The sequence below is a fragment of the Salipiger sp. H15 genome, assembly GCF_040409955.1.
In the GTDB taxonomy this organism is placed as follows: Bacteria; Pseudomonadota; Alphaproteobacteria; order Rhodobacterales; family Rhodobacteraceae; genus Salipiger.
Map to the genome: position 1 here is coordinate 281774 of NZ_CP123386.1, position 56523 is coordinate 338296.

The following is a 56523-nucleotide window of genomic DNA, read 5'->3' on the forward strand; positions in this document are numbered from 1 at the left end:
GTGATCCCGCCGGACGAGCAGCCCGACGCCGAGTACCCGATGATCCTGACCACCGGGCGGCAACTCGAGCACTGGCACACCGGCTCGATGACCCGCCGCTCGAAGGTGCTGGACGCGGTGGAGCCCGGGGCCAACTGCTCGCTGCACCCCTCGACCCTGCGCAAGCTCGGCGTCGCGCCGGGCGGCATGGTGAAGCTGCAGACAAGGCGCGGCGAGATCGAGGTGATGGCCCGCGAGGACCGCGCCGTGGCGCCAGACATGGTCTTCCTGCCCTTCGCCTATGTCGAGGCGGCGGCCAACATCCTGACCAACCCGGCGATCGACCCCTACGGCAAGATCCCCGAGTTCAAGTTCTCGGCGGTGCGGGTGACCGCCGCGTAATGGATGACGGGGGGCTGAGGACCGCCCTCCTCACGCCGCCGCGGGCAGCCAGACGGTGAAGACCGCGCCACCGCCCTCGGCATTGGCGGCGGTGATCAGCCCCCCGGCGCGCTGCACGATGCTCTGCGAGATCGACAGGCCGAGCCCCGTGCCCTCGCCGAGGCGGGTGGTGAAGAAGGGATCGAAGAGCGCCGGCAGGTTCTCGGGCGCGATCCCCGGCCCGCTGTCGGTCACCGTGAGCGCGACGCCCGCCCGGCCGTCCCGCTCCTCGCGGCCGAGGGCCAGCGACAGGCGCCCCGTCTCGCCCATGGCCTGCGCGGCGTTGAGGATGAGGTTGATCACCACCTGCTGCATCTCGCCCGCGTCGATGGCGACCTGCGGCTGCGCGGGCAGCGCGGTCTCGACCTCGATGGCGCCCTTGCCGAGGGCGTGCTCGACCAGCAGCAGCGAATCCTCGACCACCGGCGCAAGATCGACCGTCTCGGCGCAGTCCGAGAACTCCGAGGGTCGGGCGAATTTCAGCAGCTTGCCGACGATCGCCTCCATCCGCGTGATCTGCCGGTCGATGAGCCCGAGCTCGGTCTCGACCCGCGCCGCCTCCTCGCCCAGCTCCATGCGGATCACCTCGACATTGCCCTGGATCACCGCCATCGGGTTGTTGATCTCGTGCGCGACGCCGGCGGTGATCTCGCCGATCGAGGCGAGCTTCTCGCTCATCACCAGCTGGCGGTAGGTCTCCTCGAGCTTGGCATTGGCCTCGCGCAGCTCGGCGGTGCGCTGGTCCACCCGGTCCTCCAGTTCCTCGGCCCACGCGCGCAGCTTCAGGTCGCGGTCCTGCACCTGGTCGAGCAGCCCGTCGAGATGCGCCGCCACCTGGCCGATCTCGTCGCGGGTGCCGACCGGGCCGATCCGCGCCGCGAGGTTGCCCCGCCCGACCCGACGCATGGTCTGGGTCATCCGCTCGAGCGGCGCGAAGATGCCCTTGGCCATCCACAGGAACACCGGCACCGAGAGCAGCAGCACCGCGGCGAAGGCGGCCATCATCCACAGGTAGGCGGCGCGCTTGGCCTCGGCAAAGGGGGCCTCGAGGAACCCCACGTAGAGCATCCCCACGCGCCTGCCGAAACTGTCGCTGAGCGGCAGGTAGCCCGAGATGTACCAGTCGTTGACCACGAAGGCGCGGTCGAGCCATGTCCGCCCCTCGTCGAGCACAGCGTGGCGGACCGAGGCCGAGACGCGGGTGCCGAGCGCCCGCACGTCCTCGAAGAGCCGCACGTTGGTCGAGATCCGCACGTCGTCGAGGAACAGCGTCGCCGTGCCCTGCCGCTCGCCGCCGGTGACCGGGTTGAGGTAGACCAGCGTGTTGATCGCGTCGATGAAGCCGAGGTTGCTGTTGAGCAGGATGCCCCCGACCAGCACGCCCTCGTGGCCGGGCAGGCGCACCGGGCTCGCGGCATGCACCACCATGCCGCGGTCCTCGACCCGGCGGTCGGTCGGGACGGCGGCATGGGTCTTGATGAGGTCGATCCGCGCCCGGGCGGCAAGGTTGCGCGGCAGCGCCGCCAGCGCCTCGGGCGGGAAGATGTCGATCGCCGTCTCGGCGCGCCCCTGCCCCGCGGCGGCGATCACCGGCCAGTCGGCGGCAGCGGGCGGCACCTCGGCGGCCGGCAGGTAGTAGAGGAAGTCGAGCCGCAGCTCGGACCGCTTCCTGAGCAGGAACTGCCGGTCGGGCTCGCCATCGGCGAAGGATCCGGCAAAGTCCACCGAGCCCGCCACGCCGGACAGCTCCTCGCCGGTGCGGGCCATGAGCTGCGACAGGTATTGCTCGGCGATGCGCAGGTCGCTCTGCACGTTGGCTGCCAGCACCTTGTCGTAATCCCCGGTCCAGCGGGTCATGCCGAGCAGCAGCAGCAGCGGCATCAGCACGACAAGCGGCGCAAGCGCAAGGATCAGCAGGCGCAGGCGGACGGTGGTCATCGGGCGGGTCTTGGCTTTCATGTCGGGGGCGAGCCTAGCACGGCCCCGCCCCCCGGTCAGCTTGGGTCAGTGGCCGTGGTGATCGTGCGGATCGTCGAGCGAGCCGTGGATGGCGAACTGCTCGAGCCCGGCGTCGCTGGCCTCGATCACCCGGTAGCTCTCGCGCACGCCGGCCTCGGTCAACTCGCGCGCGACGGTGAGCAGCGTGTTGGGCGCGTGGTCCTCGCAGAGCTCGACCATCTGCGCCAGTTCCTCCGCCGCGACCGGCCGCGCCGCCTCGACCGAGGGCGCGCCGTAGTAGGTGACGAAATGCTCGGCCAGCAGGTCGGTCAGCGCCTGCAGCTCGGCGGGTTCGGCATTGGTCACCGCGACGAAGGTCACCCGGCCGAAGGTCTCGAGCCCCAGCCAGCCGTTGGCGAAGGCCTGACGCGCCTTGCCGGTCAGGTCGCCCTCGGTCCAGTTGGAGAACTCGAACCCGCCCGAGATGCACCATTCGCCGGTGCGCGCGGGCGAGGCGAAGACGCGGGTGTCGCTCTCGTCGAAATGGATGGCGCGGGCGAGCTTCATGGTGCGGGCTCCAGCAGCGTGGTGAGCGGTATGAGGTGGGTGGTCTCGCCGTGGCGGAGCAGCATGCCGAAGTCCTCGTCGACGCCGAGGAAGGTGCCCGACAGGCCGCCCTGCGTGACCTCCTCGCCGATGTCCTGCGCCAGCGCGCGCCACTCGGCGTGCAGCGAGCGGCCGCCCTCGTCCTCCCAGCGGTTGACCCAGCTCAGCGTGTGCCGGGCCCAGGCCTCGAGCAGCGCAGGCGGCGAGACCTCGGCGCAGCCCTCGGCAAAGAGCGAGGTCTGGTCGGGCGTGTCGCCGGGGCGGTCGCTGGCGGGGATGAGCGGCAGGGTGAAGCCGATGACCAGCCAGTCCGGCACCTCGGCCGGATCGTCGGAGGCGGCCATGCAGCGGAAGCGCCCGCAGGCGGCGCCGTTCACCCGGATGCCGCCGTCCCAGCCAAGGTGCACCGCGACCTCGGGCGGGGCCATGACGCCAAGCGCGTTCTGGAAGCCGACGCCGCAGAGCGGCAGCATCGCCATGGCTTGCCCGAGCGGCACCTCGGGGGCGAAGACCAGCGCCCCCTCGAGCACGCCCGCGCTGATGCGGTAGGCCACGAGCCCGGCATCGCAGCCCAGAAGGGCGCGCTGGCAGGCATGGTCGAAGGCATCGGTCGTCACCTCCTCGCCCCAGAGCAGGGGCGGGAAGGCAAGCTGCTCGGCGGCGCTCATGCCACCCCCTGCGCCACCAGCGCCGAGGCGATGTCGTGGAACGCCTTGGCCTGCGCGCTGTCGGGCTGGCTGACCACGATCGGCGCGCCGCCGTCCGAGGCGAGGCGGATCTGCAGGTCGAGCGGCACCTCGGCGAGCAGCGGAACACCGAGCTTCGCCGCCTCGGCAGCGACGCCGCCATGGCCGAAGACATGCTCTTCATGGCCGCAGTTCGAGCAGATGTGGGTGCTCATGTTCTCGATCATGCCGAGGATCGGCACGTGCAGCTGCTTGAACATGTCGATGCCCTTGCGCGCGTCGAGCAGCGCCACGTCCTGCGGGGTCGAGACCACGATGGCCCCGTCCACATGCGCCTTCTGGCTCAGTGTCATCTGCACGTCGCCGGTGCCCGGCGGCAGGTCGACGATCAGCACGTCGAGCGCGCCCCACTGCACCTGCATCATCATCTGCTGCAGCGCGCCCATCAGCATCGGCCCGCGCCAGACCACCGCCTGATCCTCGTTGGTCATCAGGCCAATCGACATCATGGTCACGCCGTGGTTGCGCAGCGGCAGGATGGTCTTGCCGTCGGGCGAGGCCGGACGACCCGAGACGCCCAGCATCCGCGGCTGGCTCGGCCCGTAGACGTCGGCATCGAGCAGACCCACGCGCCGCCCCTGCTGCGCCAGCGCGCAGGCGATGTTGGACGAGACGGTGGACTTGCCGACGCCGCCCTTGCCGGAGGCGACCGCGATGATGTGGTTCACCCCGGGGATGCGCTGCGGGCCCTGCGGCTCGGCCTTGCGCATCTTCAGTTCCGGCGGCGCCTTGTCGGTGTGGCCGGTCATCACGATGGAAACCGCCGAAACGCCCTCGGTGGCCTTCAGCGCGCTTTCCGCCTGTTCCTTGATCTTGGTGTAGGCGGCGCTCTGGCTGGGCGGGATTTCCATGACGAAACGCACCGCGCCCGCCTCGTCCACGTTCAGCGCGCGCACGACGCCGCTCGACATGATGTCGCCGCCCGCAACCGGATCGGCGACGCTCTTCAGGACGGCCTGGACCGCCTCTCTGCTCGCTGGCAAGGTTTACTCCTGTCCCTTGATCTCGCCCGTGACCTCGTGGGTCAGGCCGAGTTCCTCGATGGTGATCACGGCCTTCACCGCGAAAGTCTTCCCGGCGGTTTCATTGCCGCGCATGGCCTCCTCGATGGCCTGCTGCGAGGTTACCCCCACCTGCTTGAGGAACTTGCGCATGGACATGTTGAAATCGTCGCTCATTCGGGCCTCCCTGTGGCTCTGGCTCAGTGATCGCGCCGCTTGCTGAGGTAGTCGTCCGTGGTCCGGGGACGCGGACGCTCGCCTGCGGCAAACGGGTTGTCCTGCGCATGGTACTGCGCATTCACCCGGCAGTCGTCACACATCTGGATCATCCGCAGCTTGTCGCCACTGAACATGGCGTGCGACTGGAGCTTTTCGGTGATGCGGTCAATGGTCGACTTCACCCCGAAGAGCGTGCCGCACTCGATGCAGGCAAAGGGCTCTTCCTCGTTGAGCACGCGCTGGCCAAGCGCCTCCTCGGTCAGCAGCAGGCGCGGCTCGTAGCTGATCGCGTCCTCGGGGCAGACGTTGGCGCAGAGCCCGCATTGCAGGCAGGCATCCTCCTGGAAGCGCAGCTGCGGCAGGTCCGGGTTGTCGCCAAGCGCGCCCGAGGGGCAGAGCGACACGCAGGAGAGGCAGAGCGTGCAGGCGTCGGTGTTCACCAGCACGGCGCCATAGGGCGCGCCCTCGGGCAGCGGCAGCGTCTCGGCACCGGGATGCAGCGCGCGGGCGGCCTGACGGGTGATCTGGCGGCGGGTGCCCATCGGGCGCACCGGGGTGGCGACCGGCGCGGGCGCCTCCTCGGCATAGAGCGCGGCGGACATGGCGTCGGGGTCGGAGGTCCGCAGCAGGGTGACCCGGCCGCCACCGGCGATCGCGTCCGACAGCGCCACCTGCGCCTCGAGCGCGGGCAGATCGGCGCCCGGCCCCGGCAGCACGGTCACCGAGGCGAACCCGGCGGCGAGGGCCGCCACGGTCTCGGCATGGCCGAAGGCGCCGATGGCGCGGATCTCCAGCGGAACCACGTCGGCGGGCAGCCCGTCGCCGTGGCGGGCAGAGAGCCGGATCATCTCGGCCCCATGCGCGTCGTGGACCATGAGGCGCGGCGCGTGTCCACCGGCGTCGAGGAAGGCCTTCGCGAGGGTCTGCACCCGGCGCATGGTCAGATCGACCGGCGGCGCGTCGTAGCTGATCGCCCCCGAGGGGCAGGCCGAGGAGCAGGCGCCGCAACCGGCGCAGATCATCGGGTCCACGGTCACGTGCTCGCCATCGGGCGAGATCGCGCCCGTGGGGCAGAGGTCGAGGCAGTTGGTGCAGCCGGTCTTGCCCGCCCGCGAATGCGCGCAGAGCAGCGCGTCGAGCCGCACGTAGAGCGGTTTCTCGAAGGTGCCCACAAGGTGCGAGGCGGCCATGATCGCGGCGGCGACGGCCTGCGGGCGGCCGGGATCGGCGCGCAGGTAGCCCTCGCGCTTCTCATGCGCCGGGAAGAGCGGCGGCTCGCGGCGCAGGTCGAGGATCACGTCGCACTGCGACACGCCGCCGTCGCGCGGCTCGGTCAGGGTGAAGGCGCCGCGCCCGCCCGGCTCGACCTGCCGCAGCGCGTCGATCGTCACCTTGAACTGGCCAAGCGCACCCTGCGCCTTGCGCAGGCGGCCGGCGATCATATCGAAGGCGCGGGTGTCGGGCATCTCGTCGGCGCTGTCGAGCAGCACCGTCACGCCGAGATGCGGGGCCAGCTGCTGCGCGGCCTCCAGCGCGACATCGGGCGCGCCAAGGACCAGGCACAGCCCCTCGGAGACCACGTCGAGTGTCTTTTCCGGCGCGGCGGGCAGCATGGCCTCGGCGGCGAGGGCGGACATTTTGGGTAGTTTGGACGCGCGGTCGGCGCTCCATCCGGCGCGGTCGCGCAGGTCGAGCAGCGGCGCGGGCTCCACCCCGAGCTCCTCGGCGAGGGCCTCGAAAGTGCGGCTCTCCTGGGTGCAGCAAAGGACGACATTCCCCTGCGTCAATCCCTTGGCAGCGCGCTCGATCTGGGCTGTGCAGAGCGCCTTGCAGGGCGGCGTGACCTCGAATCCCGTGGCTTTGGCAAGCGCCTCGGCTTCGATGGACTGCGTGCCCATACAATCACATGTTATCAAGGTCTTGGTCATGATTTCCTTCCTGGCGAACGGCGCCGGTCCGGGCCATTTTTCGCTCGGTTAGGGGTCTAGCTAGCCCCGATTCGTACCCTCCGACAACTCAATTCCTCGGGCGGAAAGCCGCCGACGGGGGCCGGGACGAAGCGTCGCGGTGCGGGGTGATTCGCATGCCGCGCCGCGGCACGGTTCCAGAGCAAAAAAGTCAGATTGGACAGATTGTCCCTGCCGCATTTTGCCCCCCTGCATGGCTACCCAAAATGTCCATCATCGGCCCCAGAATACCGCCGTGCACAGATTGGCCCTTCCCCGATGCGTCCTACCTGTTTCAATCACGGTGGGAGGAAGGATACATCACTGTGACAGGTCATCCGAGCACCGATCAATTCATGCCCGTGGGCGTGGTCCTGCGCCGTACTCCCGGTGTCACCCGTTGGGCCAAGTGGGCCTGGCGGGCCGTTGCCGTGCTGCCCGGTGCCGGCCCGGCCGACTGGCGCGAGCTGCGCCGCGAGGGCGAGGCCGTCGAGTATCACGCCGCCACCCTCTCGCTCGAGCTCTACCGCGCCGAGACCGAGGCTTACCTGCACGGAATCACCGCCCGCGAGCCCTCGGTCTACGTCGTCATGCGCAAGACCCTCGGCGAGCGCCCCTTCGAGATCGTGCTGATCACCGCCTCGCCCTACGAGGCGCAGGACTACTGCGACAGCGGCGAGGACGTCGTCGAGAAGGTGCCGATGCCCGCCGGCTTGCTGGCCTGGGTCGGCGATTTCGTCGAGCGCTACCACGAGGACGAAGAATTCGTGAAACGCCGCCGGGATCGTGCCAAGGTGGACGGCAAGCAGGACGGCATCGGCGATCCGCGCATCTCCAAGCCCGCGGACATCTACGCCTCGCCCGCCCTGAAGAGAGGGAGGCTGCAGTGAAGGATTTCTGGTCCCGCAGGAAGGCCGCCGTCGAGGCCGAGACCCGCGCCGAGGAAGAGGCGCAGGAGACCGCGCGCCGCGCCGAGACCGAGGCCCAGCTTGCCGAGCGCAGCGACGAGGAGCTGCTGGCCGAGGCCGGGCTGCCCGTCCCCGAAGAGATCACCGACGGCGAGATGGTGCGCAAGTTCCTGCAGTCGCAGCTGCCCAAGCGGCTGAAGAACCGCGCCCTGCGCGCGCTCTGGCGCTCGAACCCGGTGCTGGCCTGCCTTGACGGCCTGAACGACTACGACACCGATTTCACCGGCGTGACGCCCGCCTCCGAGTTCCGCACCACCTACCAGGTCGGCAAGGGGCTGCTGGCGCATCTCGAGCACATCGCAGCGCCGAAGCCCGAGACCTTGAGCGTCGCCGAGGAGGAGCCCGCCGAGGAGCCGCATGGGATCGCCGACGCCGGCACCGCCTCGATCCGCGTGCCCGAGACGCTTGGCCCGACCATCGAGGCGCAGCCGGTGATCCCGCCGCTGCAGCCCGCCGAGCCGCAGGCGGCAGAGACCGCCCAACTTGACCCCGAGCCCGAGGAAAGCGCGCTGCCCGCCAGTTCGCGCCGCATGCGCTTTTCCTTCGACGCCAGCTGATGACGGACGAGACCCACATGACCGCAGCCGCCCAGACCGCAGCCCAGACCGCCCCGAAGATCGCCGAGGAGGATCGCCTGCGGGCCGATCTCTACAACTTCCTCGGCCTGATCCTCGCCCGGCCCGCCGACCAGGGGCTGATCGACCTGACCGCCGGGCTGACCGGCGACGCCACCCCGATCGGCGAGGCGGTGACCACGCTGGCCAAGGTGGCGAAGATCTCGAAGCCGAAGGCGGTGGAAAGCGAGTACAACCGGCTGTTCATCGGCCTCGGCCGCGGCGAGCTGCTGCCCTATGCCTCCTACTACCTGACGGGATTCCTCAACGAGAAGCCGCTGGCGCAGCTGCGCCAGGACATGACCGCGCGCGGCCTTGCCCGCGCCGAGAACGTCTTCGAGCCCGAGGACAACATTGCGAGCCTCATGGAGATGATGGGCGCGATGATCACCGGCCGCTTCGGCACGCCGGCCTCGGTCGGCCAGCAGAAGAGCTTCTTCAACAAGCACATCGCCCCCTGGGCGAGCCATTTCTATTCGGATCTCGAAGGCGCCAAGAACTCGGTCTTCTACGCCCCGGTCGGCCGTCTTGGCCGGGCCTTCATGGAGATCGAGACCGAAGCCTTCCGGATGAGCGCGGAGTGATCCGCAGAAGGGCGGGCAACCGCCATAACTGAGAGAGGAGGTCTCTCGATGACGAGGAAAGACGAGGAGGCGACCAGCCGCCGCGACTTCCTGAAACTGGCCTCGACGGCAGCGCCGCTCGCGGCGGTCGCCGTGGCGACCAGCACCGGGACCGAGGCGGAAGCCGCCGAGCCCGACCTGACGTCGAACAAGATGCAGGACACCGCGCACACCCGCGCCTACTACGCCGCCGCCCGGTTCTGACCGGACGAGGCACTTCCCGCCGAGGACGACTGGTTGCGTGACGCCCGACTGTCCAAGGCACCCGATCAACACCAAGCAAGCCAGGCACCATGCGGGGGCCTAGCGCGCAATGGGAGAGAGAAACATGTTGAGGAAAAAGACCAACGGGGTTGCGCGACGCCCCCAGCGGGCAAGTATCCTTTCCGAGGTGGCCAACACCTCGGTTGACCGTCGCGCCTTCCTGCGCGGGTCCGGTCTGGCGATCGGCGGCCTCGCGGCCGTGGCCGCCACCGGCGGTACGATCACCCAGGCCACCGCGGCCACCGCCACCGGCGGCGAGATCAAGACGGTCAAGTCCGTCTGCACCCACTGCTCGGTCGGCTGTACCGTGATGGCAGAGGTGCAGGGCGGCGTCTGGATCGGGCAGGAGCCCGGCTGGGACAGCCCGTTCAACCTTGGCTCGCACTGCGCCAAGGGCGCCTCGGTGCGCGAGCACGCGCATGGCGAGCGCCGCCTGAAGTATCCCATGAAGAAGGTGGGCGGCGAATGGCAGCGCATCTCCTGGGAGCAGGCGATCAACGAGATCGGCGACCAGATGCTGTCGATCCGCGACAGCTCCGGCCCTGACTCGGTCTACTGGCTCGGCTCGGCCAAGCACAGCAACGAGCAGGCCTACCTGTTCCGCAAGTTCGCCGCCTACTGGGGCACGAACAACGTGGATCACCAGGCTCGGATCTGCCACTCGACCACCGTTGCGGGTGTTGCGAACACATGGGGCTACGGCGCCATGACCAACTCCTACAACGACATCCACAATTCCAAGGCGATCTTCATCATCGGCGGCAACCCGGCCGAGGCGCACCCCGTCTCGCTGCAGCACGTGCTGAAGGCCAAGGAACAGAACAACGCACCGCTGATCGTCTGCGACCCGCGCTTCACCCGCACCGCCGCCCACGCGGACGAATACGTGCGGTTCCGTCCGGGGTCGGACGTGGCGCTGGTCTGGGGCCTGCTGTGGCACATCTTCGAGAACGGCTGGGAGGACAAGGACTTCATCCGCAGCCGCGTCTGGGGGATGGACCAGATCCGTCCCGAGGTCGCCAAGTGGACCCCCGACGAGGTCGAGCGGGTGACCGGCGTTCCGGGCAGCCAGCTCGAGCGCGTCGCGCGGACGCTGGTCAACAACCGTCCGGGCACCGTGATCTGGTGCATGGGCGGCACCCAGCACACCAACGGCAACAACAACACCCGCGCCTACTGCATCCTGCAGCTCGCGCTGGGGAACATGGGCGTCTCCGGCGGCGGCACCAACATCTTCCGCGGCCATGACAACGTGCAGGGCGCGACCGACCTCGGCGTTCTCGCCGACACGCTGCCGGGCTACTACGGCCTGACCGCGGGGGCCTGGGCCCACTGGGCCCGCGTCTGGGAGGAAGACCTCGACTGGCTCAAGTCCCGCTTTGCCACGCTGAAAGGCAAGGACGGCAAGGACAAGGCGATGATCGAGCTCACCGGCATCCCGGTGTCGCGCTGGATCGACGGCGTGCTCGAGGCCAAGGAGAACCTCGAACAGCCCGACAACACCCGCGCGATGGTGTTCTGGGGCCACGCCCCGAACTCGCAGACCCGCCTCAAGGAAATGAAGACGGCGATGGAGAAGCTCGACCTCCTGGTCGTGGTGGACCCCTATCCGACCGTCTCGGCCGTCCTGCACGACCGGACCGACAACACCTACCTGCTGCCGGCCTCGACCCAGTTCGAGACCTCCGGCTCGGTGACCGCGTCGAACCGTTCGCTGCAATGGCGTGACAAGGTGGTGGAGCCGCTCTTCGAGTCGCTGCCCGACCACATCATCATGCACAAGTTCGCCACCAAGTTCGGCTTTGCGGATCGCATGTTCCGCAACATCGAGGTGAATGGCGAGGAGCCGCTGATCGAGGACCTGACCCGCGAGTTCAACAAGGGCATGTGGACCGTGGGCTACACCGGCCAGTCGCCGGAACGGCTCAAGATGCACATGGCCAACCAGCACACCTTCGACCGCACAACGCTGCGCGCCGTCGGTGGCCCGGCGGATGGCGACTTCTACGGCATGCCGTGGCCCTGCTGGGGCACGCCCGAGATGAACCACCCGGGCTCGGCCAACCTCTACGACCTGTCGCTGCACGTGAAGGACGGCGGCCTGCCGTTCCGCGCCCGCTACGGCGTGGAATACGAGGGGCAGAACCTGCTGGCCGAGGGCTCGTACACCGTCGGCTCCGAGATCGAGGACGGCTATCCCGAGTTCACCATGCAGATGCTGATCGACATGGGCTGGGACAAGGATCTGACGGCCTACGAGCGGGGCATGATCGAATGGGTGGCCGGCTACATCAAGGAGCGGCCGAGCACCGACACCGAGGTCGGCGAGCAGTCGCAGACCGGGCCCTACCCTTCGGACTTCGCCGAACAGATCGGCGGCGTGAACTGGAAGACCGACCTTTCGGGCGGCATCCAGCGCGTGGCGATCCTGCATGGCTGCGCCCCCTACGGCAACGCCAAGGCCCGCTGCGTGGTCTGGACCTTCCCGGATCCGATCCCGCTGCACCGCGAGCCGCTCTACACCAGCCGGCGCGACCTGGTGGCCGACTACCCGACCTACGAGGACAAGTCCTTCTGGCGGGTGCCGACCCTCTACGCGTCGATCCAGAAGAACGACTTCTCGAAGGACTACCCGATCATCCTCACCTCCGGCCGACTGGTCGAATACGAGGGTGGCGGCGACGAGACGCGGTCCAACCCGTGGCTCGCCGAGCTTCAGCAGAACATGTTCATCGAGATCAACCCGCGCGACGCCAACAACCTCGGCGTGCGTGACGGGGCGGATGTCTGGGTCGAGGGCCCCGAGGGCGGCAGGATCAAGGTCATGGCCATGGTCACGCCGCGGGTGGGCGAGGGCGTCGCCTTCATGCCCTTCCACTTCGGCGGCTATTTCGAGGGGCAGGACCTGCGCTCGAAATATCCCGACGGGGCGGACCCGATCGTGCTCGGCGAATCCACCAACACCGCGCAGACCTATGGCTACGACTCCGTCACGCAGATGCAGGAGACCAAGGCCACACTCTGCAAGATCATGCCGGCGTAAGGAGAGCGAGACATGGCACGAGCTAAATTCCTCTGCGATGCCGAGCGCTGCATCGAGTGCAACGCCTGCGTCACCGCGTGCAAGAACGAGCACGAGGTGCCGTGGGGCATCAACCGCAGGCGGGTGGTGACCATCCAGGACGGCCAGCCGGGCGAACGCTCGATCTCGGTCGCCTGCATGCACTGCTCGGACGCGCCCTGCATGGCCGTGTGCCCGGTGGACTGCTTCTACCAGACCGAAGAAGGTGTGGTGCTGCACTCCAAGGACCTGTGCATCGGCTGCGGCTACTGCTTCTACGCGTGCCCCTTCGGCGCGCCGCAGTACCCGCAGGCGGGCAACTTCGGCAGCCGCGGCAAGATGGACAAGTGCACCTTCTGCAACGGCGGCCCGGAAGAGAACAACTCCGCGGCCGAGTTCCAGAAATACGGGCGCAACCGGATCGCCGAGGGCAAGCTGCCCATCTGCGCCGAGATGTGCTCGACCAAGGCCCTGCTGGCAGGTGACGGCGACCAGGTGTCGGCGATCTACCGCGAGCGCGTGGTGGCCCGCGGCTTCGGCTCGGGCGCCTGGGGCTGGGGCACCGCCTACGACGAAAAGGCCAACTGAGCCGCACGCACACCCAAGGACGGCGGGCCCGCAGGCCCGCCCGCCACGCAACAAAGTCCCGCGCGGGGCGGCAAAGTCCGCCGTTCCGCGCGGTTCTCGCGTGACCCTACTTCATGGAGACGACCATGCTGCGCCACCTGCTGGCACTATTCGCACTGGTCCTGATGACCGCCGCCCCTCTGGGCGTCGCGGCACAGGGCACCCTTCTTCCACCCGAGCCCGACCGCTCCGCCACCGGCGGTGCGCAGACGCTCGAGGACATCATGCGCAGGCAGGCAGGCATCAAGGTCGATGACAGCTTCCGGCGCGAGAACATCGGCGGCGCGGCCCCGGAGGCGCCCGAACTGGGCACCCGCGGCGGCGCCTCGGATCCCGACCTGTGGCGCGCCCTGCGCTACAACGAGGCCGACGTGCGCGCCTCGACCATCAACCCCAACGGCAAGGTGCTGATCCAGGACGGCGGCATGTGGTGGCTGGGCTTCCGCCGCGGCCCGCTCGCCACCTACGGCGGCTGGCTGCTGCTCGGCACGATCGCCGTGCTGGCCGTGTTCTTCCTGCTGCGCGGCCGGATCAAGATCGACGGCGGCCGGACCGGCCACACCGTGCAGCGCTTCCAGTGGATCGAGCGTTTCGCGCACTGGACCCTCGCCGGCTCGTTCCTGCTGCTCGGCTTCACCGGGCTCTTCACCCTCTTCGGGCGCAAGTACCTGATCCCGCTGCTGGGGCATGACGTCAACTCGACGCTGCTGCACTACTCGAAGTTCATCCACAACAACGTCAGCTGGGCCTTCATGCTCGCGCTGGTCATGGTCTTCGTGATGTGGGTCTGGCACAACATCCCCGACCGCACCGACATCACCTGGTTCGCCCAGGCCGGCGGCATCATCGGCAACAAGCACCCGCCCGCCAAGAAGTTCAACGCGGGCCAGAAGATCATCTTCTGGTCGGTGATCCTGCTCGGAGGCTCGATCTCGGTCTCGGGCCTGTCGCTGCTCTTCCCGTTCGACATGCCGCTCTTCTCGCACACCTTCTCGGTGCTCAACGGCTGGGGCGTGCCGGGCTGGTTCGGCATGGACGCCTTCCCGGTGCAGCTGGCCCCGCAGGAAGAGATGCAGTTCGCGCAGCTCTGGCACGCCATCGTCGCCTTCCTGCTGATGGCGATCATCATCGGCCACATCTACATCGGCTCGCTCGGCATGGAAGGCGCCTATGACGCCATGGGCACCGGCCAGGTCGACGAGAACTGGGCGCACCAGCACCACTCGATCTGGTACGAGAAGGTGAAGGCGCAGGAAGCCGAGGAGGCCAGGAAGTCGGCCACCCCGGCGGAGTGACGGGGGTGGGCCGCCTGGCCTTCATGCTGAGCCTGATGCTCTGCGCCGCCCCGCTGGCGGCGCAGGATTTCGCCACGCTGAAGGGGCACGGCGGCCCGATCATGGGCATCGCCGTCTCGCCCTCGGGGCAGGTGGCGACCGGCAGCTTCGACAATTCGGTCGGCCTCTGGGAGAACGGCATGCCGCGCTGGCTGGAAGGCCACGCGGCGGCGGTGACCGCCCTCACCTGGGGCCCGGACGGCACGCTGGTCTCGGGCGGCGACGATTTCGCCGTGCGGGTCTGGGGCGCGGCGCCGCGCGTTCTCGGCAAGCACCAGGGCAAGGTCGCGGCACTGGCGGTCTCGCCTGACGGCAGGACGGTGGCCAGCGGCAGCTGGGACGGCTCGATCATGATCTGGCCGCTGGAGGGCGGCGAAGGCACCGCGCTTCCCGCCCCCGGCTCGGGGGTCAACGCCGTGGCCTTCGACGGGCCGGGCAGGCTCTACGCCGCGACCATGGCCGGGGCGCTGCTGCGCTACGAGCTCGGCAGCGGCGAGGCCCCCATGGCCATCGTGCAGCACGGGTTCGGCATCAACCGGCTGGCCATCGGCCCGGGCTGGATCGCCTATGGCGCGGTGGACGGCGGCACGCGGGTTCTCGACCTGAAGACCGGCGCCCAGATCGCCGACCTGACGCTCGACCGGCGGCCGATCCTCGCGCTGGCCTTCAACGCCCCCTCGCACCAGCTCGCCGTGGGCGACGGCGAGGGCTACATCATGATCGTCGACACCCAAGACTGGCAGATCACCCGCGACTTCCGCGCCACCCGGCAGGGGCCGGTCTGGGCACTGGCCTTCTCGCCCGACGGCACGGTCATCCACGCGGGCGGGCTCGACGACGTCGCCTATTCCTGGCCGGTGGAGCTGCTCGACGTGTTCGAGCCGGGCATCACCGGCGCGCGCAGCTTCCTGCGCGCCGCCGCCACCATGCCCAACGGCGAGCGGCAGTTCATGCGCAAGTGCTCGATCTGCCACGCGCTCGACCCCGGCCCCTCGCGCAAGGCGGGACCGACGCTGCACGGCGTCTTCGGCCGCCGCGCCGGCACGGTGCCGGGCTACAGCTACTCCGACACGCTGGACGGGTCGGACATCACCTGGGACGAAACCACGATCGACGCGCTTTTCGATCAGGGACCGGACCACTACATTCCCGGCTCGAAGATGCCCATGCAGGTGATCGCGGGCGTCAGCGACCGGGCCGATCTGATAGACTACCTCAAACAGGCCACCAAAGGAGAGTGACCGCAAATGAAAGCCATGTTCACCGGCTTCCTCGCCATCATCGTCATCGGCACCGCCGCCTATTTCGGGCTGCACGAGATCGGCATGTCCTCGGCCGAGGTCTATTCCAGCCCGAACGTGCGTCACGACTGAGCGCGCGCGGATGACGCCCCGGGACGATTACGGGCCCACGCTGGCCGGAGCCTCGATCCTCGTGGTCGATGACGAGCCGGGCATGCGCAACTTCCTCGTCAAGATGCTGGGCCCGCAGGTGCAGCGGGTCGAGGAGGCGGGCTCGGCGCTCGAGGCGACGCAGAAGCTCGACGCGGCGCATTTCGACCTGGTCATCCTCGACAACGTGATGCCGAAGATGACCGGGCTCGACTGGCTGAGCGAACAGCAGCGCAAGGGCTTCTTCGGCGACACCATCCTGATCACCGCCTACGCGGATCTGGAGACCGCGATCACCGCGCTGCGCGCCGGGGTCAGCGACTTCGTGCTGAAGCCGTTCCGCGCCAACCAGATCCTCGGCGCGGTGGCGCGCACGCTCGACCGCAAGTACCTGCGCCGCGACAACACGCTGCTACGGCGCGAGCTGCGCACCGGCCAGTTCCAGGGCAAGCTCCTCGGCAAGTCCGAGGTGATGGTGGCGGTGCGCGCGCTCTTGGCCAAGCTGGCGCCGCTGCCCACGCCGGTGCTCTTCACCGGCGCCAGCGGCACCGGCAAGGAGATGGCCGCGCGCCACCTGCACCAGCTTTCGGACCGGGCGGACAAGCCCTTCGTGCCGGTGAACTGCGCCGCCATCGCCCCCGATCGCATGGTGCAGGAGCTGTTCGGCAGCCTCGAGGGCGGCGACAGGCTGAAGCCGGGCCTGCTGCTGCTCGCCGACGGCGGCACGGTCTTCCTCGACGAGGTGGCGCAGATGCCCGAACCGCTGCAGGCGGCGCTGCTGCGCGTGCTCGAGGACCAGCGCATCCGCCCGACCGGCGCCGAGCGGGAGATCCCGCTCAACCTGCGCTTCCTCTTTGCCACCAATGCCGACCTCGAGGCGCAGGTCGCGCAGGGCAGGTTCCGCGCCGACCTCTACCACCGGATCAACGTGATGAAGGTCGAGATGCCGCCGCTTTCGGACCGCTCGGACGACATCCTCGAGCTGGCGGCGCTCTTCACCAAGCAGTTCAGCCAGGCGCTCGGCATGCCGGGGCTCGAGCTCGACGAGCAGACGCTGCTGAAGCTGCGCCGCTACGCCTGGCCCGGAAACGTGCGCGAGCTGCGCAACCTCATCGAGCGCTCGGTGATCCTTGGCGGTTTTCCCGGCGAGTTCGCCGGCTCGGGCGGGGTCACCGGGGCGCGGGCGATCGAGGATCTCGACCTCGTGGTGCAGCGCCACATCCTGCACATGCTCGACCTCTGCGACGGCAACCGGGCCGAGGCGGCGCGGCGGCTTGGCGTGTCGCGCAAGACCATCGACCGCAAGATCGCCCAATGGGGCGAAGAGAGCGTGACCCCGCCGCAGGGGCTGCGCTAGTCTGGGGCAAAACCCGAGCGGAGCAGGACATGACCAGACATCGCGAATCCAAGGGATGGCGCCGCGCCGTGGCAGCCGCGCTGCTGGCGCTCGCCGCCCTCGCCTCGCCCGCCGCCGCGCTCGACCGCGGCGCGGTGGAGCGGCAGTTCCGCGGCTGGCTCGAACAGACCGTCTGGCCGCGCGCCGCCTCGAAGGGCGTCTCGCGCGGGACGTTTGACGCGGCCTTCGCAGGCGTGCACCTCAACTGGGATCTGCCCGACCTCGTGCCGCCCGGCACGAAGCCCGAAACCCCGAAGGAGCAGCGGCAGGCCGAGTTCGGCCAGCCCGCCAAGTATTTCAACCGCGGCTCCATCGACAGCGCGACCGCGACCGGGCGGCAGATGGCGCGCCAGCACGCGCAGGCGCTCGCCGCGACCGAGAAGGCGACCGGCGTGCCAGGCCGGATCATCCTCGGCATCTGGGGGCGCGAGAGCGGTTACGGCCGCGTGGCGATCCCGCACAGCGCCTTCGAGGTGCTGGGAACCAAGGGATTCATGTCCACTCGCGCCGGCTATTTCACCGACGAGCTGATTGCGGCGCTGCAGATCGCCGAGGCCGGGCACGCGCCCGCCGGGGTGATGAAAAGCTCCTGGGCCGGGGCGCTGGGGCAGCCGCAGTTCATGCCGTCGAACTTCCTCAAGTACGCCGCCGACGGCACCGGCGACGGCCATGCCGACATCTGGCGCTCGGAGGCGGACACCATCGCCTCGATCGGCACCTACCTCGCGAAACACGGCTGGCAGACGGGCCGCGACTGGGGGTTCGAGGTGACGGTGCCCGCCGCGATCTCCTGCACGCTCGAAGGCCCCGACCAGGGCAAACGCATCGCCGACTGGGAGAAGCTGGGCATCACCCGCGTCTCGGGCCGCCCCTTCCCCGAGGCCGAGCGCAGGGGCGAAGGCTTCCTGCTGATGCCCGCCGGGCGGCACGGGCCCGCCTTCATCGTCACGCCGAACTTCTACGTGCTGAAGGACTACAACATGAGCGATCTCTACGCGCTCTTCGTCGGGCACGTGGGCGACCGCATCCAGTACGGCGCGGGCGATTTCAGCGCGTCCTGGGGTACGGTCGGCGGGCTCTACCGTTCGGATGTCGCGGCGATGCAGCGCGCGCTCGAGCGCATGGGCCATGACGTCGGCGGCGCCGACGGGCTGCCGGGGTTCAAGACCCGCCGCTCGATCGGCCGCTGGCAGGAGGCGCAGGGCCGTCCCGCCACCTGCTTCCCCGAGGCCGCGATGAAATCGGCGCTGCGCTAGGCGTTCCAGACCACCTCGCCGAGCCCCGACAGGTCATAGCCTCCGAGGCTTTCGGCACGGCTGCGGAAGGTCTCGGAGCGGCAGAACTCCACGAGCGTCTGCAGCGGCGGATCGAACCAGGCCTTGCGGTCGACGAGCAGGTCGAAACGCTCGTCGATCACCGGCACGAAGGGCAGGCCGTAGCTGCGCGCGACGGATTCGAGCCCGAAGGTCACGTCCGCCTCGCCGCGGCGCACGCTCTGCACCGCCTCGTCCTCGGTCCGCTCGAGCGGGGTGAGGGTGACGGTGCCGAGGTCGAGCCCCGCCTCGGCGGCAAGATCGCGCAGCAGCGCGGCGGTGCCGGAGCTTTCCTGCCGCGGCGCGAGTCGCAGCCCGGCGAGATCCCCGAGCCCCTTCGGCCCGGGCCCGTCCGCGCGCAGCACCAGCCCGCGGCGGCGGATGGCAAACCCGACCAGCACGGCGTTCTGCCCCGAGGCAGCCTCGCGCGCGGCGCTGCGGTTCCAGCCGCCCTCGGCGTCGCGCAGGTGCAGACCGGAAGCCACGCCCTCACCCGCGGCAAAGCGCGAAAGCCCGTCGAGCGAGCCGTCGAAATAGGTCGCAAGCCCGCAGCGCGACTGGCGGATCGCCCAGTCAAGCAGCGGGTCATGACTGCCGAGAAACACGCCGGGCCGCGGCGCGGACACCGCCGCGAGACCGCCGCTCTGCGCGCCCTCGATCCAGGCGCGGATCTCGGCGGCGGGAAAGAGCAGCTTGCCGGTGGCGCGGGAGCAGGGCACCTCGCCCGAGGCGGCAAGATCGTAGATCTTGCGCTCCTTGAGACGCAGCAGATCGGCCAGTTCGCGGACCGTGAGGTATTCGTGGGGCGGGATCTGCGGGTCAGTCATCTGGTCCGGAAGAAGTTGGGGGCGGCACTGCGCCGCCCCCGGACCCTATCAGTTCTTCGGCGCGTTGGGGAAGAACAGCTGCTGGCCGTCGATCTTGTAGTCCGCGATGGTCTGCTGGCCCTCGTCCGAAAGCAGCCAGTCCGCGAAGCCCTGCGCCAGGTCGATCTTCACCGTCGGGCATTTCTCGGGGTTCACCGGGATCACGCCGTACTGGTTGAAGAGCTCCTCGTCGCCCTCGACCTCGATCGCGTAATCCTGCTTGTTCTCGAAGCTGATCCAGGTGGCGCGGTCGGTGAGCACGTAGGCGCCCATGCCGATGCCGGTGTTCAGCGTCGCGCCCATGCCCGAGCCGGTCTCGCGGTACCACTCGCCCGAGGCGGCCTTGGGGTCGATCCCGGCCGCCTTCCACAGCTCGATTTCCTTCTTGTAGGTGCCGCTGTCATCCCCGCGCGAGGCGAAGAGCGCGCCGGTTTCGGAGATCTTGGTCAACGCCGCCTCGACGTCGGTCATGCCCTTGACGCCCGCCGGATCGGCCTCGGGGCCGACGATGACGAAGTCGTTGTACATGAGATCCGTACGCTGGGTGCCGAAGCCGTCGGCGACGAATTTCTCTTCCGACGCCTTGGCGTGGACCAGCAGCAGGTCGCCGTCGCAGTTCTCGGCGTTCTTGATCGCCTGGCCGGTGCCCACGGCGACGACGTTGACGGTGACGCCGCTCTTGCCGGTGTAGATCGGCAGCAGGTAGTCGTAGAGGCCCGAGTTCGCGGTCGAGGTGGTCGACTGCACGATGATCGACTGGTCCTGCGCAAAGGCGGCACCGGCGAGGCCAAGGGTCAGCGCGGTCGAGGCGATCAGTCTTGCGATGGTCATGAGGAACGTCCTTCTGTCTTGGTAATCAATAACTTGGGCTGCACATCGGCGGGGCGGATCAGAGCACGATCCGGCCCGCGAGATAGTCCCGCGCCGCAGGGCTGCGCGGTTCGGGGAAGAAGACGTCGGCGCGGCTGTGCTCGGCCACGCGGCCGCGGTGCAGGAAGACCACCTCGTCCGCCATGCGCCGCGCCTGCCCGACGTCGTGGGTGACGAAGATGATCCGCGTGCCGCGGTCCCGCGCCGCCGCCACGATGCGCTCGATCACCAGCACCGAGGCGGGATCGAGGCTGGCGGTCGGCTCGTCGAGCAGCAGCACCTCGGGGTCGGTGGCGAGCGCCCGGGCCAGCGCCAGCCGCTGCGCCTCGCCGCCCGAGAGCAGCCGCGCGGGCTGGCGCGCCTTGTGCAGCAGGCCCACCTCGCGCAGCAGCGCGTCGCGGCGCGAGCGGTCGGCCCGGCGGGTCTTCAGCACGAAATCCACGTTGGCGGCGACCGAGCGGCGCAGCAGCACCGGCTTCTGGAACACCAGCGCCTGCCGCGCGGTGGCCTGCGCCGCCGGAAGCCCGTTCCAGCTGACCTCGCCGTCTCCCGGCACCAGCAGCCCGTGCAGCATCTTCAGGAGCAGGCTCTTGCCCGCGCCGTTGGGGCCCATGATCACCGTGCAGCCGCCGGGCGCGAGGCTCAGCTCGACCCCGTCGAGCAGCGCCGCCCCACCGGCAGAGAGCCGCAGACCGGAGACGCGCAGGGGCAGCAGCGGGCGGAGCATGGCGGCCTCGTCCTTCGGGCGCGCCATGGGCGGCACGGTGGTGATCGGCAGGTCAGACATGGGCCTGCCGTGCCGCGGTCATCCGCAGCCCCTGCACCCCGGCGTTCACCCCGAGCGCCAGCACCAGCAGGATGATCCCCAGCGCCAGCGCCAGCGGCAGGTCGCCCTTCGAGGTCTCGAGCGCGATGGCCGTGGTCATCACCCGCGTCAGGTGGTCGATGTTGCCGCCGACGATGATCACCGCGCCGACCTCGGCCACGGCGCGGCCGAAGCCCGCGAGCCCCACGGTCAGCAGCGCGTAGCGCCCGTCCCAGAGCAGCGTCGTGATGCTCTGCCAGCGCGTCAGGCACAGAGACCGGAACTGCTCGGCATATTCGGCATGCAGGTCTTCCAGCACCTGCCGCGACAGGGCGGCGACGATGGGCACGATGAGGATGGTCTGCGCGAAGATCATCGCGCCGGGCGTGTAGAGCAGGCCGAGGAACCCGAGCGGGCCGGAGCGCGAGAGGTAGAGATAGACCAGAAGCCCGACCACCACCGGCGGCAGCCCCATGAGCGCGTTCATCACGATGAGCACGAGGCCCCTGCCCCGGAACCGGCTGACCGCGACCAGCGCGCCGACCGGCAGCCCGATGGCGCAGGCGAGCAGGGTCGCGCTCAGGCTGACCTGCAGCGAGAGACCGACGATCTCATAGAGATCGGCCTCGCCGGACAGGACCAGCGACAGCGCCAGGCGGAAGGCCTCCCCTATCCCTTGCAAAATTTTATCCCCCTACGGAAATCTTGCATCAAACGACTATGCACCGTCTCGCCCACGACGCAAGCCCGGTCAATAGTCGTAATGAATTACGGCCCTCTCGGGTGAGAGGGCCGTGCCGGAATACGGACTGCAAAATTTCCCGAGCGGGCGGGAGAGACCCTAAAACGGCAGACCGACGTAGTTCTCGGCCAGGTCCTTGCGCGCGGTCTCGGATTCCGCGAGATGCGCGAGCGTCGCGCGCCGCATCTCTTCGGCAAAGCTGTCCTCGCCCTCGAAGCGGTGCAGCATGGTGGTCATCTGCCAGCTGAAGCGCATCGCCTTCCAGATCCGCGCCAGCGCGCGCTCGGAATAGCCCTCGACGCCCTCGGTCCGGCCTTGTTTCAGCGCCGCAATCAGCGCCTCGTGCAGGTAGTAGACGTCCGACACGGCAAGGTTCAGCCCCTTCGCCCCGGTCGGCGGCACGATATGCGCGGCGTCGCCGACGAGGAACAGGCGGCCCCAGCGCAGCGGCTCGGAAACGAAACTGCGCAGCGGCGCAATGGATTTCTCGATCGACGGGCCGGTGATCAGCCGGGACGCGGCCTCGGAGGGAAGGCGGCGCTTGAACTCGGTCCAGAAGCGCGCGTCCGACCAGTCCTCGACCTTGTCGGAAAGCGGCACCTGCACGTAGTAGCGCACGAGGTTCTCGTTGCGCATCGAGGCCAGCGCGAAACCGTGCGGCGAGTTGGCGTAGATCAGCTCGTCATGCACCGGCGGCGTGCGCGAGAGGATCCCGAGCCAGCCGAAGGGGTAGACCCGCTCGAACTCGCGGCGCTTCTCCTCGGGGATGGTCTTGCGGCTGACGCCGTGGAAGCCGTCGCAACCGGCTACGTAGGCGCAGGTGATGCGGTGGCGCTCGCCGTTCAGCGTGTATTCCACCGCCGCCTCGGAGGCGTCGAGATCGTGGATCGTCACGTCCTCGACCCCGTGGATCACCGTGGTGCCCATGGCGTCCTGCGCGTCGTAGAGGTCATGGGTCACCTCGGTCTGGCCGTAGACCATGACCTGCTTGCCGGTCAGCCCCTTGAAGTCGATGTGCACCATCAGCTCGGCGTCGGTGAGGTAGGTGCCGTCATGCGGATAGCCCTCGGCATCCATGCGCGCGCCGACGCCCGCCTCGCGCAAGAGCTCGACCGTGCCCCATTCGAGAATGCCGGCGCGGATGCGCGAGAGCACGTGCTCGCGGCTCGACCGCTCCAGCACCACGGTTGCGACCCCGGCCTTGTTCAGGAGCTGCGAGAGCAGCAGGCCCGAGGGGCCCCCGCCGATGATCACGACTTCGGTTTTCATGCTTGGTCCTCCCATCTTTGCGCGCACACTACGCCCCGCGCGGGCTCGGGCGAATAGACGCGCCCGGCAAAGACTGGTATCATTCATGCATGACCCTACGTCCCGGCATCCCCCTTTTCGACCTCTTCGGCGAGACCGGAGGCTTTCCCGACACGGTGCATTGCGAGCGCATCTGGGACCGGGCAAGGCTTCACGACTGGGTGATTTCTCCGCACAGGCACGCGGAAATCACGCAGGTCTTCTTCATGCGGCAGGGCCATGCCGAGGTGCGGATCGACGGTGTCAGCCGCACGCTCGACGATGGGCAGTTCCTGCTGATCCCGGTACAGATCGTGCATGGCTTCGAATTCCAGAAGCAGAGCGAGGGGCTGGTGCTGTCCTTCCCCGCGCCGGTGCTCGCCAGCATGCGCCCCGCCTCGGCGGCACTGGCGGCACGGCTTGCCCGGCCGGTGATCGGCGCGGCGTCGGAGGCGCTGGTGGCGCTGTCGGATGAGCTCGTCGCCGGTTTCGCCCGCCCCGGCCCCTACCGCGCCAACCTGCTGGTGGCGCTGGCCCAGGCGATCCTTGCCGAAATCTGCGCGCTGGCGCCCGAGGAGGAGGACGCGGCGCCAGGCGGGCCGAGGATGGTGGCGCTCGATGCGCTGATCGCGGCGCATCTCGCCGAGGGCTGGCGCGCCGGGGACTATGCCGCCGCGCTGGCGATCACGCCGGGCCATCTCACCCGGCTCTGTCACGCCGCGACCGGGCTCAGCGCCTCGCGCTACATCGAGGGCAAGGTGATGACCGAGGCGAGCCGCCTGCTCGCCTTCACCCAGATCCCCGTGGCCGAGGTGGGCTACCGGCTGGGCTTCTCGGACCCCGCCTATTTCTCGCGCCGGTTCCGCAGCCTGCGCGGCCAGAGCCCGAGCGACTACCGCGCCCGGTTCATGGGCTGACACCCCGCCACCTGCTTGACCCCGCGGCGCAGAGGCGTATCGCTTGCCCCGTCAGAGACCGCACGGAGGCGCCATGACCCGCATCATGATCAACGGCTTCGGCCGCATCGGCCGTACCCTGCTGCGCCAGCTGCTCACCGACCCGGCCCATGCCGATCTCGAGCTGGTGGCGATCAACGACATCGCCTCGCCCGAGATGTGCGCCTATCTCTTCCGCTATGACAGTGTCTTCGGCCCCTTCCCCGGCAGCGTGACCGAGGCGCCGGGCGCGCTGGTGGTCAATGGCCGCCGCATCCCCTTCCACACCACGCGCGACCTGCGCGAGCTTGACCTCGGCCATGTCGACGTGGTGCTCGAATGCACCGGGGCGGCCTCGAACCGGCCGCATGCCGAGGCCGGGCTGCTGGCGGGGGCGAAATCGGTGCTGCTGTCGGGCCCGTCCGAGGCCGCCGACGTCACCTGCGTGCTCGGCGCCAACGAGGGCGCCATGGGTGACGCGCGGATCGTCTCGAACGCCTCCTGCACCACCAATGCCATCGCGCCGATGCTGAAGGCGCTCGACGCGCGCTTCGGCATCGCCCGCGCCCACGTGACCACGATCCATTGCTACACCGGCAGCCAGCCCACCGTGGACGCGCCCGGCGCCAGCTACGAGCGCAGCCGCGCCGCCGCCGTGTCGATGGTGCCGACCAGCACCAGTGCCGCCAGGCAGGTGATCAAGGTGCTGCCCGCGCTCGACGACCGGCTCAGCGTGACGGCGGTGCGGGTGCCCTGCATCTCGGTCTCGGCGGTGGACGCGGTGCTGCAGCTGGAAGACACGCCCGCCGACGTGAACGCGGCGCTCGCGGACCTCTTCTCCGGCTCCGCGCTCGTCGGGCTGACCGAGGACCCCTGCGTCTCGACCGACCTGCGGGCGCGGCCCGAGTCGCTGGTGCTGTCTCTGCGCGAGACGCGGGTGGTCGAGGGCGGGCAGGTGCGGCTCTTCGGCTGGTACGACAACGAATGGGGCTTCTCGGCGCGGATGCTCGACATGACCCGGCTCATGGCGGCGCGCTGATCTTCAAACGCCGTTTGAAACTGCCTCGGACGCGCGGGGCTTTACCGCCCCCCGCGTTCTGCCACTATGTCCCGAGATCCCGAATGGAGACCCGACGATGACCGGATACCTGACGACCCACGTGCTCGACACCGCCCGCGGCTGCCCTGCCGAGGGGCTGAAGATCGAGCTCTTCCGGATCGACGGCGAGACTCGCAGCCTGCTGAAGACGCTGGTCACCAACGACGACGGTCGCACCAACGAGCAGATCCTGCCCGCCGCCGAGTTCGCGCCCGGCACCTATGAGCTGGTCTTCCACGCCGGGGCCTATCTCGACGCCTGCGGCACGCCGCCCGAGAGCCCGCGCTTCCTCGACGTGGTGCCGATCCGCTTCGGCATGTCCGAGCCCGCGCATTACCACGTGCCGCTGCTGCTCTCGCCCTTCGGCTACTCGACCTACCGCGGCAGTTGAACCGCTGACCCCGATCTGATCCGGACGGCGCCCCTGCGGGCGCCGTTTTCGTTTGCCGCCTCCGTTTCCGGGGCAGATTTCACCGATCTGTCATGGCCTTGTCGCCCGGATGTTGCACCCGGCCCGTAGAGATCGGCGCGACGCTGCACACGTGTGCAGCACGGCGACGGGGCAGACGATGAGCGACATCCGCATCTCGGGGATCGACAAGAGCTACGGCCAGACGCAGGTTCTGCGGCAGGTCTCGCTGAGCATCGAGGCGGGGGAATTCGTCGCCGTCCTTGGCCCCTCGGGCTGCGGCAAGACCACGCTGCTGCGCTGCCTCGCCGGGTTCGAGCGGGTGCAGTCGGGGTCGATCGCGATCGGCGGGGAAACCGTCTCCGCCCCCGGCCGCCACCTCGCGCCCGAGCATCGCGGCATCGGCGTGGTGTTCCAGAACTACGCGCTCTGGCCGCACATGACGGTGGCGCAGAACGTCGCCTATGGGCTGAAGATCGCGGGCATTCCCAGATCCGAGAGAAATTCCCGCGTCTCCCGCGTGCTCGATCTGGTCGAACTTGGCTCGCTCGCAGGCCGCCGCCCCGCCGAGCTTTCGGGCGGCCAGCGCCAGCGCGTCGCCCTTGCCCGCTGCCTTGCCATGGAAAGCCGCGTCGTGCTGCTGGACGAACCGCTGGCCAACCTCGACGTGCACCTGCGCGGCGCGCTCGAGGAGGAGTTCGCCGCCTTCCACGCCCGCTCGGGCGCGACGATGTTCTACATCACCCATGACCAGGCCGAGGCGCTGGCCCTCGCCGACCGCGTCGCCGTCATGGACCGCGGCCGCATCCTGCAGTTCGACCGCCCCGAGGCGCTGTTCAGCCAGCCGCAGAGCGAGACGGTCGCGGGCTTCATCGGCGAGGGCCGCGTGCTCGAGGCCGAGGACATCCGCCCGCTCGGCGATGGCCGCGCCGCCGCCTCGCTGCTTGGCCGGCGCATCGAGCTCCGCTGCGCGCCCGGGCAGGCCGCCCGGCGCCGCGCCAAGATCTCCTTCCACCCCGGCGACCTCGCGCTGACCGAGGCCGCCGACGGCATCCCCGGCAACGTCACCCGCGCCACCTACCGCGGCGCCTACCTGCGCGCCGAGGTGATGGCCGGTCCCGCCGGGGACGTGCCGCTCTGCGTCAACATCGCCGCGCCCGCCGCACTGAGCCGCGGCCAGCGGGTCTCGCTCGCCCTGCGCGACGGCTGGGTCATTCCCGAGCCCGCCGCCACCTCCCACCCAATCTGAACACGCAACCGCAAGGATACCGAACATGCGTCTTCTCTCCCTCAGCCTCGGAGCAATGCTGCTCTCCAGCGCCGCCTTCGCCGAAACCACGCTGACGCTCTACACCAGCCAGGCGCCCGAGCAGGCGCAGCAGACCGTCGACGCCTTCGAGGCCGCCCACCCGGACATCAAGGTCGAGTGGACCCGCAACGGCACCTCGGCGCTGATGAACGTGATCCGCGCCGAGATCGAGGCCGGGCAGGTGCAGCCCGACGTGCTGCTGGTCGCCGACGTGATCAACCTCGGCGAGCTGAAGGCCGGCGGGCACCTCATGGCCTATGCCGATGCCCCGGTCGCTGCCTATGACGCCGCCACCTACGACGCCGACATGACCTATTTCGGCACCAAGGCGCTGACCACCGGCATCGCCTACAACACCGAGATCGCCGAGCCGGTGACGCACTGGATGGACCTCATCAAGGAAGAGAACCGCGGCATGATCGGCGTGCCCTCGCCGCTCTACTCGGGCGCCGCGCTGAACCACCTGCACGCGCTGATCGGTGCCGAGGGCATCGGCTGGGAGTTCTACGAGGGGCTCAATGATCTCGACATCGTCCCCGAGGGCGGCAACGGCCCGGCGACCAAGGCCGTCGCCTCGGGCATGGCGAAATACGCGATCATCGTCGACAGCAACGCGCTGGCCGCCAAGGCCGACGGCTCGCCCGTCGACTTCATCGTCCCCGAGGACGGCGTCAGCTTCATCACCGAGCCCGCGGCGATCATGGCCACCACCGAGCACCCGGACGAGGCCAGGCTCTTCATCGACTTCCTGCTCAGCGAAGAGGGCCAGAAGCTCGCCGCCTCGCAGGGCTACCTGCCGATCCTCCCGGGCGTCGAGGGGCCCGCGGGCTTCCCGAAGATCGAGGAGATGAAGCTGCTCGGCTACAACGTCGATGCCGCGCTCGAGACCAACGAGGCCGTGTCGAAGCGCTTTGCCGAGATCTTCGGGCTCTGATCGCGTGACCCTCGTGCAAGACCAAGCGGCGCGCCCCTCGTGGGCGCGCCGGCTGCGGCGCAGCCTCGGCGGCGAAGGCGCGCTGATGCTGGCGCTGGTGCTCTTCGTCGGACTGCTGTCGGTCGCGCCGCTGGCCCGGCTATCTTATGCCGCGTTCTTCCCTCAGGGCGGTTTCGACGCCGCGCGCATCGCCGGGGTTCTGGGCGGCCGCAGGGTGCTCGAGGCGACGCTCAACACGCTTTGGATTGCGGGCGCCGCGACGCTGCTCGCCACCCTGATCGGCACGCTTGCCGCGCTGCTGAGCGCGCTGACCGACATGCGGCGGCGGACGCTCTGGGTCTTCGGCTTCGTGCTGCCGCTGATGATCCCGCCGCAGGTGACCGCGATAGCATGGGTGCAGGCCTTCTCTCCGGCAAGCCCGATCCTCGGCCCGCTCGGGCTTTCGCTGCCGCCCGGCACGCGCCACCCGCTCTATTCCATGTCGGGCATCATCCTGCTGCTGGGGCTCTACAACGCCCCGCTGGTCTTCCTGTCGGTGCGCGCCTCTCTGCAGTGCCTGCCCGCCTCTCTGGTCGAGGCGGCGCGGTCGAACGGCGCCGGTGCCCGCGAGGTCACCCGCGACATCATCCTGCCGCTGGTCCGCGGCGGCATCTTCGCCGGGGCGGCGCTGGCCTTCGTCTCGTCGATCGGCAATTTCGGCATCCAGGCGATGCTCGGCATTCCCGCGCGCGTGCCGACGCTGATCACGCTGATCTACCAGCGGCTCAACTCCTACGGCCCCTCTGCGCTGAACGACATGGCGCTGCTGGCGCTGCTGCTTGCCCTGCTGACGGTGTTCGGCATGGCGCTCACCGCCTGGCTCGGGCGGCGCGGAGACCAGCGCGTCGACGCGGCGCAGCGCCCGCCGCGCATGGCGCTCGGCGGCTGGCGGCTTCCCGTCACGGCGCTGGCCTGGCTCTACCTTGCCCTCTGCCCGGTGCTGCCGCTCTCGGCGCTGCTCGGCACGGCGCTGGTGCGCGGCTACGGCCTGCCGCTGAGCGCCGAGACCATCACCTTCGAGAATTTCGCCAACGCGCTCTTTCACCACGCGGGCATCCGCTCGGCCTTCCTGACCTCGCTCTGGCTCACCCTGCTGACCGTCGCGGTGCTGGTCCCGGTGGCGGTCGCGCTCGGCTACGTCCTCAGCTGGCGGCGCGGTTGGCTGGCGCGGCTGCTTCGGCTCGCCTCCGAGCTTGCCTACGCGCTGCCTGGCATCATCATCGGGGTCGCCATGATCCTCTTCTTCCTGCGCCCGCTGCCCTTTCTCGGCACCGGGCTCTACGGCACGGTCTGGGTGATCCTCGCGGCTTACCTCTCGAACTTCCTCGCCCTCGCGCTGCGCCCCGTGCTCGGAGGCTACGCGCAGATCGACCGGGCGCTCGACGAGGCGGCGCAATTGGCCGGGGCGGGCATCTTCGCCCGGCTGCGCGACATCGTGCTGCCGGCGCTCGCGCCCTCGACCATGGCCGCCGCGATCCTCGTCTTCATGACGGCGGTGAACGAGATCCAGGTCTCGGTGCTGCTGGTCAGTTCGCGCGCCACCACGATCGGGCCGATGATCATCTTCCTCGAGGAGGCGGGTTCGTCCACGCTTGCCGCCGCGGTGGGCTGCCTGATGGTGCTGCTGGTGCTGGCGCTGATGGGGCTCTCGCTGCTCTTCGGCCGCCGCCTGCCCGAGGGGGTGCTGCCATGGCGCGACTGACCGCCCTGAGCGGGCTCGGCCGCAAGAGCGCCGCCGTCTTCCTGCTCGAGACCGGGGGCCGCAGGCTGCTGCTCGACATGGGCGGCGGGCTCGAGGCGGGCGAGCGCCCCGACATCGGCCGCGCGGGCCGGATCGACGCGGTGCTGCTGAGCCATGCCCACGTCGATCACGTGGGCTCGCTGGGCCGGCTGGACGAGATCGGCCGTCCCCCGGTCTTCGCCACCCGCGAGACCCTGCGCCAGCTGCCCCCGGCGCTGCGCCCCGCGCGCAGCGTGGTGCTGCCCGAGCGCGGCAGGGCCGAGGTGCTTGGCGTCGCGCTCGAGACCGGGCGCTCGGGCCATGCACCCGGTGGCATCTGGATGCGCTTTGCCACGCTGCGGGGCGGGTTTCTCTACACCGGCGACTTCAGCACCGAGGCGCCGCTGCTGCCCTGCGATCCCTTTCCGCGCAGCGCGACGGTGCTCGCCGATGCCTCCTACGGCGACCGCGACGAGGCGCTCGCCGCCCAGATCGCGGCGTTGGCCGAAGCGGCGCGCGGCGGCGCGGTGCTGCCCTGCCCCGCCGACGGGCGGGGACCCGACATGGTGGCGGCACTGAGCGCGGCGGGGCTTGAGGTGCGCGCCTGCCCGCAGATCGCGGCAGAGACGCTGCGCCTGACCGGCACCGCCATTCCGCTCGCCTGCCCTGCAAGTGCCGAACCCCGGCAAGTCATCGTCGCCGACGGGCCGAACGCCGAGCATGGCCTGCCCGCCGCGCTGCGCGACCGCCCCGGCTTCCGCTTCGTCTTCTCCGGGCATGTCCCGCGCACCAGCCCCGCCCATGCGATGATCGCCGAGGGGCGGGCGCGCTGGATGGGCTGGAACGTCCACCCGCGGCGGTCCGACCTTCTCGCCCTTGCCGAGACGACCCGGGCCGAGCGCGTGCTGCCCGCCTTCGTCGATCTCTCCACCGCCCCCCTGCTCGCCGCCGCGCTCGGCCCGCGCCTGCGGCAGTGCTCCAGCCTCGAGGTCTGAGCCATGATCCGCCATCACCTTCCCTCCGCCGTGCCCGATACCGAGGCCCGCGAGGACGCCCGCCCGCTGCTCTGGCAGGCCGCCAGCGGACCCGGCCCGGGCCTCGACGCGCTCTGGCTCGGCAACCTGCCCGCCGCCGAGGACCCGCGCGCGCTGGCCGAGGCGGGGATCAGCGCAAGCCTCAACCTCGCGATGAACATCTTTCCCGGCCCTCTCACCCTGCCCGGCGGCAGCCATGTGCGGCGCTACCAGATCGGCCTTCTCGACGGGCCGGGCAATGCGCCCGAGACGCTGGCCGCCGCCGTGCTGCTGATCGACGGGCTCGCGGCCCGCTACACGCCGGGCAAGCCGCATTATCCCGCCCATGCGCGCGGCGGGCTGCTGGTGCATTGCCGCGGCGGGCGCTCACGGTCGGTGACCGTGCTGGCGCTCTGGCTGCACCTGCGCCGCGCCGAAGCCTTCCCCAGCCTCGACGATGCGCTGGCGCATCTGCGCGCGCTTCGCGGGCTGGAGGGCACCTACCCGCTTCCCCCGATGCTCGACCTCGCCCGCGAGGTTCTGGACCGCGGGCTCTGCGCGCGATGAGGCCGCCGCGCCCGCCGATCGGCCCGCCCCGGGGCCGCTTCGTCTCTGCCGCCGACGTGGCGCGGCTGGCCGGGGTGTCGCGCTCGGCGGTCTCGCGGGCCTTCACCCCCGGCGCGCAGGTCTCGGACCAGGCCCGCGCCCGCATCCTCGCGGCGGCCGAGGAGCTGGGCTACCGGGTGAACCGCCTTGCCCGCGCGCTGCACCAGGACAGGTCGGACATCGTGGGCGTGGTCGGCGGCAACTTCTCCAACCCCTATATCTCGGCGCAGCTCGATGCGCTGTCGAAGGCGCTGCATGCGCGCCGCCTGCAATGCCTGCTGATGAACAGCGCGGGCGGGGTCGAGGCGGATCTCGAGCGCCTGCTCGACTACCGGGTGCGGACCGTGGTGCTGCTCTCGGGCGCCGCGCCCGACGCGCTGATCCGGCTCTGCGCCCAGAATGGCGCGCGCATGGTGCTGATCAACCGCCCGCGCCCGCCCGAAGGCGCGCGGGCCGACCTGATCCTCGTCGACAGCGCCCGCGGCGGGCGGCTCGCGGCGGAGCGGCTGGCGCTTGCGGGCTGCCGGAGCGTCGCGGTGGTGATCTCGGGTTCGCGCACCTCGGCCAAGACCGAGCGGGCCGAGGCCTTCTGCAGCGAGATGGCGCTGCGCGGCATCCCCGTCACCCGCTGGGCGGACGGGCCGAACAGCTACGAGACGGGCGTGCAGGCGGCGCGGGCGCTGCTGCGCGGGCCGGGCATCGACGGCATCTTCGGGGTGACCGACGAGATCGCGCTCGGCGTGCTCAACACGGCGCGGTTCGAGCTGGGGCTGCGGGTGCCCGAGGATCTGTCGGTGATCGGCTTCGACGACGCGCCGATCTCGGCCTGGTCGTCGCATGGGTTGACCACGGTCAGCCAGTCGCTCGAGGATCTCACCCGCGCCACGATGGAGGCGATCGCCCTGCCCGCCTGGGCCGAGCCCCTGCTGCGCGAACTGCCGGTGCGGCTGGTCGAGCGCGGCAGCGTGTGCCCGGCTTCCGGCTAGGCGGCGAAGGGGTTGCGGATGCGCAGGCTGTCTTCGACCAGCAGCCCGTTGTGCATGTCCTCGGACCAGAGCGTGTCGCAGCCCGCGAGCAGCGCCGCGGCGACGATCATCGAGTCGTAGACCGAGAAGCCGTAGCGCTGGCCGAGCGCCCGGCCGATGTCATGGGTTTCCACCGTCAGCGGCACGGTCTCGCAGAGCGCCCTGATCCCGCCGAGGAAGTCTGCGGCCTCGTCAGCGCTCAACCGCGCCTTGCGCAGGCAGTTGACCAGCGCCTCGTTGAGAACCTGCACGCTGATCACCCCGCCCTGCCGCAGCAGCGCCTCGGCGCGGTCCGCCTTCGGCCCCTCGCCCAGCAGGTAGAGGATCACGTTGGTGTCGAAGAAATCGCCGCCCATGGATCAGCGCGCGTTGGCCTCGTCGCGCGACAGGGGCCCGCCTTCGGCCATGCGGCCGCGGAAGCGGCGCAGCCCGGCGAGGATGTCCTCGGGCCGCTCGGCCCGGCGCACGGCAAGGCCGCGCGTGTCGGGATGCAGGTCGATCCGGTCGCCCTCCTTGAGACCGAGTTCGCGCACGAGGTCGGCGGGCAGGCGCACCGCGAGGGAATTGCCCCATTTCGAGATTTGCATCGGACACCTCCGCATCAAGATATACACGCGACAAATGTATATCCTCGGCGCGGTCCGATCAAGCGCTGGCGCGGGCGGCGCCGGTCCGGGCCTCGCCGCGTCGAGAAACCGCCCGGCACAAAAATAGACACCCGAAGAATTTCTTCGGGTGTCGCTCATGGATAAACAAGCAAAAGGAAACTTCCGCCCAAAGGCACTCCCAGTCACCCGAACGAAACTCGCCGCCCAAAAAAGCGGGCGCGACGATACCACGAGAAGAAAAATGTCTCCCTTTTCACAGGCGTGGCAGCGCCTCCAGGCCCTTTCAGGATAGCGGGAATTCCCGCCTCGGAAGCGGAATTCTGCAGCGCCGGGGCAAGTTTTTCACAAGCCCCTGTTCTGCCATATTTTTTCCACAGACTGTGGATTTCCGCGATGCAACCAGCGCGAGAACGACTCAGAGAGCCCTAATTCGCACCCGCGAAAGCAAGACAGAATCACCTGTCCCGACACAGATTCAGTGTTCCTGAGCGATCCTTAAAATGCTGTTAATGCTGAGTAATTTTCTATTTTTCCACCCGACCACTACATGAAGTGGTTCGCCGCAGACCACCTACTTTCTGCGGTGGGTGACTGTGGAAAAATCACTGCCCGACGACCGTCCTGGGCGCGCCGCCACGGATCATGCCGCCAGATCGGGGCGCTTCACCCCATCCGGAACGAAAACGCCCCCGGCCGTGTCGGCCGGGGGCGCGTGTCACGTCGGCTGGACCGGGATCAGCCGAGGATGCCGTTCAGCGTCGCCGAGGGGCGCATCACGCCGGCGGTCTTGGCCTCGTCGGAGTGGTAGTAGCCGCCGAGGTCGGCCGGCTTGCCCTGCACCGCCGCCAGTTCGGCGACGATGGCTGCCTCGCCGTCGGCCAGCGCCTTGGCGATGGGCGCGAAATGCGCGGCGAGATCGGCGTCGGTCGACTGCGCGGCAAGGGCCTCTGCCCAGTAGCGGGCGAACCAGTAGTGGCTGTCGCGGTTGTCGGGCTCACCCACCTTGCGCGAGGGCGAACGGTCGTGGTCGAGGATGCCCTGCGTCGCGGCGTCCACCGCATCGCCCAGCACCCGCGCCTTCTCGTTGCCCTTCTGGTCGGCGAGGAACTTGAAGCTCTCGCCGAGGGCGCAGAACTCGCCGAGGCTGTCCCAGCGCAGGTGGTTCTCTTCCACCAGCTGCTGCACGTGCTTCGGAGCCGAGCCGCCGGCACCAGTCTCGAAGAGGCCGCCGCCGTTCATCAGCTTCACGATCGAGAGCATCTTGGCCGAGGTGGCCAGCTCGAGGATCGGGAAGAGGTCGGTCAGGTAGTCGCGCAGCACGTTGCCGGTGATCGCGATCGTGTCCTCACCCTTGGTGATGGTCTCGAGCGAGGCAATGGTGGCTTCGCGCGGGGCCATGATCTCGAACTTGTCCGCAACGCCCTTCGCCTCGAGGATCGGCTTCACGTAGGCGATCAGCTCGGCGTCATGGGCGCGGTTCGCGTCGAGCCAGAAGATCGCGCGGAAGCCGGTGGCCTTCTGACGGTCGATGGCGAGGTTCACCCAGTCCTCGATCGGCGCCTTGCGGGCCGAGGCCGAGCGCCAGATGTCGCCCGCCTCGACGGCGTGCGAGTGCAGCACGGTGCCGTCGTCGAGGATCATCTTGACCGTGCCGGCCTCGGCGATCTCGAAGGTGGTCGGGTGCGAGCCGTACTCTTCCGCCTTCTGCGCCATCAGGCCGATGTTCTGCACGGTGCCGGCAGTCGCCGGGTTCAGCTTGCCGTTCGCCTTGAAGAACTCGATCGTCGCGTCATAGACCGGGGCGTAGGAGTTGTCGGGGATCACGCAGTTGGTGTCCGCTTCCTTGCCGTCCGGGCCCCAGCCCTTGCCGCCGGCGCGGATCAGCGCGGGCATCGAGGCGTCGATGATGACGTCCGAGGGGACGTGCAGGTTGGTGATGCCCTTGTCCGAGTTCACCATGTACATCGGCGGGCGTGCGGCGGTCACTTCCTCGATCGCGGCCATGATCGCGGCATTGTCCTTCACGCGGGCCAGCAGGTCGCCGAGGCCCGAGTTCGGGTTGACGCCAAGCGCCTTCATCTCGTCGCCGAACTTCTCGAACACCGGCTTCAGCCAGGCCTTCACCGCGTGGCCGAAGATGATCGGGTCCGAGACCTTCATCATCGTCGCCTTCATGTGCAGCGAGAAGAGCGTGCCTTCTTCCTTGGTCCTGGCGATCTCGTTCTCGAGGAAGGCGCCCAGCTTGGCGGCGCTCATGAAGGTGGCGTCGACCACGGTGCCCGCGGGGTAGGAGACGCCCGACTTCAGCACGGTCTCGCCAGCCGCGGTCTCGAGCACGATCTTCGCGGTCGCTGCCTTGTCGAGCGTGGCCGAAACCTCGTTCGAGAAGAAGTCGCCGCCGTCCATCGCCGCGACGCGGGTCTTGCTGTCAGCGGTCCACTCGCCCATGCGGTGCGGGTTCGACTGCGCGAATTTCTTCACCGCGACGGCGGCGCGGCGGTCCGAGTTGCCCTCGCGCAGCACCGGGTTCACGGCCGAACCCTTGATCGCGTCGTACTTGGCCTGGATCGCCTTTTCCGCGTCACTCGAGGCGGCCTCGGGGTAGTCGGGCAGCGCGTAGCCCTGGCCCTGCAGTTCCTTGATCGCGGCCACCAGCTGCGGCACCGAGGCCGAGATGTTCGGCAGCTTGATGACGTTGGCTTCCGGGGTCTTCACCCACTCGCCGAGCCAGGCGAGGTCGTCCGACTGGCGCTGCGCCTCGGTCAGAGCCTCGGGGAAGGTCGCGAGGATGCGGCCCGCGAGCGAGATGTCCTTGGTGCCGACCGACACGCCGGCAGCGGCGGCAAAGCTGCGGATGATCGGAAGCAGCGAGGCCGAGGCAAGCTCGGGCGCTTCGTCGACCTTGGTGTAAACGATGTCAGGAGTGTTGTTCTCAGCCATGATGCGATGCCTTTCCCTGGGGGTCTGGCCCCCTTTAGCCGTTCTGCATACAAAGGTCTACAGTCGCGGTGCCGCAGTCCGGAGCCGCGGTGCGCGCCCCTGCCCTATCGCGGATTTCGCCTGATTTCCACGCCGCGCCGGGCCCGTGCGCGGCCCCGTGCCGGTGCCCCCGGGACCCCGCCTGCCGAAGCGGCGGATCAGTCCTCCTCGCGCAGGCTCGAGCCTTCGGGCAGCGGGCGCTTGATGTTGCGCTGCATGTCCATGACGTAGCCGATGATCGCGGCGACAGCCTCCCAGTGCTGCACCGGGATCTGCTTGTCGACCTCGGCCACGTCGTGCAGGGCGCGGGCCAGCGGCTTGTTCTCGATGATCGGCACCTCGGCCTCGCGCGCGAGCTCGCGGATCCGCGCGGCCAGCAGGTCGGCACCCTTGGCCACGCAGACCGGCGCGAGATCGACGCCGCTCTCGTATTTCAGCGCCACCGCGAAATGGGTCGGGTTGGTCAGCACCACGGTCGCGCGCGGCACGGCGGTGGCGATGCGTTGGCGCGCCCGTTCCCGGCGCAGCTGCATCCGGCGGACGCGAATCTGCGGATCGCCCTCGGTGTCCTTGTGCTCGTCCTTGACCTCCTGCAGCGACATGCGCTGGTTGCGCCGGTATTCGAAGCGCTTCCACAGCACGTCGGCCACCGCGACCGCCACCAGCAGCACCAGAACCACCAGCAGCATGCGCGAGGCGGTGCGCCGGGCGAACTCGGTCAGCATCTCGGGCAGCAGCCCCTGCACCTGCCAGATGTCGCGCACCCCGTGATAGGTGATCCAGATGCCGATCGTGCCAACCGTCAGCACCTTCAGCATGCTCTTCACGAATTCCACCAGGGCGGGCACGGAGAAGATCTTCTTGAAGCCCGCCAGAGGCGAGAGTTTTTCCGGTTTCGGCCGGATGCGTTCGATGGCCATGACGATGTCGCCCTGCAGCACCACCCCGGCCACCGCGCCGAGCAGCATCAGGATCAGCAGCGGCGCAAGCAGGATGCCGACGCCGCGCATCACGCCCCAGGTCACGCCGCCGATGTCGCGCATCCCCTGCACGTCCTCGCCGACGGTGAACTGTCCCGCGGTCTCGAAGACCCCGCGCAGCACGCCGGCAAGCGGCGCCGAGACGCCGGGCATCACGAAGGCGGCGATGGCGAAGAGCGAGAGCACGGCGGTGACGTTGCCGACCTCGCGCGAACTCGGGACCTCGCCCTTCTCGCGGGCCCTTCGGAGCTTTCGCTCTGTCGGCTCTTCGGTCTTGCTGTCCTTGTCCTGATCGTCGGCCATGATGCCCCGTCCTCAGAAGACCAGCAGGCCGAGCCACTCGGCGAACCGCTCGGCGAACTCGCGCAGCATCATCGGAACCGCCATCACGAGCACCAACAGCCCGGCGGCGATGAGCACCGAGCCCGCGACGAAGAAGACCGGCAGCGAGGGCATCATCCGCGCCGTCAGGCCCATGGCGAGGTTGAGCAGCAGCCCCATGACGAAGAAGGGCGCGGCGATCGACAGGCCCATGTAGAAGCTCGCGCTCACCGCCTTGACGATCTGCTGCGCAAGATCGCCGGTCAGGATGCGTCCCGGCGGGAAGACGTCGTAGCTCATCACCATCGCGCCGATGATCGCGTGGTGCAGGTCGGTGGCAAAGATCACCGCCACCGCCGCCATCATCAGCGCGGTCGAGACGAGGTTTGCGCCCTCGAACGAGCCGAGGCTGGGCGAGAAGGCGTTGGCGAGCCCGGCGATCGTGCCGATCTGGTAGCCGGCGAACTGCAGCCCGGTCATCAGGATCCGCGCGCTCACGCCGATCCAGACCCCCAGTGTCAGTTCGATGGCGAGGATCGCGATGAAGGCGGCGGTATCGTCGAAATCGACCGGCCCGAGCGGGGCCAGCGGGAAGAGCGCCAGCGACAGGACGAGGGCCATCGCCAGCCGGTAGCGCACCGGGAACAGCGTCTCGCCGAAGCCGGGCATGAACATGACGATGCCGCCGATCCGGGCAAAGACCAGCGCCACCCCGAGGAACTGGACGGTGATCAGCGCCGGGATGTTCATTTACTTGCCGATGGTCGCGACGGTGCGAAGCGCCGCCTTGCGGTGGATCTCGTTGTGCGACAGCACGGTGGTCATCGGGCTCACCCGTTCCAGCATCGAGCGCACGAAGCTGCGCACCTCGGGGCTGACCAGCAGCGCGGGCCATTCGTCGCGTTCTGCGAACTGCTGGATCTCGCGCCGGGCCTGCAGCACGAAGTCCTGCACCCGCTGCGGCGACATGACGAAGTTGCGCTCGTCGCCGCTGACCCGAAGCGACTCGAGGAACTCCTTCTCCCAGGCGCCGCCCATGGTGATCACCGAGATGAAGCCCGAGCCGTCGGCCAGCGACTTGCAGATCTGGTTGGCGAGGCGGCGGCGCACCTGCTCGGTGATCTGCGTGACGCTCGAGGTGCCGCGCTTGGCCTCGGCGATCGCCTCGATGATCAGCGGTAGGTTGCGCACCGAGACGCGCTCGGCCAGCAGCCCCTGAAGCACCTGCTGGATCAGCACCATGGGCGCGTTGCCGGGGATCTCCTTGGCGAGCTTCTGGTACTCGCGGTCGAGCTCCTCGATCAGATCCTGCGTCGCGCCGTAGGTCATAAGCTCGGGCAGGTGCTCCTTCACCACCTCGGTGAGGTGGGTGATGATCACGCTTTCCGGGTCCACCACGGTGAGGCCCATGCCCTCGGCGGTCTTGGCGGTCTGCGGGTCCACCCAGAGCGCGTCGAGGCCGAAGGTCGGATCCTTGCCCTTCTCGCCCTTGAGGCCGCAGTCGCCGGGGTTGACCACCATCATGCCGGTCGGTCGCACTTCGCCGCGGGCGACCTCGACCCCCTGCACCATCAGCGCGTAGCTCTGCGAGGGCAGCATCGGCTCGTCCTTGATCCGCACCGTCGGCAGCACGAAGCCGAATTCGCGCGCGAAGAGGCCGCGCAGGCTCTTGATCTTGCCCGCCAGCGCCGCGTCGGGGCTCGAGATCAGCGGCACCAGCGCCTGCCCGAGGTCGAGCCGCAGCGTGTCGAGCTTCAGCGTCTCCTTGATGCTGTCCTCGGCCGGGGCGGCCTCGGCCTTCTGGCGGACCATCTCCTCGCGCGCGGCGGTGCGGCTGGCCTCGTCGGCGCCGCGCTGCACGGTGATCCCGAGGAACACCATGAGCGCCGCGAGCGCGGTGAAGACCAGCGTCGGGAAGCCGGGCAGCAGGCCGATGCAGAAGAGCAGCACCGCCGCCATGAACAGCGCCTTGGGGAATTTCGACAGCTGCCCCAGCACCGCCTCATTGGCCGCGCCCTCGGTGCCGCCCTTGGTGACGATGAGGCCCGCGGCCAGCGAGACCACCAGCGCCGGGATCTGCGAGACGAGCCCGTCGCCGATGGTCAGCACCGTGTAGAAATTCGCCGCCTCGGAGACCGACAGCCCGTGCTGCGCAACGCCGATGAGCATCCCGCCGATGACGTTGATCAGCGTGATGATGATCCCCGCCACCGCGTCGCCGCGCACGAACTTCGACGCACCGTCCATCGCCCCGAAGAAGCCGCTCTCGTCCTCGAGCTCCTTGCGGCGGGACCGGGCCTGCTGCTCGTCGATCAGCCCGGCGCCGAGATCGGCGTCGATGGCCATCTGCTTGCCGGGCATCGAGTCCAGCGAGAAGCGGGCCGAGACCTCGGCGATCCGGGTCGAACCCTTGGTGATCACCACGAAGTTGATCACCACCAGAATGATGAAGACCACGATGCCGATGATGTAGTTGCCGCCCACGATGAAGCGCGAGAAGCCCTCGATCACCCCGCCAGCCGCGCCGGGGCCGGTGTGGCCCTCGGACAGGATCAGCCGGGTCGAGGCGACGTTGAGCGACAGGCGCAGCATGGTGACGACCAGTAGCAGCGTCGGGAAGGAGTTGAAGTCGAGCGGCCTCGGGATCCACAGCGCCACCATCAGGATCAGCACCGAGACCGAGAGCGACACCGCGAGACCAAGGTCGAGGATGATCGGCGGCAGCGGCACGAAGAGCATGCCGAGCATCAGCGTCACGCCGATGGCGAAACCCACGTCGCGGTTCGCCAGCCCCTTGCTCATCAGGTTGGGGCGCTTGCGCGAGGTGGTGAAGGGATCGGTCACGGCCATCAGAACATCTTTCGGAAGGCGGGCAGCACGGGTTGCATCACCTCGCGCCCATAGAGGCTGCGGGCGCCCTCGTCGGCGGCGCCGCTGCGCGTGGTCAGCCAGGAGGTCCAGAAATGCCCCTCGGGCAGCGGCTCGGCGACAGCCACGGCGACCGGCGCCTCCGCGGCGCCTCCGTCCCCGGCAGCCAGCATTCGGAAGATGTCAAGCCGGTCATTGGCGATGGTCACATTCTGCTTGAGCCGCGCGAGGTAGACCTGCTGGTATTCGGGGGTCGCCGAGTGGTAGCGCCCGGCCGCCTCGACCCAGTCGCCGGTCTGCTCGTAGAGCGAGACCAGCAGCCGCGCCGCGTAGTCGACGTTGCGCGCCGGGTCGAACCCGTGCTCGAGCGAGACGAAGGCGTCGGGATGCCACCGCAGGTTCACCTGCATGCAGCCGACGTCGATGGATGTGACCCCGTCGGCCTTGCGGGCGCGCACCCAGCTGGCGGCGGTCTCGGGGTTGTTGAAGTAGCGCCCGTCGCCGTCGGCATTCGCGGTCCAGGGCCAGATGGTCAGCTCGCCCTCGTGCATCATGCCCGATTCCTGCAGGCCGATGCCCAGAAGCAGGTTGCCGGGGATCTGGTGGCGCAGCTGCGCGCGCAGGATCTCGCGGATGCAGACACCCGAGGGTGTGCCGGTGCTGCGCAGCTCGGGCACCGGCTCGGCCTCGCGCGGCGTCGGGCGGTAGAAATCGCTCCAGTCGGCGCTTGCGTGCTGCCCCGGCGCGAGGAGCGCGGCGAGGGCAAGGAGGGTGACCCGCAGCCCGCGCATCAGAAGGCCCCGTTGATGATCAGGTCGAACACCGTGTCGGACAGGCGCTTCACCATCGCGTACATGAAGGGCAGGAGCGCCAGCAGGCCGAGCAGGATCGCCACGATCTTCGGCACGAAGGTCAGGGTCATCTCCTGGATCTGCGTCAGCGCCTGGAAGAAGGCCACGGTCAGACCGATGATCAGCGCGATCGCCATGATCGGGCCGGATGCGTAGAGCACGGTCAGGAAGGCTTCCGACAGGATCGTATGCGTATCGGCTTCGGTCACCCTGCCCCCCTCAGCCGGATCAGACCGGCATGCGCATGATTTCCTGGTAGGCCTCGACCAGCTTGTCGCGCACCGCAACGGCGGTGTTCACCGTGGTTTCGAGCTCGAGCGTGGCCAGCACCACCTGCTGCGTGTCGGCGTTGCCGCGCAGGCCGTTCTGCGCCACGGCCTCGGCCTCGCGGATGGTCTGCACCGTGTCGGCGCCGGCCTTGGCCACCATGTCCGAGAAGCTGGGGCGCTCGGTGCGGTCCGGGGCGATGGTCGGAACCTGTTCGGCGACCATGTCGCGCGACGCGCGATAGGCGCCGCTGGCGGTGTTCAGCGATAGGAGCGAGGAGGGTCCCGCCATTCTTCAAAGTCCTATTTCAGCAGGTCGAGGAGTTGCGAGCGCATGGTGCGCCCGGTCTCGAACATGTTCAGGTTGGCCTGGTAGCTGCGCGAGGCCTCGCGCATGTTGGCCAGCTCGAGGATGGTCTTCACGTTCGACACCTTCACGAAGCCGTCCTGGTTGGCGGCCGGGTGCGACGGGTCGTAGCGCAGTTCGAACTCGGCATCGTCGCGGGACACGTCCGAGACGCCCACCATCGAGGCGCCGGTCTCGCGGTCGATCAACTCCTCGAAGGAGATCACCTTGCGGCGGTAGGGATCGCCGCCCTCGGTGTTGCCGGTCGAGCTGGCGTTGGCGACGTTCTCCGAGACGACCTTCAGCCGCTCGCCCTGGGCACGCATGCCGCTGGCGGCGACGCTCAATACGGATTTCAGCGGATCCATCTTCGGTCCTCTCAGCGGATGCCGGTGACCGCGACGGTCAACAGGGTGTGGCCCTTTCGATACAGCTCGGCGGCCAGCCGGTAGCTGCCGGCGACTTCCGCCGCCTTGATGGTCTGCTGCTCGACCGACACGGTGTTGCCGTCGATGCTGGCTTCCCAGGCATTCTCGTCCCGCTCGATTCGCACCCCGTCGGGGGTGGTGTGGCCGCTCTGGATGTGCTGCGCGTTGGTGACCGAAAGGCCGTTCATGGCGCGCTGCCCCTCGAGGGCCTCGGCGAAGTCGTTCACCTCGCGGGCCTTGTAATCAGGCGTATCCGCGTTGGCGATGTTCTCTGAAATCACACCTTGCCGAGCCCCGAGCCACGTCATGCGGTCGGAGGCCAGCTGGAAAAAGGACATACCATCAAGTTTCATGAAGAGTTCCCTTTCGATCAAATCAAGGATAGCATGGATAAAACGGACACATCAATGGATAGTGACCATGCACACCGCGTTTTCGGAGCTTTCAAGCCTTACCAGGACCATTGAAAGGTCAAGCATAACCGGCGAGGTGAAATCCGCGCTGGGTCTGGTGCTGACGGTGTCGGGGCTCGAGCGCGCCGTGGGCATCGGCGCGCATTGCCTCGTGCAGGGCCGCGAGGGGCCGGTGCTCGCCGAGGTCGTGGGCATCGACGGACAGGGCACGCGGCTCCTGCCCTTCGGCAGCTGGGACGGGGTGCGCACCGGCGATCCGGTGCAGGTGTCGCACAGCGGCGCCGAGATCCGCCCCGACGACGCCTGGATCGGCCGCGTGGTGAACGCGCTCGGCCAGCCGCTCGACGGCAAGGGCCACCTTCCCGAGGGCGAGACACCACGCAAGATCCGCGCCGCGCCGCCACCCGCCTTCGAGCGCCGCCGGGTCGGCGAGCGGCTCAACACCAAGGTCAAGGTGATGGACGTCTTCACCCCGCTCTGCCGTGGCCAGCGCATGGGGGTCTTTGCGGGCTCGGGCGTCGGCAAGTCGACGATGATGGCCATGCTTGCCCGCGGCGCGCAGGCCGACGTGATCGTCGTGGGGCTCGTCGGCGAGCGCGGGCGCGAGGTGCAGGACTTCCTGCAGGAGGATCTCGGCGAGGCCGGCATGGCGCGTTCGGTGGTCGTGGTCTCGACCGGGGACGAGCCGCCGCTGATGCGCCGGCAGGCGGCCTGGACCGCCACCGCCGTGGCCGAGCATTTCCGCGACCAGGGCAAGCAGGTGCTGCTGCTGATCGACAGCGTGACCCGCTTCGCCATGGCGCAGCGCGAGATCGGCCTTGCCGGGGGCGAGCCGCCGACCTCCAAGGGCTACCCGCCCACCACCTTCGCCGAACTGCCGCGGATGATGGAACGCGCCGGGCCGGGCTCGGGTAGCGCCGGGGACATCACCGCGCTCTACACCGTGCTGGTGGATGGCGGCGACATGGAGGACCCGATCGCCGACGCGGTGCGCGGGATCATGGACGGGCACATCGTGCTCGATCGCAAGATCGCCGAGCAGGGCCGCTTCCCGGCGGTGAACCTGCTGCGCTCGATCTCGCGGATGCTGCCCGACTGCCACCACCCGGACGAATACGCGATCTACAAGGCCGCCCGGCGCGCCGCCGCGCGCTATGCCGACATGGAGGAGCTGATCCGCATCGGCGCCTACCGGCGCGGCAGCGATCCCGACGTCGACTCGGCCATCGAGCTCGCCGAGCCGCTGGACGAGCTGCTCAGCCAGCGCAAGGACGAGGCGATGGAAAGCTCGGAGACCTTCGCGCGGCTGCACGGCGCGCTGGGGGACGCGGGGATCATCGTCGCCTGACCCCGACCCCGGCCGACGCCGGGGCAAGACTGCCGATGGACGCACCACGGCCCGCCGCCGCGCTTCGCGGCGGCCGCCCCCGTCCCGACCGCAGCTCTGCCTGAACCGACCCGCCCAGCAGTCGCTCAACGCAGAGACGAGTCACCCTACCTTACCAGCCAGAATCCCTTCCGCGGCCGCGCAAGCGGGCCGCCGACCGGTCACGGAAACCCCGCGAACCCGTGATCAGGCCGGCGTTGCATTATAAAAATTCGAACTACCTATGCGCGAGTAGCGAAAAAATGTCGCAAAACTTCGCTATCCGAATGTTGTTTGAGCATCCCGCGACCCAACCCGGCCCACTCGGAGAGGAAGTGGCGCCCCGACTTGCAAGATTGGTTAACACTTTATGAATGACGCATCCGACGCGCGCTCCACACCCCTTCCCCCAAGCGGAGGCCTCCCGCCGAGCACCAACGCCCAGTCCGGTCCTTTCTCCGCCGGAACGGAGTCCGTCCAAGCATTGAACCCACGGACAGCCAGACATTTCTTGCGCTCCCGCCGCGTTGACGGGTGCCCAGTCTTCCGACAACCGCGAACAGGGTCCGCGTATTGATGAACGACCATTCTGCACCGCAACCTCCCGCCGGCAGTCAGAGCCTCTCTCCCGAAACCCCAGCCTCCAACATCGTCGTCTTCGGCTTCGACGTCGCCGAGATCTCGCAGATCCGGCGCATCCGCGCGCTCCGGTCGCTCGGCCATTCGGTGCAGAGCTTCACAATGCGCCGCGCCAACATGAACCTCGACTTCACGCCGGACTGGCCGAACACGCATCTGTACAACGCCGAGAACGAGAAGATCCTGAAGCGTGCCTTCGTGGTCGCGGGCTCGATAGTGAAGATGACCCGGCACCGGCAGGCGATCCAGGCCGCCGACATGATCATGGCGCGCAACCTCGACATGCTGGCCATCGCCTGGGCCGCCCGCAGGCTGGCGCGGGCGCAGGACGTGCCGCTGGTGTACGAATGCCTCGACATCCATGACGCGATGACCGGCGACGGCGCGAAATCCGCCGCCATGCGCCGGGCCGAGAAGTTCCTGCTCGCCGATTGCGCGGTGCTCGCCGTGTCCTCGCCGGGCTTCCTGCGCAACTACTTCGAGCCCGTCCAGGGCTTCACCGGGACCAGCGTGCTGCTCGAGAACAAGCTCGCGCTGGGGGCGGCGACGCCGCCGCGTCCGGGCCTTTCCGCGCGCCCCGCGGGAACGGCGCTCCGTCTTGGCTGGGTCGGCACGATCCGCTGCAGGCCGAGCTTCGACATCCTGCTCGAGACCGCCCGCCGCATGGGGGACGCGCTCGAGGTGAACATCCATGGCGTGGTGCACCGGCACGTTCTGCCGGACTTCGACGCGCGCATCGCCGAGGCGCCGAACGTGCGCTACCACGGCCCCTACGACTACCCGGCGGACCTGCCGGCGGTCTACGCCGGCTGCGATCTCGTCTGGTCGCAGGACCTCTGGCAGCGCGGGCGCAACTCGGACTGGCTGCTGCCGAACCGCATCTACGAGGCAAGCTGGGCCGGCTGCCCGTCGCTCGCCGTCGCCGGGACCGAGACCGGACGGCGCATCGAGGAGGACGGCCTTGGCTGGACCATCCCCGAGCCGAGCAGCGCCGCGCTGTCCGGGTTCCTGACCACGCTTCCCCGCGCCGCCATCGAGACGCGGCGGGCCGACATCCTGCAGATGCCGCAAGAGGCCTTCGTGCAGACCGATTCAGACATGCAGACCGTCATCGACCTGGCGCTGGCCGCCGGGCAGACGGCACGGAGGCGCGCCGCCTGATGACCCGACTGATCGAAATCCACAGCCCCTCCGGGGACGTTTCCCTGCGGCCTCGGCCGGCCCCCGAGACCGTGCTCCTGGTGATCCCCACGCTGAACGAGGAGGCGCATATCGAGCACACGCTCGACCAGCTGCTTCGCGGCCGCTACGGCGCCGAGCGGGTCGAGACCGTCGTCGCGGACGGCGGCAGCACCGACCGCACCCGCGCGCTGGTGACCGCCTATGCCGAACGCAATCCCAACGTGCGGCTGATCGACAACCCGCGCAGGCTGCAATCGGCCGCGGTGAACCTTGCCGTGAGCAGCTGCGCGCGCCCCGAACACCGCGTGCTGGTGCGCTGCGATGCCCATGCGATCTACCCGCCGGGCTACGTGCTGAGCGTCGCAAACAGCCTGATGGGGCGCGAGGCCGACGCGCTCGCCACGGTGATGGACGCCGTCGGCGAGACCTGCTTCGAGCGCGCGCTCGCGGCAATCGTCGACACGCCGCTCGGCTCGGGCGGGTCGGGTCACCGGGGCGGTACGCGGTCGGGCTACGTCGATCACGGCCATCACGCCGGGTTCCGCCTCGACATGTGGCGCAAGGTCGGAGGCTACAACGAGTCCTTCGCCGCCAACGAGGATGCCGAGCTCGACCACCGCATCTCGCTGGCCGGCGGGCGCATCTGGCTCGATGCCGGCATCCGCATGAAGTACAAGGTCCGGCCGAGCCCCGCCCGGCTGGCGCGCCAGTACTGGCTTTATGGCCGGGGCCGCGCCCAGACCGTGACGACGCACGGGCTCCGCCCGCGGCTGCGGCAGCGCATCCCGGTGATCGCGCTCGTCGTCAACATCCTCAGCCTGCTGGGCGGCGCCCTGCTGCACCCTGCCCTGTTCCTGCCGCTGGCGGTCTACCTGCTGACCCTCTGCGCGGCCTCGGCCTACCTCGTCCTCCGCATGCGCTCGGCCTGCGGCCTGTGGGGCGGGGTCGCCCTTTTCGCCATGCAGATGTTCTGGGGCGCGGGCTACCTGCGCCAGCGTCTTGCCGGACCCGGAGCCCGCTGATGAAGATCGACATCAACCTCTGCACCTTCCGCCGCCCCGAGGTCGTCGAGACCCTGCGCTCGATCGACCGGCTGCAGATCCCCGAGGGCGTGCAGCTGCGGGTGATCGTCATCGACAACGACCACGCGCCGAGCGCCCGCGCCCGGGTCGAGGCCATGGCCGACGGGATGAAGCTGCCGGTGACCTACACGCACGCCCCCGCCGGCAACATCGCGCTGGCGCGCAACGCCGGGCTCGACCTCAGCGAGGCCGACTGGGTCGCCTTCCTCGACGATGACGAGACCGTGGGGCCGGACTGGCTCGCGGCGATGATCGAGCGGCAGCGCGAGACCGGGGCCGACGCGGTGTTCGGCCACAGCCGCGCCGCCTATGACGAGACCGCGCCGGCGTGGATCGTCGCGCGCGACTACCATTCCAACATCGTCGAGGCGCGCGGCGGGGTGGTCGAGACCGGCTACACCTGCAATTCGCTGCTGCGCTGGGGCGATGCGCCCTGGACCGACCAGCGCTTCGACCTGTCGCGCGGGCGTTCCGGCGGCGAGGACACCGAGTTCTTCTTTCGGCTGCGCGCCATGGGGGCGAGCTACGCCATCGCCGACAAGGCCACGGCGCATGAGCGGGTGAGCCCGAACCGGCTCACCTTCCAGTGGCTGCGGCAGCGCAAGTTCCGCATGGGCCAGAGCTATTCCGTCTCGGCCCGGGGACCGGCGGCCTCGGCCCGGCTGTTCTGCACCGCCGCCGCCAAGGCGGCCTTCTGCCACGGGCGGGCACTGCTGAGCCTGCCCTCGGCGGAGGCGCGCAACTACTGGCTGCTGCGCGGGGCGCTGCACCTCGGCGTCTGCACCGGCGTGCTCTCGATGCCGTCGCGCGACCTCTACGGGACGTGACCCCTTGCCCGAGGCGCGACCACGACCTGCCGGAGCCGATCCGGCGCAACGGAAAGACACGAGAATGCACATGAAACTCTCTCTCCCGCCCCTCCTCGCCGCCGCCGCGATCGCGCTGGCCGCGGCCGCGCCGCTGCAGGCCGAGGAGTACCGGCTGGGCATCGGTGACACGATCAACGTCGAGATGGTGATGCTGGAGAACGGCAAGTTCGACGGCGCCGAGGTGCTGCGCCTCGAGGCCGAGGGCGAGCGCATCGGCCCCGACGGGCGGGCCACGGTCTCGTTCATCGGCGCGGTGCAGGCCGCCGACCGCACCGTAGACGAGCTGGCAAGCGACATCACCCGGCTGATGAGCGCCGAGATCCCGGTCAGCATCCAGCCCTTCGTCACGGTCTCGGTCTCGGCCTACCGGCCGATCTCGATCCTCGGCGCGGTGATGACCCCCGGCACCTACGACTACCAGCCCGGCATGTCGCTGCGCGACGCGCTGGCCCGCGCCGGCGGCACCGGGGCGACCTACCTGTCGGACATTCCCCCCGTCCGCATCATCGAGGCCATGGCCGACCGCAGCGAAGCCGAGGCCGAGCTCAAGCGGCTGATGCTGACCCGCCAGCGGCTGCAGGCCGAGATCGACCAATCGCAAGCCTACCAGCCCGAGCCCGAGGACGGCTTCAGCGCTTCCGACATCGCGCGCGAGACCGAGATCTTCCGCCTGCGCAAGCAGAACCACGAGACCGAGGCCGCCTACCTGCAGGCCGAGGTCGAGCGCAGCACCGCGAACCGCGACCTGCTGCAGCAGAACCTCGACGTGCTGGGCCGTCAGCTGGCGGATTCCGAACGCGAGGCGGCACGCCGTGCGGAACTCGGAGAGCGCGGGCTGGCCGTGGCCGACACGCTCTTCCAGATGAACAACCACGTGAACGACCTCGAGATCCGCCGCATCCAGAGCCACGAGGACATGCGCGACGCCGAGCAGGACATCGCCCGCGCCCGCAACGCGCTGGCGTCCAACGAGACCAACCGCAGCATCACCCTGCAGGACGAGCTCAAGAGCACCGAGGCGAAGATCGGCAACCTGCGGATCCGCATCGCGCAGGATGACCTGCTGACCAACGGCAGCGGCGGTCAGCCCGGCGCCGACCAGGGCAAGGAAGACCGTTACGGCTACAAGGTCATCTCGCAGCGCCTCGGCGGCGACGAACGCGACGCGACCCGCGACACGGTGCTGTCGCCGGGCGACGTGGTCGAGGTGACGGCGCTGCCCGCAAACCCGGTGAGCCAATGACACAGCCCTCCGCAACCCCGCCCGCCGACCTCGTGCCAGACGCCGACGATGCGGTCGCGCAGAGCAGCGGCAAGAAGCTCGGCAAGGCGCTCGGCTGGTCGACGCTGCATACGCTCATCCCGACGATCAGCTCGATGGCGATCTTCTTCGGCGGCGCCTTCTTCCTGTCGCCCGAGGATTTCGGCATCGTCGCGCTGTCGCTGGCGATCGTGATGATCGCCACCGCAGCCTCGCCCCGCGCCTTCGGCGACGCGCTGGTGCAGAAGCAGACGCTGGACGACACCGATTGCAGCAGCGTGCTCTGGCTCAACCTGCTTGCCTCGATCGTGCTCTATTCAGCCGTCTACCTGCTCGCCCCGGTGCTGGCGGATTGGTTCGGCAAGCCCGACCTCGCGATGTACCTGCGCGTGCTGGCGCTGCGCATCCCCTTCGAGCTGCTGGCGATCGTGCCGCAGTCCATGCTGATCCGCAGGCTCGAGTTCCGCTACGTGGCGATGCGCACGACCGCCGCGACGAGCGTGTCGCTGACCGTCTGCTTCGCGCTGCTGTTCCTCGGCTACGGCCCCTGGGCGCTGATCGCCAGCCAGGTCTCCAACAGCCTGATCCTCGCGGTCACCGGCTTCATCGCGACGCGCTGGCTGCCCAGCCCGACCTTCTCCTTCGAGCGCATCCGCAGCGTCGCGCATTACGGCATCTTCGCCTCGGGCGACCGCTTCCTGAGCATGGCGCGGCTCGACCAGGTGCTGCTTGGCGCGCTCGTCTCGGCGCAGGCGCTCGGGCTCTACTACTTCGCGCAGCGCACCTGGACGATGATCATCCAGGTGCTGTCCGGCGCGCTCTGGGGGCTGCTGCATTCCTACCTCAGCAGATTGCAGCAGGATCTGGGGCGCGTGCGCGAGGCCTATTCGCAGTTCACCCTGCTCGCCTCCTCGGTCGGCTTCGCGATCTTCGCCCTCAGCTTCGCGGTCAGCGAGGACCTGATCGCGCTGGTGCTGAAGCCGGAATGGCTTCCGGCCGCGGCCTACGTGAAGCTCTTCTGCGTGCTCGGGCTCTTCAGCGTGATGGAGTTCCTGCAGGGTGCGCTGATGCGCAGCCAGGGCTGGGCGCGGCAATGGTTCCTCTACCGGCTCGCGCAGGAGGTCGGCTCGGTGATCACCATCGCCCTGCTGCACCGCGTCTCGGTCGAGGCCATCCTGATCGCCATCATCCTCAAGTCCTACATCCTCTACCCGATCCAGCTGAAGATGAGCGCGCAGATCCTGCAGACGCGGGCCCGCACGATCTTCGGCTGGAGCCTCGCCCCGCTGATGGCCACGCTCGCCTCTGTCGCGGTGGCCTGGGGCGTGCACGAGGTGATGCTGGACGCGCCGATCCTGGCCCGGCTCGTCGCCGAAACCCTGGCCCTGCTGCTGACCTATGGCGCGCTGATGTTCGCCATGGAAGGCCAGCAGCTGAAGGCCCTCAAGACCCTGCTGCGCAAGAAGACCGCCACCGGCGGTGCGGACTCCTAGGAGCCTTACATGACTTTCGAAACCTCTCCCCTCGTGAACTTCAGGACGCCGACCTACCGGCGCGGCCCGGCGCTCGAGCGCTGCCTGCTCAGCATGATCGGCCAGACCCACGAGAACTGGGTCGCCGATGTCTACGACGACGATCCCGCCGGGTCCGCCGAGGCGGTGGTCGAGGCGATCGGCGATCCGCGCATCCACTACCACCACAACCAGCCGCAGCTTTTCGGCTCGCGCAACATCGACCAGTGCTTCTCGCGCCGGAACCCGCGCGACGCCGATTTCTTCGCCGTGGTCGAGGACGACAACTGGATCTTCCCCGGCTTCGCGCAGCGGGGCATCGAGCTTGCGAGGGCGCATGGCGTCGAGATCGTCTTCACCGACCAGGTGGTCGAGGACGACAGCGGCACCGAGGCCGCCACGCTCACCGACCGGCAGGTGCTGAAGCGGCGCTACAAGGAAGGCGTCTTCTCGGCGCAGGATCTGCACATCGCGCTGATGGTCTGGCACGGGCTCTCCAACGGCGGCATCTTCTGGTCGCGCAACATCTCGTCGGATCTCGAGATCAAGCACCCCTGCAACTCGACCATCCAGGAATACCTGCGTGCGCTCTGCATCCAGGAGCCGGTCTACGTCTCGACCGAGGCGCAGGGTGTATGGGCCAACTACGGCGCGCGCACGCTGCGCAACCTCGGCGACACCGCCTCGGAGCTCAAACGCGAGCTGCACCTGAAGAAGGCGATCCGCACGATCCGGCGCGCGGTCTGGGCCAATGCCCCGGCCTCTGCCCAGGCCCTGCTGATGAGCGACGAGAAATACCGCTTCGACCGGCACGCCAAGCTCGAGAACCTGTTCCGCTCGCATCTCGGCACCGCCTACCTGGGCGAGGCGCCGCTCAGCAAGTCGCTCGGCACCTTTGGCCGGAGCCTCATGGTGCTGGCCTTCGGCAGGACCGAGCCCGCCGTCGGCGCCATGCTCCGGGAAAAGGGCTTCTTCGACGGGGAGCCGCCGCGCGGCTCCCGCCACCGCACGCAACACTGACCACGGATTTGCCATGACCGGACTGCTCAGACTCTCCGAGAACCCGGATTTCACCCTCCAGAAGCGGGCCGGGCGGGCCCTGCGCCGATCGCTCTACACGTTTCACGGGCCGATGCAGCGCAATGTCATCTTCATGCACATCCCGAAATGCGGGGGCAATTCACTGATCTCGGCGATCCGCTCGGTCTGCCCGTTCTACAGCCGCACGAGCTGGGTGACCTTCGACGAGTCCTGCCTTGCCGCCGCCGCGATGGACGCGCAGGTCGAGGACATCCAGGCCTACCACGACGACAACGGCCGGGGTGACAAGACCTACGAGGTGCGCCGGGCCGTGCTCAACTACGCGGTGCAGCACGGGCATTCCTTCGTCGGCGGGCATTTCCTGTTCGATCCGAACATCGCGGCGCTGAAGCCCGACAGCTACAAGTGGATCACCATCGTGCGCGACCCGGTGCCCCGGCTGATCTCGCATTACGGCGAGGAGGTCCGCTCCGGGCTGATCCCCGGCGATTTCGACACCTACCTTGGAAGCGAGCTCGCCCGGCGGCACGGCACGGTGCTGGTCCGCTACTTCAGCGGTCGGCCGGACGCGGGCATGGTTCCCGGGCGCGAGGACGAGGATCTTGCCTGCGCCTGCGCCAATGCGCAGAAGTTCGCGGTGATCGGCTTCATCGACCGGATGGAGGCCTTCGAGGCCGATTTCGCCAGGAGCTTCGGCCGCAAGATCACCGTCGCCCATGCGCGCAAGGGGATGGTGAAGAAACCCGATCTCACCGAGGCGCAGATGGACCGCGTCCGCGACCTGAGCCGCCTCGACATCGCGCTCTTCGAGCGGCTCGAGCAGGAGAGGGGCTGAGCCCCCTCCCCCGTCGCCGCCGTGTCAGGTCAGGCCGCCCGCATCACCGAGCGGCGCGCGTCCTCGATATGGCCGCGCCACAGGTCCGCGTAGCGCGGCTTGATCGCCTCGAAGCCTTCGAGGTTCAGCTCGGACAATTCGAGGATGGGGCCCGCTAGGTCTTCGGACATCTGCAGCTTGGGCGAGGTGTTGACGATCCGGCCCATGGCCTGCCGCATCCCGTCGTCCCAGTGCTCGGCACCGTCGACGCCGAGAAACTCGCAGACGCCGTCGAAGAATTGCACCGGATCGTCGCGCAGGCCGTCGAAATAGCCGATCATCACACGGTCCTCGCCGAAGGCGGATTGCCAGCGCCGGACCATCTCGGCGTAGCGGCCGATGCGCTGCTTCTTCTCCTCGATCTCGCGCAGGAAACGCTCGGGCTCGAACACGCCGCTTTCCTTCTTGCGCAGCGCGACCATGCGGAAATAGGACCAGTTCAGCTGCACCGGGCTGCGCAGCATGATGATCACCTTCATCCAGGGATAGTCGGCCGCGAGCTTCCTGATCTCCGGCTCCTTCAGCCAGAAATAGTTGACCGTGACATCGCCCGAGACCGCGTCCGGGTGAAAGAGCCCGCGATACCAGGCATCATCCGTGCGCGGGTTGAAGTAGTAGCGTGCGAAGGACTGCGCCTCGTAGGAATTCGCCTGCAGTTTCGCGGCGCGCTTGCAGAACCGCGCGAAGAACGCCCTGTCCTGCTGCGCGGGCCAGCCACTGGAGAACAGCTTCCAGAACCGCGCGCCGTTGTAATTGAGCTCGTCCTGGATGAGGTATTTGATTTCCTTCACGGGCGGCATTGCAATATCGCAATGACAATCCAGAACGTTATGCAGGGTGCTTGTCCCGGCCTTTGGGAGACCAACGCAAATAAAGTCGGGCTTTCTTATTTCGGCCATCTTATCCAATGCCCCTTCGTGAGTATTCGGTTCTCGGGAAACAATAAACGGAGCCGAGCCGGCCCATGACTTGTGCCCGACAAGGGTGACACGCGCATGAAGGGGGGTCAAACAGTCCGCCCCGGATCACCGGCGCTCCGCCGCCCCATCGGCGATTTTCCCCGGCGCGCGATGCATTTTGAAGCAACGCCGCGTCAAGCCCCGCGCGGTCCAAGTCCCGGCGCGGGCAGGAAGATGCCGCACGGCGGACGCAGGCCGATCGGCTGCCCGCCGCGAGCCTCAAGCGAGCTGCGACGCAGCCCCGCAGCGATCCGCTTGCAACTCTGCAAATCAATCGGGACGCGGCGGCGCGGAAATTGGCACTCGGGATGTATATTCATCTCAGCGTCATACCTATTCCCATTTTTCGCCACATGACGTGGTTTCATGACAACACACGCAATTGTGCACTCTTGTGCCGCTACGGAACAAAGACCCTTGGGTCACTTTCCCAATATCCCTCCCGGGCATCGAATTCCTTCCGGAAATGCGCGGGCCGTTTGCCTGCCTCGCGGAAGCATCCTCATTTGTGATTTTGGAGTTGGACATGGGCGTGGATTTATCCGGTATGACACTCATTTTCGAAGACAATTTCGAAGATGGACTGAACAGGTACGAAAATGGGGCCGGTTTGTGGTCCACCGGCAGCGCGACGGGACGGCTGAACACCAACAGCGCGTTTTCGGTCAACCTCTCGGGCGACGAGGTGACGGCGGAGGGCGGGGAGCTCGGCCTCGATCCGTTCAGCACCGGGGACGGCACGCTGCGGATCACCTCCGGCACGCTGACCGACGCGCAGAAGGACCAGGTCGCCGCCCTGCTCGGACAGACCGGCGAGGCGAGCTACCTCGATACCGATCTGGTCGATTACTACACCGGCCGGATGAGCACCCACGAGACCTGGTCGCAGACCTACGGCTATTTCGAGATCACCGCCCGCATCCCGCAGGGCAAGGGGCACTGGCCCGCCTTCTGGCTGGTCTCGGAAAAGGTCAACGACTGGCCGCCCGAGATCACCATCATGGAGGCCTATGGCGAAAGCACCGACGGCGCGCAATGGTGGGACGACACCTTCGTCGGCGCGGTGCATTTTGACAGCACCGACAGCAGCGGCAACGACGCCGAGATCGCGATAGAGAACCCCTACGATCTCGACGAGGACGGCAACCCGTCCCTGCCGGTGGACCGCAGCGAGATCGTCGGCCGGGAATCCTGGTCCTTCGGCAAGGAGTTCGACGCGCTCGAGGAGTTCGGCGCGGACATCTACGACCAGTTCTGGACCTGGTCGGTCGAGTGGAACGCCGAGGACATCATCTTCTACTTCGGACCCGACCGCGACCACCTGGTCGAGATCTTCCGCAGCCCGACACCGGATGACATCACCACGCCGATGTCGGTCATCATCAACGACCAGATCGGCAGCTACACCGGCTGGTTCGCCGAGGAAGGCGCCTCGGGTTTCGACCTCACCGACTATTTCGAGGTCGACTCGGTGTCGGTCTGGGCGCAGACGCCCGAGACGGCGGCCACGGTCACCGCCGGCGAGATCTACGTCGACAGCGCCGGCGACTCGGTGATCCAGGGCAGCGCCGGCGATGACACCATCGTCACCGGCGACGGCTTCGACATCCTCACCCTCGGCGGCGGGGCCGATACGGTGCATGTCATGGTCAACGAGGGCCACAAGATCATCGAGGATTTCGGCCCCGAGGACCGGCTCCTGCTCGAGGGCTTCCGCTTTGCGGATGCCGCCGACATCGCGGCGAGCCTGACGCAGGTCGGCACGGATGTCTGGCTGAGCCAGGGGCAGTTCGGCGATGAGGGCCCGCAGACGATCATCCTGCGCAACACCACGGTGGACGCGATCACCGAAGGACAGATCGTCAGCCTCTGGCCGCAGACCCCCGACATCTGGACCTACCAGGTGCTCATGGAAAGCGGCCTCATCGCCGACGACGACCTCGACGGCGTCGTCACCGCGCCGGAGGCCGGCGGACGCATGACCGACGCGGGCTCGCGGGGCGCGACCTTCTACGGCAGCGAGATGGGCGACACCTACACCATCTACGGCGCGCTCGACGTGACGATCCACGAGAGTGCGAGCGGCGGTGTCGACACGATCTACACCCAGTTCAGCCGGACCATCGCCGAGAACGTCGAGAACATGGTCTCGATCGCCACCACCGACGGCCAGGTGCTGGCCGGCAACGCCGCGGCGAACCGGATCACCGGCAGCAGCTGGGCCGAGACCATCGACGGCGCGGGCGGGGATGACCTCATCGACCTCTCGGCGGGCGGCGCCGACACGGTGCTGATGCGGCTCGGCACCGGCCATGACACGGTGATCGACTTCGGCAGTGACGATACGCTGCTGCTCTATGGCTACGAGACGATGGGCTGGGAGGCGCTCTCGCAGCTCTTCAGCTCGGACGGGCGCGACCTCACGCTGACGCTCGACGCGCATACGCAGGTCACCTTCCGCGGCATCGACGCGCTGAAGAAGGGCCAGGTGGTCTTCGCCGACATCCCGCGGGTTTCCGGCACGGCCGGGGACGACGAGATCGAGCTTGGCAGCGGCGATGACGAGGTGCTCCTCGGCGATGGCGGCGCCGACACGCTGACCATCTACGGCGCCTCGGGGCTCAAGATCGTCGAGGACTTCTCGGATGACGACCGGCTGGTGCTCGAGGGCTGGTCCGCCGCCAACGTCGGCCAACTGCTCGATCATTCCGCGCAGGTCGGCGACGATCTCTGGGTCTACGACCTTGGCCGCGCTGCCAGCGGCACGCCCGACCTCGTGCTGCGCGGCGTCTCGGCCAGCGACCTCACCGAGGCGCAGCTGACCCTGCGCTGGTCGATCACGCCCGAGGAGATCGCCGCGCAGGACATGCTCACCGACACCGATGGCGACCGGCGCGTCGTGGCCCCGGCAGACGGCGGGCACCTCGGCGACGCGGGCAGCGGCAGCACCACGCTCGTCGGCGGCGCGGGAAGCGACGTCTTCACCGTCACCCGCGCGGACACGGTGATCGAGGATGGCTCGGACACCGACGTCGACACGGTGCGCAGCACCCACGGCTACACGCTGGGCGCCCATCTCGAGAACCTGACCTCCATCGCCACCGCCGACGGCGAAACCTTCATCGGCAACGACAGCGCGAACCGCCTGACCGGCTCTGCCTATTCCGAGACGCTGGACGGTGGCAGCGGCGACGACCTCATCGACCTCTCGGCCGGGGGCGCGGACACCGTGCGGATCACCGCCGGTGCGGGGCACGACACGGTGGTCAATTTCGGGGCGGATGACACGCTCGAGATCTCCGGCTTCGACATCGCCGACTGGGCCGAGCTCGTCTCGCGATTGCAGCTTGTCGGCGACGACCTCGTGCTCGGCCTCGATGCAGAAACCAGCGTCACCTTCCGCGACCTCGGCAGCCTTCGCGCGTCGCAGCTGAAGGTCGACTACAGCTCCGAGGATGCCGCCCACCCGACGCCCGGCAGCTCGGTTTCGGTACTCGACAAGCTCTACGGATCCGAGACCGGCGACGCGGCGCAGGGCAATTCCGCCGACAAC

General features: G+C 68.8%; 53 protein-coding genes (2 of these 53 only partly in view). 30 read left to right on the forward strand and 23 right to left on the reverse strand.

The genetic code is table 11. The features are described from left to right. A protein-coding gene (gene fdhF, locus PVT71_RS23870) for a formate dehydrogenase subunit alpha (RefSeq protein WP_353475628.1) crosses the window boundary here: on the forward strand, window positions 1-381 show its 3' end. 2388 nt of this gene lie to the left of the window's left edge; 381 of the gene's 2769 nt are visible here — the last part of the coding sequence; the start codon falls outside the window, past its left edge; its stop codon occupies window positions 379-381. 30 nt (window positions 382-411) lie between these two features. Here the strand turns inward: fdhF and PVT71_RS23875 are convergent, their stop codons facing one another. The 6 genes from PVT71_RS23875 to PVT71_RS23900 form a co-directional block, all read right to left on the reverse strand. Then, window positions 412-2358 carry a cache domain-containing protein gene (locus PVT71_RS23875; protein ID WP_353475969.1) on the reverse strand — a complete coding sequence of 649 codons (1947 nt, stop codon included), beginning with the start codon at window positions 2356-2358 and terminating at the stop codon, window positions 412-414. Between the two features lie 66 nt (window positions 2359-2424). Further along, the gene (locus tag PVT71_RS23880) at window positions 2425-2925 is read right to left on the reverse strand and encodes a DUF6505 family protein (RefSeq protein WP_353475629.1); all 501 of its coding nucleotides are present in this window, start codon (window positions 2923-2925) and stop codon (window positions 2425-2427) included. Beyond that, window positions 2922-3632, reverse strand: coding sequence for a DUF4444 domain-containing protein (locus PVT71_RS23885; protein ID WP_353475630.1), 711 nt, complete (start codon window positions 3630-3632; stop codon window positions 2922-2924). Before PVT71_RS23885 ends, PVT71_RS23880 begins: the two co-directional genes overlap by 4 nt. Beyond that, window positions 3629-4693, reverse strand: coding sequence for an iron-sulfur cluster carrier protein ApbC (apbC, locus tag PVT71_RS23890; RefSeq protein ID WP_353475631.1), 1065 nt, complete (start codon window positions 4691-4693; stop codon window positions 3629-3631). Before apbC ends, PVT71_RS23885 begins: the two co-directional genes overlap by 4 nt. 3 nt (window positions 4694-4696) lie before the next feature. Next, window positions 4697-4888: a DUF6494 family protein gene (locus PVT71_RS23895; protein WP_353475632.1), complete on the reverse strand. Its 192-nt coding sequence runs from the start codon at window positions 4886-4888 to the stop codon at window positions 4697-4699. 23 nt (window positions 4889-4911) lie between these two features. Continuing rightward, window positions 4912-6858, reverse strand: a complete 1947-nt coding sequence (locus PVT71_RS23900; protein WP_353475633.1) for a 4Fe-4S binding protein — start codon at window positions 6856-6858, stop codon at window positions 4912-4914. A gap of 374 nt (window positions 6859-7232) precedes the next feature. On the opposite strand from PVT71_RS23900, the gene PVT71_RS23905 reads away from it, so the two are divergent. The 11 genes from PVT71_RS23905 (at window position 7233) to PVT71_RS23955 (ending at window position 18410) form a co-directional block, all read left to right on the forward strand. Beyond that, window positions 7233-7766 carry a DUF3305 domain-containing protein gene (locus PVT71_RS23905; RefSeq protein WP_353475970.1) on the forward strand — a complete coding sequence of 178 codons (534 nt, stop codon included), beginning with the start codon at window positions 7233-7235 and terminating at the stop codon, window positions 7764-7766. Next, window positions 7763-8401 carry a DUF3306 domain-containing protein gene (locus PVT71_RS23910; protein WP_353475634.1) on the forward strand — a complete coding sequence of 213 codons (639 nt, stop codon included), beginning with the start codon at window positions 7763-7765 and terminating at the stop codon, window positions 8399-8401. Before PVT71_RS23905 ends, PVT71_RS23910 begins: the two co-directional genes overlap by 4 nt. Window positions 8402-8418: 17 nt before the next feature. Further along, on the forward strand, window positions 8419-9042 hold the full coding sequence (locus PVT71_RS23915; RefSeq protein WP_353475635.1) for a molecular chaperone TorD family protein: 624 nt from the start codon (window positions 8419-8421) through the stop codon (window positions 9040-9042). Between the two features lie 48 nt (window positions 9043-9090). Further along, window positions 9091-9285: a twin-arginine translocation signal domain-containing protein gene (locus PVT71_RS23920; RefSeq protein ID WP_353475636.1), complete on the forward strand. Its 195-nt coding sequence runs from the start codon at window positions 9091-9093 to the stop codon at window positions 9283-9285. Window positions 9286-9409: 124 nt separating this feature from the next. Further along, the gene (locus PVT71_RS23925) at window positions 9410-12388 is read left to right on the forward strand and encodes a formate dehydrogenase subunit alpha (RefSeq protein WP_353475637.1); all 2979 of its coding nucleotides are present in this window, start codon (window positions 9410-9412) and stop codon (window positions 12386-12388) included. Between the two features lie 12 nt (window positions 12389-12400). Next, window positions 12401-12994: a formate dehydrogenase FDH3 subunit beta gene (gene fdh3B / locus PVT71_RS23930; protein ID WP_095882707.1), complete on the forward strand. Its 594-nt coding sequence runs from the start codon at window positions 12401-12403 to the stop codon at window positions 12992-12994. A 125-nt stretch (window positions 12995-13119) separates the two neighbouring features. After that, window positions 13120-14328, forward strand: coding sequence for a formate dehydrogenase subunit gamma (locus PVT71_RS23935; protein WP_353475971.1), 1209 nt, complete (start codon window positions 13120-13122; stop codon window positions 14326-14328). Window positions 14329-14333: 5 nt separating this feature from the next. Then, on the forward strand, window positions 14334-15608 hold the full coding sequence (locus PVT71_RS23940) for a c-type cytochrome (RefSeq protein WP_353475638.1): 1275 nt from the start codon (window positions 14334-14336) through the stop codon (window positions 15606-15608). Window positions 15609-15614: 6 nt separating this feature from the next. Then, window positions 15615-15740: a hypothetical protein gene (locus PVT71_RS23945; protein ID WP_353475639.1), complete on the forward strand. Its 126-nt coding sequence runs from the start codon at window positions 15615-15617 to the stop codon at window positions 15738-15740. A 10-nt stretch (window positions 15741-15750) separates the two neighbouring features. Continuing rightward, on the forward strand, window positions 15751-17115 hold the full coding sequence (locus PVT71_RS23950) for a sigma-54 dependent transcriptional regulator (RefSeq protein ID WP_353475640.1): 1365 nt from the start codon (window positions 15751-15753) through the stop codon (window positions 17113-17115). 29 nt (window positions 17116-17144) lie between these two features. Further along, window positions 17145-18410, forward strand: coding sequence for a lytic murein transglycosylase (locus PVT71_RS23955; protein WP_353475641.1), 1266 nt, complete (start codon window positions 17145-17147; stop codon window positions 18408-18410). Here the strand turns inward: PVT71_RS23955 and PVT71_RS23960 are convergent. The 5 genes from PVT71_RS23960 to pobA all read right to left on the reverse strand — a co-directional run bounded on the left by PVT71_RS23960 (window position 18407) and on the right by pobA (window position 23019). After that, entirely contained in the window at window positions 18407-19294 is an 888-nt protein-coding gene (locus PVT71_RS23960) for a helix-turn-helix transcriptional regulator (protein ID WP_353475642.1), read from the reverse strand. The two genes, PVT71_RS23955 and PVT71_RS23960, sit on opposite strands and share 4 nt — an antisense overlap. A gap of 48 nt (window positions 19295-19342) precedes the next feature. Continuing rightward, entirely contained in the window at window positions 19343-20164 is an 822-nt protein-coding gene (locus PVT71_RS23965) for a substrate-binding domain-containing protein (RefSeq protein WP_353475643.1), read from the reverse strand. A gap of 58 nt (window positions 20165-20222) precedes the next feature. After that, entirely contained in the window at window positions 20223-20930 is a 708-nt protein-coding gene (locus PVT71_RS23970; RefSeq protein ID WP_353475972.1) for an ATP-binding cassette domain-containing protein, read from the reverse strand. Window positions 20931-20982: 52 nt separating this feature from the next. Then, complete coding sequence (locus tag PVT71_RS23975; protein ID WP_353475644.1) at window positions 20983-21690, reverse strand: ABC transporter permease; 708 nt, start codon at window positions 21688-21690, stop codon at window positions 20983-20985. Between the two features lie 159 nt (window positions 21691-21849). After that, window positions 21850-23019: a 4-hydroxybenzoate 3-monooxygenase gene (gene pobA / locus PVT71_RS23980; RefSeq protein WP_353475645.1), complete on the reverse strand. Its 1170-nt coding sequence runs from the start codon at window positions 23017-23019 to the stop codon at window positions 21850-21852. Between the two features lie 89 nt (window positions 23020-23108). On the opposite strand from pobA, the gene PVT71_RS23985 reads away from it, so the two are divergent. The 9 genes from PVT71_RS23985 to PVT71_RS24025 all read left to right on the forward strand — a co-directional run bounded on the left by PVT71_RS23985 (window position 23109) and on the right by PVT71_RS24025 (window position 32087). Next, on the forward strand, window positions 23109-23954 hold the full coding sequence (locus PVT71_RS23985) for a helix-turn-helix domain-containing protein (RefSeq protein WP_353475646.1): 846 nt from the start codon (window positions 23109-23111) through the stop codon (window positions 23952-23954). A gap of 73 nt (window positions 23955-24027) precedes the next feature. Next, window positions 24028-25011, forward strand: a complete 984-nt coding sequence (locus PVT71_RS23990) for a glyceraldehyde 3-phosphate dehydrogenase NAD-binding domain-containing protein (protein WP_353475647.1) — start codon at window positions 24028-24030, stop codon at window positions 25009-25011. A gap of 97 nt (window positions 25012-25108) precedes the next feature. Then, window positions 25109-25462, forward strand: coding sequence for a hydroxyisourate hydrolase (uraH, locus tag PVT71_RS23995; RefSeq protein WP_353475648.1), 354 nt, complete (start codon window positions 25109-25111; stop codon window positions 25460-25462). Window positions 25463-25640: 178 nt separating this feature from the next. Next, entirely contained in the window at window positions 25641-26729 is a 1089-nt protein-coding gene (locus PVT71_RS24000; RefSeq protein WP_353475649.1) for an ABC transporter ATP-binding protein, read from the forward strand. Between the two features lie 25 nt (window positions 26730-26754). Further along, complete coding sequence (locus PVT71_RS24005; protein WP_353475650.1) at window positions 26755-27723, forward strand: ABC transporter substrate-binding protein; 969 nt, start codon at window positions 26755-26757, stop codon at window positions 27721-27723. A gap of 85 nt (window positions 27724-27808) precedes the next feature. Continuing rightward, complete coding sequence (locus PVT71_RS24010; RefSeq protein WP_353475973.1) at window positions 27809-29464, forward strand: iron ABC transporter permease; 1656 nt, start codon at window positions 27809-27811, stop codon at window positions 29462-29464. Continuing rightward, a complete protein-coding gene (locus tag PVT71_RS24015; RefSeq protein WP_353475651.1) occupies window positions 29452-30477 on the forward strand; it encodes an MBL fold metallo-hydrolase in 1026 nt (341 codons plus the stop codon). Before PVT71_RS24010 ends, PVT71_RS24015 begins: the two co-directional genes overlap by 13 nt. A gap of 3 nt (window positions 30478-30480) precedes the next feature. Next, window positions 30481-31062, forward strand: coding sequence for a dual specificity protein phosphatase (locus tag PVT71_RS24020; protein ID WP_353475652.1), 582 nt, complete (start codon window positions 30481-30483; stop codon window positions 31060-31062). Beyond that, on the forward strand, window positions 31059-32087 hold the full coding sequence (locus PVT71_RS24025; RefSeq protein WP_353475653.1) for a LacI family DNA-binding transcriptional regulator: 1029 nt from the start codon (window positions 31059-31061) through the stop codon (window positions 32085-32087). The genes PVT71_RS24020 and PVT71_RS24025 overlap by 4 nt, the downstream gene beginning before the upstream one ends. Here PVT71_RS24025 and PVT71_RS24030 read toward each other — a convergent pair. The 11 genes from PVT71_RS24030 to flgB form a co-directional block, all read right to left on the reverse strand. Next, the gene (locus tag PVT71_RS24030; protein ID WP_353475654.1) at window positions 32084-32482 is read right to left on the reverse strand and encodes a PIN domain-containing protein; all 399 of its coding nucleotides are present in this window, start codon (window positions 32480-32482) and stop codon (window positions 32084-32086) included. The genes PVT71_RS24025 and PVT71_RS24030 overlap by 4 nt on opposite strands. Before the next feature lie 3 nt (window positions 32483-32485). Beyond that, the gene (locus PVT71_RS24035; protein ID WP_353475655.1) at window positions 32486-32713 is read right to left on the reverse strand and encodes an AbrB/MazE/SpoVT family DNA-binding domain-containing protein; all 228 of its coding nucleotides are present in this window, start codon (window positions 32711-32713) and stop codon (window positions 32486-32488) included. Window positions 32714-33469: 756 nt separating this feature from the next. Then, on the reverse strand, window positions 33470-35674 hold the full coding sequence (locus PVT71_RS24040) for an NADP-dependent isocitrate dehydrogenase (protein WP_353475656.1): 2205 nt from the start codon (window positions 35672-35674) through the stop codon (window positions 33470-33472). A gap of 197 nt (window positions 35675-35871) precedes the next feature. Continuing rightward, window positions 35872-36996: a flagellar biosynthesis protein FlhB gene (gene flhB, locus PVT71_RS24045; protein WP_353475657.1), complete on the reverse strand. Its 1125-nt coding sequence runs from the start codon at window positions 36994-36996 to the stop codon at window positions 35872-35874. A 12-nt stretch (window positions 36997-37008) separates the two neighbouring features. Then, window positions 37009-37764 (reverse strand): flagellar biosynthetic protein FliR, encoded by a 756-nt coding sequence (locus PVT71_RS24050; RefSeq protein WP_353475658.1) that lies wholly within the window; start codon window positions 37762-37764, stop codon window positions 37009-37011. Beyond that, window positions 37765-39864 carry a flagellar biosynthesis protein FlhA gene (gene flhA, locus PVT71_RS24055; RefSeq protein ID WP_353475659.1) on the reverse strand — a complete coding sequence of 700 codons (2100 nt, stop codon included), beginning with the start codon at window positions 39862-39864 and terminating at the stop codon, window positions 37765-37767. It lies immediately after the preceding gene. Next, window positions 39864-40673: a lytic transglycosylase domain-containing protein gene (locus PVT71_RS24060; protein ID WP_353475660.1), complete on the reverse strand. Its 810-nt coding sequence runs from the start codon at window positions 40671-40673 to the stop codon at window positions 39864-39866. The genes flhA and PVT71_RS24060 overlap by 1 nt, the downstream gene beginning before the upstream one ends. Next, complete coding sequence (locus PVT71_RS24065; RefSeq protein ID WP_353475661.1) at window positions 40673-40942, reverse strand: flagellar biosynthetic protein FliQ; 270 nt, start codon at window positions 40940-40942, stop codon at window positions 40673-40675. Before PVT71_RS24065 ends, PVT71_RS24060 begins: the two co-directional genes overlap by 1 nt. Before the next feature lie 19 nt (window positions 40943-40961). Beyond that, complete coding sequence (locus PVT71_RS24070; RefSeq protein ID WP_353475662.1) at window positions 40962-41291, reverse strand: flagellar hook-basal body complex protein FliE; 330 nt, start codon at window positions 41289-41291, stop codon at window positions 40962-40964. Window positions 41292-41302: 11 nt separating this feature from the next. Beyond that, a complete protein-coding gene (gene flgC, locus PVT71_RS24075; protein WP_353475663.1) occupies window positions 41303-41713 on the reverse strand; it encodes a flagellar basal body rod protein FlgC in 411 nt (136 codons plus the stop codon). Window positions 41714-41724: 11 nt separating this feature from the next. Continuing rightward, complete coding sequence (gene flgB, locus PVT71_RS24080; protein ID WP_353475664.1) at window positions 41725-42126, reverse strand: flagellar basal body rod protein FlgB; 402 nt, start codon at window positions 42124-42126, stop codon at window positions 41725-41727. 67 nt (window positions 42127-42193) lie between these two features. Between flgB and fliI the strand changes: the two genes are divergently transcribed. The 8 genes from fliI (at window position 42194) to PVT71_RS24120 (ending at window position 51972) form a co-directional block, all read left to right on the forward strand. Then, window positions 42194-43534, forward strand: coding sequence for a flagellar protein export ATPase FliI (fliI, locus tag PVT71_RS24085; RefSeq protein WP_353475665.1), 1341 nt, complete (start codon window positions 42194-42196; stop codon window positions 43532-43534). A 594-nt stretch (window positions 43535-44128) separates the two neighbouring features. After that, entirely contained in the window at window positions 44129-45352 is a 1224-nt protein-coding gene (locus tag PVT71_RS24090) for a glycosyl transferase (RefSeq protein WP_353475666.1), read from the forward strand. Beyond that, the gene (locus PVT71_RS24095; RefSeq protein WP_353475667.1) at window positions 45352-46395 is read left to right on the forward strand and encodes a glycosyltransferase family 2 protein; all 1044 of its coding nucleotides are present in this window, start codon (window positions 45352-45354) and stop codon (window positions 46393-46395) included. Before PVT71_RS24090 ends, PVT71_RS24095 begins: the two co-directional genes overlap by 1 nt. Continuing rightward, the gene (locus PVT71_RS24100) at window positions 46395-47282 is read left to right on the forward strand and encodes a glycosyltransferase family A protein (RefSeq protein ID WP_353475668.1); all 888 of its coding nucleotides are present in this window, start codon (window positions 46395-46397) and stop codon (window positions 47280-47282) included. Before PVT71_RS24095 ends, PVT71_RS24100 begins: the two co-directional genes overlap by 1 nt. A gap of 70 nt (window positions 47283-47352) precedes the next feature. After that, window positions 47353-48567 (forward strand): polysaccharide biosynthesis/export family protein, encoded by a 1215-nt coding sequence (locus PVT71_RS24105; RefSeq protein ID WP_353475669.1) that lies wholly within the window; start codon window positions 47353-47355, stop codon window positions 48565-48567. Beyond that, window positions 48564-50078, forward strand: coding sequence for a lipopolysaccharide biosynthesis protein (locus PVT71_RS24110; protein WP_353475670.1), 1515 nt, complete (start codon window positions 48564-48566; stop codon window positions 50076-50078). The genes PVT71_RS24105 and PVT71_RS24110 overlap by 4 nt, the downstream gene beginning before the upstream one ends. A 9-nt stretch (window positions 50079-50087) precedes the next feature. Further along, on the forward strand, window positions 50088-51116 hold the full coding sequence (locus PVT71_RS24115; protein WP_353475671.1) for a glycosyltransferase family 2 protein: 1029 nt from the start codon (window positions 50088-50090) through the stop codon (window positions 51114-51116). A 13-nt stretch (window positions 51117-51129) separates the two neighbouring features. Next, window positions 51130-51972: a hypothetical protein gene (locus tag PVT71_RS24120; protein WP_353475672.1), complete on the forward strand. Its 843-nt coding sequence runs from the start codon at window positions 51130-51132 to the stop codon at window positions 51970-51972. Window positions 51973-52001: 29 nt separating this feature from the next. Here PVT71_RS24120 and PVT71_RS24125 read toward each other — a convergent pair whose 3' ends face one another. Further along, complete coding sequence (locus PVT71_RS24125) at window positions 52002-52910, reverse strand: sulfotransferase (RefSeq protein ID WP_353475974.1); 909 nt, start codon at window positions 52908-52910, stop codon at window positions 52002-52004. 607 nt (window positions 52911-53517) lie between these two features. Here PVT71_RS24125 and PVT71_RS24130 point away from each other — a divergent pair. After that, a protein-coding gene (locus tag PVT71_RS24130) for a family 16 glycosylhydrolase (RefSeq protein ID WP_353475673.1) crosses the window boundary here: on the forward strand, window positions 53518-56523 show its 5' portion. Its footprint extends 1041 nt past the window's final position; 3006 of the gene's 4047 nt are visible here — the first part of the coding sequence; it begins with the start codon at window positions 53518-53520; its stop codon lies off the right edge, out of view.

Coding starts and splice junctions, on each gene's coding strand:
- pobA (WP_353475645.1), bottom strand. CDS start 23,019: ATGAAAACCGAAGTCGTGATCATCGGCGGGGGCCCCTCGGGCCTGCTG.
- PVT71_RS23920 (WP_353475636.1), top strand. CDS start 9,091: ATGACGAGGAAAGACGAGGAGGCGACCAGCCGCCGCGACTTCCTGAAA.
- PVT71_RS23885 (WP_353475630.1), bottom strand. CDS start 3,632: ATGAGCGCCGCCGAGCAGCTTGCCTTCCCGCCCCTGCTCTGGGGCGAG.
- PVT71_RS24070 (WP_353475662.1), bottom strand. CDS start 41,291: ATGGCGGGACCCTCCTCGCTCCTATCGCTGAACACCGCCAGCGGCGCC.
- flhB (WP_353475657.1), bottom strand. CDS start 36,996: ATGGCCGACGATCAGGACAAGGACAGCAAGACCGAAGAGCCGACAGAG.
- PVT71_RS23915 (WP_353475635.1), top strand. CDS start 8,419: ATGACCGCAGCCGCCCAGACCGCAGCCCAGACCGCCCCGAAGATCGCC.
- PVT71_RS23875 (WP_353475969.1), bottom strand. CDS start 2,358: ATGACCACCGTCCGCCTGCGCCTGCTGATCCTTGCGCTTGCGCCGCTT.
- PVT71_RS23935 (WP_353475971.1), top strand. CDS start 13,120: ATGCTGCGCCACCTGCTGGCACTATTCGCACTGGTCCTGATGACCGCC.
- fliI (WP_353475665.1), top strand. CDS start 42,194: ATGCACACCGCGTTTTCGGAGCTTTCAAGCCTTACCAGGACCATTGAA.
- PVT71_RS24105 (WP_353475669.1), top strand. CDS start 47,353: ATGAAACTCTCTCTCCCGCCCCTCCTCGCCGCCGCCGCGATCGCGCTG.
- PVT71_RS23960 (WP_353475642.1), bottom strand. CDS start 19,294: ATGACTGACCCGCAGATCCCGCCCCACGAATACCTCACGGTCCGCGAA.
- PVT71_RS24115 (WP_353475671.1), top strand. CDS start 50,088: ATGACTTTCGAAACCTCTCCCCTCGTGAACTTCAGGACGCCGACCTAC.
- PVT71_RS23985 (WP_353475646.1), top strand. CDS start 23,109: ATGACCCTACGTCCCGGCATCCCCCTTTTCGACCTCTTCGGCGAGACC.
- uraH (WP_353475648.1), top strand. CDS start 25,109: ATGACCGGATACCTGACGACCCACGTGCTCGACACCGCCCGCGGCTGC.
- PVT71_RS24120 (WP_353475672.1), top strand. CDS start 51,130: ATGACCGGACTGCTCAGACTCTCCGAGAACCCGGATTTCACCCTCCAG.
- PVT71_RS24015 (WP_353475651.1), top strand. CDS start 29,452: ATGGCGCGACTGACCGCCCTGAGCGGGCTCGGCCGCAAGAGCGCCGCC.
- PVT71_RS23945 (WP_353475639.1), top strand. CDS start 15,615: ATGAAAGCCATGTTCACCGGCTTCCTCGCCATCATCGTCATCGGCACC.
- PVT71_RS23965 (WP_353475643.1), bottom strand. CDS start 20,164: ATGACCATCGCAAGACTGATCGCCTCGACCGCGCTGACCCTTGGCCTC.
- flhA (WP_353475659.1), bottom strand. CDS start 39,864: ATGGCCGTGACCGATCCCTTCACCACCTCGCGCAAGCGCCCCAACCTG.
- flgC (WP_353475663.1), bottom strand. CDS start 41,713: ATGGATCCGCTGAAATCCGTATTGAGCGTCGCCGCCAGCGGCATGCGT.
- PVT71_RS23990 (WP_353475647.1), top strand. CDS start 24,028: ATGACCCGCATCATGATCAACGGCTTCGGCCGCATCGGCCGTACCCTG.
- PVT71_RS24040 (WP_353475656.1), bottom strand. CDS start 35,674: ATGGCTGAGAACAACACTCCTGACATCGTTTACACCAAGGTCGACGAA.
- PVT71_RS24050 (WP_353475658.1), bottom strand. CDS start 37,764: ATGAACATCCCGGCGCTGATCACCGTCCAGTTCCTCGGGGTGGCGCTG.
- PVT71_RS24100 (WP_353475668.1), top strand. CDS start 46,395: ATGAAGATCGACATCAACCTCTGCACCTTCCGCCGCCCCGAGGTCGTC.
- PVT71_RS24030 (WP_353475654.1), bottom strand. CDS start 32,482: ATGGGCGGCGATTTCTTCGACACCAACGTGATCCTCTACCTGCTGGGC.
- PVT71_RS23950 (WP_353475640.1), top strand. CDS start 15,751: ATGACGCCCCGGGACGATTACGGGCCCACGCTGGCCGGAGCCTCGATC.
- PVT71_RS23895 (WP_353475632.1), bottom strand. CDS start 4,888: ATGAGCGACGATTTCAACATGTCCATGCGCAAGTTCCTCAAGCAGGTG.
- PVT71_RS24110 (WP_353475670.1), top strand. CDS start 48,564: ATGACACAGCCCTCCGCAACCCCGCCCGCCGACCTCGTGCCAGACGCC.
- PVT71_RS23880 (WP_353475629.1), bottom strand. CDS start 2,925: ATGAAGCTCGCCCGCGCCATCCATTTCGACGAGAGCGACACCCGCGTC.
- PVT71_RS24090 (WP_353475666.1), top strand. CDS start 44,129: ATGAACGACCATTCTGCACCGCAACCTCCCGCCGGCAGTCAGAGCCTC.
- PVT71_RS23970 (WP_353475972.1), bottom strand. CDS start 20,930: ATGCTCCGCCCGCTGCTGCCCCTGCGCGTCTCCGGTCTGCGGCTCTCT.
- PVT71_RS23925 (WP_353475637.1), top strand. CDS start 9,410: ATGTTGAGGAAAAAGACCAACGGGGTTGCGCGACGCCCCCAGCGGGCA.
- PVT71_RS24060 (WP_353475660.1), bottom strand. CDS start 40,673: ATGCGCGGGCTGCGGGTCACCCTCCTTGCCCTCGCCGCGCTCCTCGCG.
- PVT71_RS24010 (WP_353475973.1), top strand. CDS start 27,809: ATGCTGGCGCTGGTGCTCTTCGTCGGACTGCTGTCGGTCGCGCCGCTG.
- PVT71_RS23955 (WP_353475641.1), top strand. CDS start 17,145: ATGACCAGACATCGCGAATCCAAGGGATGGCGCCGCGCCGTGGCAGCC.
- PVT71_RS24000 (WP_353475649.1), top strand. CDS start 25,641: ATGAGCGACATCCGCATCTCGGGGATCGACAAGAGCTACGGCCAGACG.
- PVT71_RS24020 (WP_353475652.1), top strand. CDS start 30,481: ATGATCCGCCATCACCTTCCCTCCGCCGTGCCCGATACCGAGGCCCGC.
- PVT71_RS23900 (WP_353475633.1), bottom strand. CDS start 6,858: ATGACCAAGACCTTGATAACATGTGATTGTATGGGCACGCAGTCCATC.
- PVT71_RS24025 (WP_353475653.1), top strand. CDS start 31,059: ATGAGGCCGCCGCGCCCGCCGATCGGCCCGCCCCGGGGCCGCTTCGTC.
- PVT71_RS23905 (WP_353475970.1), top strand. CDS start 7,233: ATGCCCGTGGGCGTGGTCCTGCGCCGTACTCCCGGTGTCACCCGTTGG.
- PVT71_RS24125 (WP_353475974.1), bottom strand. CDS start 52,910: ATGGCCGAAATAAGAAAGCCCGACTTTATTTGCGTTGGTCTCCCAAAG.
- PVT71_RS24005 (WP_353475650.1), top strand. CDS start 26,755: ATGCGTCTTCTCTCCCTCAGCCTCGGAGCAATGCTGCTCTCCAGCGCC.
- PVT71_RS24035 (WP_353475655.1), bottom strand. CDS start 32,713: ATGCAAATCTCGAAATGGGGCAATTCCCTCGCGGTGCGCCTGCCCGCC.
- fdh3B (WP_095882707.1), top strand. CDS start 12,401: ATGGCACGAGCTAAATTCCTCTGCGATGCCGAGCGCTGCATCGAGTGC.
- PVT71_RS24095 (WP_353475667.1), top strand. CDS start 45,352: ATGACCCGACTGATCGAAATCCACAGCCCCTCCGGGGACGTTTCCCTG.
- flgB (WP_353475664.1), bottom strand. CDS start 42,126: ATGAAACTTGATGGTATGTCCTTTTTCCAGCTGGCCTCCGACCGCATG.